This window comes from Arthrobacter sp. 10T425 (assembly GCF_056393985.1).
Genome location: NZ_JBFTGZ010000002.1, coordinates 226,789 through 281,309, shown reverse-complemented (window position 1 = coordinate 281,309; position 54,521 = coordinate 226,789). Strand labels below are relative to the sequence as shown.

Annotated in this window: 56 protein-coding genes and 3 tRNA genes (1 of these 59 running past the window's edge); 17 read left to right on the top strand and 42 right to left on the bottom strand. The window is 68.0% G+C overall.

Going from position 1 to position 54,521, the window contains the following annotated elements:
* Positions 1-52: 52 nt before the first annotated feature.
* The 4 genes from AC1DDH_RS03575 to AC1DDH_RS03560 all read right to left on the bottom strand — a co-directional run bounded on the left by AC1DDH_RS03575 (position 53) and on the right by AC1DDH_RS03560 (position 4,747).
* Positions 53-997, bottom strand: a complete 945-nt coding sequence (locus AC1DDH_RS03575) for a DUF2797 domain-containing protein (protein WP_476954864.1) — start codon at positions 995-997, stop codon at positions 53-55.
* A gap of 24 nt (positions 998-1,021) precedes the next feature.
* Positions 1,022-1,885, bottom strand: coding sequence for an HpcH/HpaI aldolase/citrate lyase family protein (locus AC1DDH_RS03570; protein WP_223913776.1), 864 nt, complete (start codon positions 1,883-1,885; stop codon positions 1,022-1,024).
* 163 nt (positions 1,886-2,048) lie between these two features.
* Positions 2,049-3,044 carry an aldo/keto reductase gene (locus tag AC1DDH_RS03565; RefSeq protein WP_476859388.1) on the bottom strand — a complete coding sequence of 332 codons (996 nt, stop codon included), beginning with the start codon at positions 3,042-3,044 and terminating at the stop codon, positions 2,049-2,051.
* Positions 3,041-4,747 carry a glycoside hydrolase family 13 protein gene (locus tag AC1DDH_RS03560; RefSeq protein WP_476851335.1) on the bottom strand — a complete coding sequence of 569 codons (1,707 nt, stop codon included), beginning with the start codon at positions 4,745-4,747 and terminating at the stop codon, positions 3,041-3,043. The genes AC1DDH_RS03565 and AC1DDH_RS03560 overlap by 4 nt, the downstream gene beginning before the upstream one ends.
* 103 nt (positions 4,748-4,850) lie before the next feature.
* On the opposite strand from AC1DDH_RS03560, the gene AC1DDH_RS03555 reads away from it, so the two are divergent.
* Positions 4,851-6,029: an ROK family transcriptional regulator gene (locus AC1DDH_RS03555; RefSeq protein ID WP_476954863.1), complete on the top strand. Its 1,179-nt coding sequence runs from the start codon at positions 4,851-4,853 to the stop codon at positions 6,027-6,029.
* A 15-nt stretch (positions 6,030-6,044) separates the two neighbouring features.
* On the opposite strand, the gene AC1DDH_RS03550 is transcribed toward AC1DDH_RS03555, so the two are convergent.
* The 5 genes from AC1DDH_RS03550 to AC1DDH_RS03530 form a co-directional block, all read right to left on the bottom strand.
* The gene (locus AC1DDH_RS03550) at positions 6,045-7,616 is read right to left on the bottom strand and encodes a Na+/H+ antiporter (protein ID WP_028276506.1); all 1,572 of its coding nucleotides are present in this window, start codon (positions 7,614-7,616) and stop codon (positions 6,045-6,047) included.
* Between the two features lie 85 nt (positions 7,617-7,701).
* Complete coding sequence (locus AC1DDH_RS03545) at positions 7,702-8,361, bottom strand: NAD(P)H-binding protein (protein WP_476931131.1); 660 nt, start codon at positions 8,359-8,361, stop codon at positions 7,702-7,704.
* The gene (gene yidC / locus AC1DDH_RS03540; RefSeq protein ID WP_476954862.1) at positions 8,358-9,158 is read right to left on the bottom strand and encodes a membrane protein insertase YidC; all 801 of its coding nucleotides are present in this window, start codon (positions 9,156-9,158) and stop codon (positions 8,358-8,360) included. The genes AC1DDH_RS03545 and yidC overlap by 4 nt, the downstream gene beginning before the upstream one ends.
* A 146-nt stretch (positions 9,159-9,304) precedes the next feature.
* Positions 9,305-10,708 (bottom strand): sensor histidine kinase, encoded by a 1,404-nt coding sequence (locus tag AC1DDH_RS03535; RefSeq protein ID WP_476954861.1) that lies wholly within the window; start codon positions 10,706-10,708, stop codon positions 9,305-9,307.
* Entirely contained in the window at positions 10,705-11,388 is a 684-nt protein-coding gene (locus tag AC1DDH_RS03530; RefSeq protein ID WP_476859381.1) for a response regulator transcription factor, read from the bottom strand. Before AC1DDH_RS03530 ends, AC1DDH_RS03535 begins: the two co-directional genes overlap by 4 nt.
* A gap of 132 nt (positions 11,389-11,520) precedes the next feature.
* On the opposite strand from AC1DDH_RS03530, the gene AC1DDH_RS03525 reads away from it, so the two are divergent.
* Positions 11,521-11,928 (top strand): hypothetical protein, encoded by a 408-nt coding sequence (locus AC1DDH_RS03525; RefSeq protein WP_476851342.1) that lies wholly within the window; start codon positions 11,521-11,523, stop codon positions 11,926-11,928.
* A 55-nt stretch (positions 11,929-11,983) separates the two neighbouring features.
* Here AC1DDH_RS03525 and AC1DDH_RS03520 read toward each other — a convergent pair.
* The 4 genes from AC1DDH_RS03520 to AC1DDH_RS03505 form a co-directional block, all read right to left on the bottom strand.
* Positions 11,984-12,057: transfer RNA gene (locus AC1DDH_RS03520), tRNA-Met, on the bottom strand.
* A gap of 62 nt (positions 12,058-12,119) precedes the next feature.
* Positions 12,120-12,191: transfer RNA gene (locus AC1DDH_RS03515), tRNA-Thr, on the bottom strand.
* A 233-nt stretch (positions 12,192-12,424) separates the two neighbouring features.
* Entirely contained in the window at positions 12,425-14,542 is a 2,118-nt protein-coding gene (locus AC1DDH_RS03510; protein ID WP_476870444.1) for a DEAD/DEAH box helicase, read from the bottom strand.
* 390 nt (positions 14,543-14,932) lie between these two features.
* Positions 14,933-15,586, bottom strand: coding sequence for an MOSC domain-containing protein (locus AC1DDH_RS03505; protein WP_476954860.1), 654 nt, complete (start codon positions 15,584-15,586; stop codon positions 14,933-14,935).
* A gap of 187 nt (positions 15,587-15,773) precedes the next feature.
* Between AC1DDH_RS03505 and AC1DDH_RS03500 the strand changes: the two genes are divergently transcribed.
* From AC1DDH_RS03500 to AC1DDH_RS03480, 5 genes are all read left to right on the top strand, one after another.
* Positions 15,774-16,370 (top strand): Tat pathway signal protein, encoded by a 597-nt coding sequence (locus tag AC1DDH_RS03500; protein ID WP_476855657.1) that lies wholly within the window; start codon positions 15,774-15,776, stop codon positions 16,368-16,370.
* Positions 16,371-16,372: 2 nt separating this feature from the next.
* Positions 16,373-17,584: a glutathionylspermidine synthase family protein gene (locus AC1DDH_RS03495; protein WP_476954859.1), complete on the top strand. Its 1,212-nt coding sequence runs from the start codon at positions 16,373-16,375 to the stop codon at positions 17,582-17,584.
* Entirely contained in the window at positions 17,581-19,119 is a 1,539-nt protein-coding gene (locus tag AC1DDH_RS03490) for an APC family permease (protein ID WP_476954858.1), read from the top strand. The genes AC1DDH_RS03495 and AC1DDH_RS03490 overlap by 4 nt, the downstream gene beginning before the upstream one ends.
* A 9-nt stretch (positions 19,120-19,128) precedes the next feature.
* A complete protein-coding gene (locus tag AC1DDH_RS03485; RefSeq protein WP_476855654.1) occupies positions 19,129-20,337 on the top strand; it encodes an acyl-CoA dehydrogenase family protein in 1,209 nt (402 codons plus the stop codon).
* Positions 20,338-20,633: 296 nt separating this feature from the next.
* A complete protein-coding gene (locus AC1DDH_RS03480) occupies positions 20,634-21,116 on the top strand; it encodes a hypothetical protein (RefSeq protein ID WP_476954857.1) in 483 nt (160 codons plus the stop codon).
* A gap of 90 nt (positions 21,117-21,206) precedes the next feature.
* Here AC1DDH_RS03480 and AC1DDH_RS03475 read toward each other — a convergent pair whose 3' ends face one another.
* The 6 genes from AC1DDH_RS03475 to AC1DDH_RS03450 form a co-directional block, all read right to left on the bottom strand.
* On the bottom strand, positions 21,207-21,968 hold the full coding sequence (locus tag AC1DDH_RS03475; protein ID WP_476954856.1) for an SDR family oxidoreductase: 762 nt from the start codon (positions 21,966-21,968) through the stop codon (positions 21,207-21,209).
* 67 nt (positions 21,969-22,035) lie between these two features.
* A complete protein-coding gene (locus AC1DDH_RS03470; RefSeq protein WP_476954855.1) occupies positions 22,036-23,394 on the bottom strand; it encodes a glycosyltransferase 87 family protein in 1,359 nt (452 codons plus the stop codon).
* 108 nt (positions 23,395-23,502) lie between these two features.
* Positions 23,503-24,864 carry an MFS transporter gene (locus AC1DDH_RS03465; protein WP_476954854.1) on the bottom strand — a complete coding sequence of 454 codons (1,362 nt, stop codon included), beginning with the start codon at positions 24,862-24,864 and terminating at the stop codon, positions 23,503-23,505.
* Complete coding sequence (locus AC1DDH_RS03460; RefSeq protein ID WP_223913761.1) at positions 24,861-25,382, bottom strand: winged helix-turn-helix transcriptional regulator; 522 nt, start codon at positions 25,380-25,382, stop codon at positions 24,861-24,863. The genes AC1DDH_RS03465 and AC1DDH_RS03460 overlap by 4 nt, the downstream gene beginning before the upstream one ends.
* A 95-nt stretch (positions 25,383-25,477) precedes the next feature.
* Entirely contained in the window at positions 25,478-26,686 is a 1,209-nt protein-coding gene (locus tag AC1DDH_RS03455; RefSeq protein WP_476947166.1) for a cystathionine gamma-synthase, read from the bottom strand.
* A 17-nt stretch (positions 26,687-26,703) separates the two neighbouring features.
* Positions 26,704-28,089, bottom strand: coding sequence for a cystathionine beta-synthase (locus AC1DDH_RS03450; protein WP_243181137.1), 1,386 nt, complete (start codon positions 28,087-28,089; stop codon positions 26,704-26,706).
* A gap of 81 nt (positions 28,090-28,170) precedes the next feature.
* Here AC1DDH_RS03450 and AC1DDH_RS03445 point away from each other — a divergent pair, with 81 nt between their 5' ends.
* Positions 28,171-29,364, top strand: coding sequence for an ArsB/NhaD family transporter (locus tag AC1DDH_RS03445; protein WP_476954853.1), 1,194 nt, complete (start codon positions 28,171-28,173; stop codon positions 29,362-29,364).
* Positions 29,365-29,398: 34 nt separating this feature from the next.
* On the opposite strand, the gene AC1DDH_RS03440 is transcribed toward AC1DDH_RS03445, so the two are convergent.
* Complete coding sequence (locus tag AC1DDH_RS03440) at positions 29,399-29,827, bottom strand: VOC family protein (protein WP_476870435.1); 429 nt, start codon at positions 29,825-29,827, stop codon at positions 29,399-29,401.
* Positions 29,828-29,992: 165 nt separating this feature from the next.
* Here AC1DDH_RS03440 and AC1DDH_RS03435 point away from each other — a divergent pair, with 165 nt between their 5' ends.
* The gene (locus AC1DDH_RS03435; protein WP_476931144.1) at positions 29,993-30,973 is read left to right on the top strand and encodes a DNA-3-methyladenine glycosylase family protein; all 981 of its coding nucleotides are present in this window, start codon (positions 29,993-29,995) and stop codon (positions 30,971-30,973) included.
* A gap of 103 nt (positions 30,974-31,076) precedes the next feature.
* Here the strand turns inward: AC1DDH_RS03435 and AC1DDH_RS03430 are convergent, their stop codons facing one another.
* Both AC1DDH_RS03430 and AC1DDH_RS03425 read right to left on the bottom strand, forming a co-directional pair.
* Entirely contained in the window at positions 31,077-31,994 is a 918-nt protein-coding gene (locus AC1DDH_RS03430; protein ID WP_476870433.1) for a hypothetical protein, read from the bottom strand.
* 132 nt (positions 31,995-32,126) lie between these two features.
* Positions 32,127-33,815 (bottom strand): AMP-binding protein, encoded by a 1,689-nt coding sequence (locus AC1DDH_RS03425; RefSeq protein WP_476954852.1) that lies wholly within the window; start codon positions 33,813-33,815, stop codon positions 32,127-32,129.
* 111 nt (positions 33,816-33,926) lie between these two features.
* Between AC1DDH_RS03425 and AC1DDH_RS03420 the strand changes: the two genes are divergently transcribed.
* The gene (locus AC1DDH_RS03420; RefSeq protein WP_223913755.1) at positions 33,927-34,205 is read left to right on the top strand and encodes a putative quinol monooxygenase; all 279 of its coding nucleotides are present in this window, start codon (positions 33,927-33,929) and stop codon (positions 34,203-34,205) included.
* Between the two features lie 108 nt (positions 34,206-34,313).
* On the opposite strand, the gene trxA is transcribed toward AC1DDH_RS03420, so the two are convergent.
* The 3 genes from trxA to AC1DDH_RS03405 form a co-directional block, all read right to left on the bottom strand.
* Positions 34,314-34,727 carry a thioredoxin gene (trxA, locus tag AC1DDH_RS03415; protein ID WP_018773584.1) on the bottom strand — a complete coding sequence of 138 codons (414 nt, stop codon included), beginning with the start codon at positions 34,725-34,727 and terminating at the stop codon, positions 34,314-34,316.
* Positions 34,728-34,805: 78 nt separating this feature from the next.
* On the bottom strand, positions 34,806-35,351 hold the full coding sequence (locus AC1DDH_RS03410) for an acyl-CoA thioesterase (protein ID WP_028276979.1): 546 nt from the start codon (positions 35,349-35,351) through the stop codon (positions 34,806-34,808).
* A 52-nt stretch (positions 35,352-35,403) separates the two neighbouring features.
* Positions 35,404-36,132, bottom strand: coding sequence for a Type 1 glutamine amidotransferase-like domain-containing protein (locus AC1DDH_RS03405; protein WP_476954851.1), 729 nt, complete (start codon positions 36,130-36,132; stop codon positions 35,404-35,406).
* Positions 36,133-36,314: 182 nt separating this feature from the next.
* Here AC1DDH_RS03405 and AC1DDH_RS03400 point away from each other — a divergent pair, with 182 nt between their 5' ends.
* Positions 36,315-36,749 (top strand): DUF7144 family membrane protein, encoded by a 435-nt coding sequence (locus AC1DDH_RS03400; protein ID WP_043436157.1) that lies wholly within the window; start codon positions 36,315-36,317, stop codon positions 36,747-36,749.
* Between the two features lie 13 nt (positions 36,750-36,762).
* On the opposite strand, the gene AC1DDH_RS03395 is transcribed toward AC1DDH_RS03400, so the two are convergent.
* The 5 genes from AC1DDH_RS03395 to AC1DDH_RS03375 all read right to left on the bottom strand — a co-directional run bounded on the left by AC1DDH_RS03395 (position 36,763) and on the right by AC1DDH_RS03375 (position 41,220).
* A complete protein-coding gene (locus AC1DDH_RS03395; RefSeq protein WP_476851362.1) occupies positions 36,763-37,179 on the bottom strand; it encodes a VOC family protein in 417 nt (138 codons plus the stop codon).
* Positions 37,180-37,226: 47 nt separating this feature from the next.
* Positions 37,227-37,769 (bottom strand): GNAT family N-acetyltransferase, encoded by a 543-nt coding sequence (locus tag AC1DDH_RS03390; RefSeq protein WP_476859365.1) that lies wholly within the window; start codon positions 37,767-37,769, stop codon positions 37,227-37,229.
* An 84-nt stretch (positions 37,770-37,853) separates the two neighbouring features.
* A complete protein-coding gene (locus AC1DDH_RS03385) occupies positions 37,854-38,585 on the bottom strand; it encodes an MgtC/SapB family protein (RefSeq protein ID WP_028276975.1) in 732 nt (243 codons plus the stop codon).
* Between the two features lie 117 nt (positions 38,586-38,702).
* Entirely contained in the window at positions 38,703-40,295 is a 1,593-nt protein-coding gene (locus AC1DDH_RS03380; protein WP_476954850.1) for an ABC transporter permease, read from the bottom strand.
* Complete coding sequence (locus AC1DDH_RS03375) at positions 40,288-41,220, bottom strand: ABC transporter ATP-binding protein (protein ID WP_476954849.1); 933 nt, start codon at positions 41,218-41,220, stop codon at positions 40,288-40,290. Before AC1DDH_RS03375 ends, AC1DDH_RS03380 begins: the two co-directional genes overlap by 8 nt.
* A gap of 116 nt (positions 41,221-41,336) precedes the next feature.
* Here AC1DDH_RS03375 and AC1DDH_RS03370 point away from each other — a divergent pair, with 116 nt between their 5' ends.
* On the top strand, positions 41,337-41,813 hold the full coding sequence (locus tag AC1DDH_RS03370) for a DUF1810 domain-containing protein (protein ID WP_476859362.1): 477 nt from the start codon (positions 41,337-41,339) through the stop codon (positions 41,811-41,813).
* On the opposite strand, the gene AC1DDH_RS03365 is transcribed toward AC1DDH_RS03370, so the two are convergent.
* The 4 genes from AC1DDH_RS03365 to AC1DDH_RS03350 all read right to left on the bottom strand — a co-directional run bounded on the left by AC1DDH_RS03365 (position 41,810) and on the right by AC1DDH_RS03350 (position 44,306).
* Positions 41,810-42,949: an EAL domain-containing protein gene (locus AC1DDH_RS03365; RefSeq protein ID WP_476954848.1), complete on the bottom strand. Its 1,140-nt coding sequence runs from the start codon at positions 42,947-42,949 to the stop codon at positions 41,810-41,812. The two genes, AC1DDH_RS03370 and AC1DDH_RS03365, sit on opposite strands and share 4 nt — an antisense overlap.
* A 5-nt stretch (positions 42,950-42,954) precedes the next feature.
* Positions 42,955-43,131 (bottom strand): DUF1059 domain-containing protein, encoded by a 177-nt coding sequence (locus AC1DDH_RS03360; RefSeq protein ID WP_162159079.1) that lies wholly within the window; start codon positions 43,129-43,131, stop codon positions 42,955-42,957.
* 133 nt (positions 43,132-43,264) lie between these two features.
* Positions 43,265-43,642, bottom strand: coding sequence for an META domain-containing protein (locus AC1DDH_RS03355; RefSeq protein WP_230009962.1), 378 nt, complete (start codon positions 43,640-43,642; stop codon positions 43,265-43,267).
* A gap of 70 nt (positions 43,643-43,712) precedes the next feature.
* A complete protein-coding gene (locus tag AC1DDH_RS03350) occupies positions 43,713-44,306 on the bottom strand; it encodes a DinB family protein (RefSeq protein ID WP_476870424.1) in 594 nt (197 codons plus the stop codon).
* A gap of 120 nt (positions 44,307-44,426) precedes the next feature.
* Here AC1DDH_RS03350 and AC1DDH_RS03345 point away from each other — a divergent pair, with 120 nt between their 5' ends.
* Positions 44,427-44,993: a LysM peptidoglycan-binding domain-containing protein gene (locus AC1DDH_RS03345; RefSeq protein ID WP_476954847.1), complete on the top strand. Its 567-nt coding sequence runs from the start codon at positions 44,427-44,429 to the stop codon at positions 44,991-44,993.
* A gap of 129 nt (positions 44,994-45,122) precedes the next feature.
* Here the strand turns inward: AC1DDH_RS03345 and AC1DDH_RS03340 are convergent.
* Both AC1DDH_RS03340 and AC1DDH_RS03335 read right to left on the bottom strand, forming a co-directional pair.
* Positions 45,123-45,204: transfer RNA gene (locus tag AC1DDH_RS03340), tRNA-Tyr, on the bottom strand.
* 172 nt (positions 45,205-45,376) lie between these two features.
* On the bottom strand, positions 45,377-45,631 hold the full coding sequence (locus tag AC1DDH_RS03335) for a hypothetical protein (protein ID WP_476954846.1): 255 nt from the start codon (positions 45,629-45,631) through the stop codon (positions 45,377-45,379).
* A gap of 196 nt (positions 45,632-45,827) precedes the next feature.
* Between AC1DDH_RS03335 and AC1DDH_RS03330 the strand changes: the two genes are divergently transcribed.
* Positions 45,828-46,319 (top strand): YajQ family cyclic di-GMP-binding protein, encoded by a 492-nt coding sequence (locus AC1DDH_RS03330; RefSeq protein WP_018773569.1) that lies wholly within the window; start codon positions 45,828-45,830, stop codon positions 46,317-46,319.
* Between the two features lie 112 nt (positions 46,320-46,431).
* Here AC1DDH_RS03330 and htpX read toward each other — a convergent pair whose 3' ends face one another.
* Both htpX and AC1DDH_RS03320 read right to left on the bottom strand, forming a co-directional pair.
* Positions 46,432-47,298 (bottom strand): zinc metalloprotease HtpX, encoded by an 867-nt coding sequence (htpX, locus tag AC1DDH_RS03325; RefSeq protein ID WP_476954845.1) that lies wholly within the window; start codon positions 47,296-47,298, stop codon positions 46,432-46,434.
* 70 nt (positions 47,299-47,368) lie between these two features.
* Positions 47,369-48,640 carry an MFS transporter gene (locus tag AC1DDH_RS03320; RefSeq protein WP_476954844.1) on the bottom strand — a complete coding sequence of 424 codons (1,272 nt, stop codon included), beginning with the start codon at positions 48,638-48,640 and terminating at the stop codon, positions 47,369-47,371.
* Positions 48,641-48,742: 102 nt separating this feature from the next.
* On the opposite strand from AC1DDH_RS03320, the gene AC1DDH_RS03315 reads away from it, so the two are divergent.
* From AC1DDH_RS03315 to AC1DDH_RS03305, 3 genes are all read left to right on the top strand, one after another.
* Positions 48,743-49,210, top strand: a complete 468-nt coding sequence (locus AC1DDH_RS03315) for a Fur family transcriptional regulator (protein WP_026537503.1) — start codon at positions 48,743-48,745, stop codon at positions 49,208-49,210.
* A 22-nt stretch (positions 49,211-49,232) separates the two neighbouring features.
* A complete protein-coding gene (locus AC1DDH_RS03310; RefSeq protein WP_223913739.1) occupies positions 49,233-50,732 on the top strand; it encodes a catalase in 1,500 nt (499 codons plus the stop codon).
* A 189-nt stretch (positions 50,733-50,921) separates the two neighbouring features.
* Entirely contained in the window at positions 50,922-51,572 is a 651-nt protein-coding gene (locus AC1DDH_RS03305) for a DUF2461 domain-containing protein (RefSeq protein ID WP_476954843.1), read from the top strand.
* An 8-nt stretch (positions 51,573-51,580) separates the two neighbouring features.
* Here the strand turns inward: AC1DDH_RS03305 and AC1DDH_RS03300 are convergent, their stop codons facing one another.
* The 4 genes from AC1DDH_RS03300 to adhP all read right to left on the bottom strand — a co-directional run.
* Entirely contained in the window at positions 51,581-52,186 is a 606-nt protein-coding gene (locus AC1DDH_RS03300; protein WP_028276965.1) for a TetR/AcrR family transcriptional regulator, read from the bottom strand.
* A gap of 140 nt (positions 52,187-52,326) precedes the next feature.
* Positions 52,327-53,883: an amino acid permease gene (locus AC1DDH_RS03295; RefSeq protein ID WP_459385461.1), complete on the bottom strand. Its 1,557-nt coding sequence runs from the start codon at positions 53,881-53,883 to the stop codon at positions 52,327-52,329.
* 174 nt (positions 53,884-54,057) lie between these two features.
* Positions 54,058-54,468, bottom strand: coding sequence for a DUF779 domain-containing protein (locus tag AC1DDH_RS03290; protein WP_223913736.1), 411 nt, complete (start codon positions 54,466-54,468; stop codon positions 54,058-54,060).
* A 16-nt stretch (positions 54,469-54,484) separates the two neighbouring features.
* Positions 54,485-54,521, bottom strand: partial view of an alcohol dehydrogenase AdhP gene (gene adhP, locus AC1DDH_RS03285; protein WP_476954905.1) — the end only. The gene runs 974 nt beyond the window's last position; 37 of the gene's 1,011 nt are visible here — the last part of the coding sequence; its start codon lies off the right edge, out of view; its stop codon occupies positions 54,485-54,487.

Here is a 54,521-nt window from a genome sequence, read left to right as displayed (position 1 = left end):
GCGGGAATACGGGCGCGCCCGGTAATTTGCGCGCCGCGGGGCAATTCCAGCGTCAGAACAAGGCTTCCTGCACGGCCGGGACATCCGAGCCGTGGTCACCGAGTTCGATCACCCGGGCCTTGAGCTGGCCCAGGTTCACCACGAATTCCAGTCCGCTGCCATCCAGCGCCGCGAGGGCAATGCTGCCGCTCAGCGCGTCGATCCGGAACCCATGCGCTCCGGCCGCCAGGTCGTGCGGATAAGCATGCCGGGCGGCCGGGGCGCAGGCCTTCGCGGAGAGTTCCGGCCGGTCCCACCGCTCATCCACCACCGCGAAGCCCTCCCCGCCGGCACCGGCAATCAGGGTCCGGGCCTCCCCTGCCAGCCGTCCGTTCAGGGCGTCGAGGTCGACGGCGGCTTCCGGGGCGAGCAGCGCAGCGGCCTTGGCGGCAGCGCGGACCTGCTGCGGCAGCCCGGCCTCGCGCGTGATCATGTCTTCAAGGAGGCGGACCACGCGGCCGTCCTCGGCACGGGCGACGTACCGGGCGACGACGGCGCCCTGCTCGGCGAGCCGGTTCCATTTGCGCCGGTGGGACGCGGTGCCGACCTTGCTGGCCCCGTTGGCGAAGGTGGCGACGTAGAGCCAGTGCGGCTGCATCAGGTACGCGCGCAGGCCCGGCGGGACCCGGCCGCCGCGGTGGAAGTCATGGATCAGCCGGAATTCATCCAGGACGAAGCACCGCCCGCACTGGCTGCCCCTGGCGGCGGGAGCCCGGTCCGGGCACAGGACGTGGTCCCGGTCCGCGGGTCCGTGCACCAAGTGATGCCCAAGGCACTGTTTCCCCGCGGCGGCGAGCCGGAAACCGAGGCGGGTGCCGGCGTCGAGCGTCACTGCGGTGAGGGCGCCGCCAGGGTCCTGCAGGCGCATCGCCGGCGGCCTGCCGCCGGACGCTGCGGCGGGCCCGGGCGCCGGAGCATCCCAAAAGACCCCGTGCACCAGATAGCGGGTATCGGTCACGGGTCTCCTCGAGTGGTGTGGCGGCTACAGGGCCGGCTGCACGCCAAAGGCTACCGCGAGCTTCATGATCTTCTCGGCCCGGCCCAGGCGCGGCAGGTCGGAGCCGTCCCGGATGACGCGGCCGTTGGCTTCGAAGTCGGCCATGAAGTCCGTGGCCCAGGCGACGTCGGACGGGGTGGGGCTGATGACCTCGTTGATGACCGGGGTCTGGTCGATTGCGAGGCAGAGCTTCCCAGTCATCCCCATCATCACCGTGATGCCGGTCTGTTCGCGCAGGATCGGGTGGTTCGTGCCGACGGTGGGGCCGTCGATGGGGCCGGGGAGGTTGCCCACGCGGCTGGCCACAACGAGCTTGGCGCGGGGGTAGGCCATGGCTTCCGCGGTGGCCGCCATGCCGGTGTCGCGGCGGAAGTCGCCCGAGCCGAAGGCCAGGCGGAAGGCGCCCTGGGCCTTGGCGATGTTGTTGGCTTCCTCGATGCCGACGGCGGACTCGACCAAGGGGATCACCGGGGTCTTGCCGTCCATCCGGTGGAAGCTCTCCGTGACCTGGTCGGCCGATTCGGTTTTGGCCAGCATGATGCCCAGCAGGCCGGGGGTGCCGCGCAGGCCGGCGAGGTCGTCGGCCCAGAACGGGCTGGTGGCGTCGTTGATCCGGACCCACGCGCTGCCGCCGGCGGTCAGCCAGTTCACGACGTTGGCGCGGGCGGCGTCCTTCTGCGAGGGGTCCACCGCGTCTTCGATGTCGAGGATGATCGCATCGGCCCGGGAGACGGCGGACTGGTCGAAGAGATCGGTCTTCATCGCGTTAACCAGCAGCCAGGAGCGGGCGATGTCGGCCGGGATGTTGCGTTGGGGCCGAAGTGATTCGGCGGTGGTGGTAGAGGTCATGCATCTACGCTAGTCGCCCGGGGGCACTTGCCGCTAAGCGATCCGGCCCTCAGCGGCGACCATTACGACCAAAATCACGTCCACACCCAGCTGGCCGGCAGCAGAAGCCGTTTTCGGGCTCCCAACGGCCTCGGCTGCCGGCCAGTTGGGTGGGACGGACAGGCTAGGGGATGTTGCTTCCCCGGGCCGCGACCCAGAGCCCGTACCACTCGGCGCGGGTCATCGCCGCGGCGGCCTCGGCGGCTCCGGCGCAGGCGAGGATCCGGTCCGGGTTCGCGGTGCCGATCACGGGCGCAATCCCTGCAGGGTGCCTCATGAGCCAGCCGAGCACGATCGCTTCCCCCGTGGTCCCCTTCTCGGCGGCCAGGGCGGCCACGAGGGAGGTGGCGGCCTCCTCGGCCGGCGTCCGAGCGGCCGCCGGCGCCCCGGTGTAGAGGCCGCGGGCCAGCGACCCGTATGCCTGCAGACGGATGCCGTTCCGGACGCAGTGCTCGACGGTCCCGTGCGGGAAGCTGTAGTCCGTGCCCTCGGCATGGTTGACGAGCACTGTGCTTTCCAGCCACGCCCGTTTCAGCAGGCTCATTTCGAGCTGGTTGCCCACCACGGGAACCTCGAGCCGGTCCTGCAGCATCTCGATCTGCGGGCCCGACATGTTGGACACGCCCACGGCCCGCACCTTGCCTTCGGCCATGAGCTGCCCGACGGCGGAGGCCACCTCCGCCGGATCCATCAGGGGATCCGGGCGGTGCAGCATGAGCACGTCGACGTAGTCCGTCCGGAGCCGGGCCAGGCTTTCGTTGACCCGCTCCAGGATGCCGTCCCGGCTGAGGTCGTAGTAGGCCTCCAGGCCCTGCTCGTTGAGCCGGATGCCGCACTTGGTCTGCAGCCGGATTTTCTCCCGCAGCCCGGCGGTGCGGGCCAGGACCTCGCCGAAGACGGCTTCGGCCTTGCCGTTGGTGTAGATGTCCGCGTGGTCGAACAGTGTGATGCCCGCGTTCAGGGCGGCTTCGACGGCCGCGGCCGCCTCGTCCACGTGCGCGGACGAGTACGGCTCGGCCGACCAGTCGCCGCCCAGGCCCATGCAGCCGTAGACGAGTTCCTGGGGGAGGTTCCCGGCGCCGGCGGGCGTGCCGGGCGAAGCCTGCGGTGCGGGACTCACCGCAGCCAGACGGTGGTGTTGGCCGGCAGCTGCCCGCCATCCAGCGGGCCGCTGCTGACCAGCACCTCGCCGGCCGGCAGGTCAACCGGCGCGTCGCCGAAGTTGGTCACCGTCTGCCAGCCGCCGGGACGGCTGAAGCGCAGGACGTCGGCGCTGCCGGATTCCTGCCACTGCAGTTCCTCCGAGGTCTGCAGTTCGCGGCGCAGCTTCAGGGCCTTGCGGTAGAGCTCGAGGGTGGACCCTTCCACGCCGTCCTGGGCTGCCACCGCGTAGCGGCTGAACCAGGCCGGCTGCGGCAGGTGTGCCCCGCCGGCGCCAAAGCCGAACGAGGTGCCCTCCGGGGCCCAGGGCAGGGGCACGCGGCAGCCGTCGCGGCCGATCTCCACGCCCTTGTTCCGGAAGAAGGTGGGGTCCTGGCGCTCGGCGTCGGGGATCTCCGTGACTTCCTGCAGGCCCAGTTCCTCGCCCTGGTACAGGTAGGCCGATCCCGGCAGGGCCAGCATCAGCAAGGTCGCGGCGCGGGCCCGGCGCAGGCCGAGTTCGACGTCGAGTTCCTCGACGGGGGCGCCGGCCAGCAGCCATCCCTTGCCGTCCTGGCCCTGGGCGTGCTTGCCGCCGCCCTGGGGCAGGCCGTAGCGGGTGGCGTGGCGGACGACGTCGTGGTTGGAGAAAACCCAGGTGGAGGAGGCCCCGGACTCGGTGGCCTCGGCGAGGTTCCGGGCGATGATTTCGCGGAACTCGCCTGCGGCGAAGTCGGCCTGCAGGAGGTCGAAGTTGAACGCCTGGCCCAGGCCCTCCGGGCTGGCGTAACGGGCGCGGCGGGTGGCGTGCACCCAGGCCTCGGCGACGGCGGTGCGCGGCGGGTTGTACTCGTTGAACACCTCGCGCCATTCGGCGTAGATCTCGTGGACTTCATCGCGGTCCCAGAACGGGTGCGAGCCGTCCGGGAAGCCGTCCGTTCCGGTGTTGGCGGCGCTGAGCTCCACCTTGGAGATCAGCGGCTCGGTGAGGTCCTTGGTCAGCGCGTGGGCGACGTCGACGCGGAAGCCGTCCACGCCGCGGTCGGACCAGAAGCGGAGCGTCTTGAGGAAGTCGTCGCGGATTTCCCGGTTGGCCCAGTTCAGGTCCGGCTGTTCCTTGGCGAAGATGTGCATGTACCACTGCCCGGGCGTGCCGTCGGGCTCGGTGATGCGCTCCCAGGCGGGGCCGCCGAAGACGGATTCCCAGTCCGACGGCGCGAGTTCGCCGTTTTCGCCGAGGCCGTCGCGGAAGATGTAGCGCTCGCGGGCGGCGGAGCCGCGCGGGGAGGCCAGGGCCTCCTGGAACCACTCGTGCCGGTTCGAGGAGTGGTTGGGGACGATGTCGGCGATGAGTTTGATGCCGGCGGCGTGCAGCGCGGCGGACATCTCGTCGAAGTCCGCCAGGGTGCCGAGCTTGGGGTCCACGTCGCGGTAGTCGTCGACGTCGTAGCCTCCGTCGGCGAGCGCCGAGGGGTAGAACGGGGAGAGCCAGACGGCGTCGATCCCGAGTTCCTTCAGGTACGGGACCTTGGCGGTGATGCCCTTGATGTCGCCCAGGCCGTCACCGTTGGAGTCCGAAAAGCTCCGCGGGTAGATCTGGTACACCGATGCCTGGCGCCACCAGTTGGGGTCGGCGGCGAGATCGGAACCGGACAGGGTTGCCAGCGTGGCGGTGTTGGTCAAAGGAGGTTCCTTCGGGTCTGGGAGGGCTTCTGGTAATTTAGATACAAGCTAAATATATTGCCTGAACAATTATGGGTCCGGGGACAGAAGAGGTCAAGAAGTGATGCCGCACGCAGCCGCCGCCACGCCGCAGCTGCTGCGCCGCGTCAACGCCCAGGCCGTGCTGCGCCACATCCGCGGCGCCGATGTGGCCACCGGAACCGAGCTGATGGCCCTGACCGGGCTGACCCGGGCCTCGGTGATTGCCGTCTGCGAGGACCTGATCGGCCGGGGCTGGATCGTGGAGCAGGACCAGCCCGCAGACCCTGCCAGTCCGCGGAAGGGCCGGCCGGCCCGGCGCTTTGCCTTCAACCGGGAAGCGGGTTTCGTGCTTGGCCTGGACATTGGTGCCGCGACCACCACCGCCGCCGTGGCCGACCTCCGCGGCACGGTGATCGGCCGTTCCAGCGGGAGCTTCCGTGCGGCGGACATCCCCGCGCAGGAGCGGATCGGCGTCGTCGATCTCGCCTGCCGCGAGGCGCTGGAAGCGGCGGGAGCTGACCCGGGCAGGGTCCTGGCCGTCGGCGCCGGGATCGCAGCGCCGGTGGACCGCGACGGCAACGTTCTGGTGACGCAGCGGTTTTGGAGCCTGTTCGACGTCGGGCTCCGCTCCGCGCTGAAGGAGCTGCACGGCTGGACCGTGCTCCTGGAGAACGACGCCAACCTGGCTGCGCTCGGTGAGCGCTGGCGCGGGTCCGGCGTGGGCGTGGACGATCTGGTGGTGCTCCTGGCCGGCGAACGCCTCGGCGCCGGCGTGATGGAATCCGGCCGCCTGCTCCACGGCCGCGGCGGGGCCGCCGGCGAGATGGGCTATCTGGACATGGTGGAGGGTGTTGGCTCCAGCGACGGCATCGCCGCCCTGGTGCGGCAGTGGTCGGCGGCCGGCGGCGGACCCTCCGCGGGCGGCCCTGCCAGTGCGCCGCGCGTCTTCGCGGACGCGGCCGCGGGCGACCCGGCGGCCCTGGCCATCCTGGACCGGATTTCGGAGCGCATGGCCCGGGTCATCGCCTCGATCGCGAGCCTGATCAACCCCGAGCAGGTGGTGATCGGCGGCGCCGTCGCCGAGTCCGCCGGGGCGCTCCTGCCCGGCATCACAGCGCTGCTTCCCCGCTTCACCGCGACTCCCCCGCGGGTGACAGTCTCACCCCTGGGCGACGCGATCGTCACGGCGGGCGCGGTCCGGCACGCCCTGGACTACGTCGAGGCGAATGCCTTGGAGCTGACCCTCCCCGCGCGGGGCTGACCCGGATCCGTTGCCTTAGTCCGGCATGATCATGGTGCGCAGGTCCAGCTGCCGCAGCACCCGGTCCGCGACTTCCGGGTCCATGCCCGGCTCGTTCCGGGCCGCTACGACTTCCCGGCGGGCCGCATCGAGGGCGATCGTCTGCACCGCGATCGCCAGTTCCCGGCCACGCTTACGCTGCTCCCCCGCGCTTTCATTCCGCAGGCTCCCGTCCAGCAGCTCGGCGTGCAGCCGGGTCATTTTCTCCTTCACGAGCGCCACCTTATCCGCCGGCAGCTCCTTCATGAGCTCGTTGTCCTTCAGGGCCGCGATCGCTGCCTGTTGCGCCCGGCTTGCCAACACGCGGGCGGCGTCGCGTTCTTCGGAACCGTCCTCGGACGCCTTCAGGACCCGCATGAGCCACGGCAGCGTCAGCCCGGGCAGCACCAGGGTGGCCAGCAGCACGGCGCAAGCGATCACCAGCAGCTCGCTGCGGGCCGGGAACGGCGTGCCGTCCGCAACGGTCAGCGGAAGAGCCAGGGCCAGCGCCAGGGTGGCCAGGCCGCGCATGCCGCACCACGTGAGTATCAGCACGTCCTTGGCCGAAGTAGGGCGCAGAACATCCTTCCTCGCCCGGGAGAGGCCGGACATCATGGCCAGCCAGGCGAAGCGTGCGGCGAACACCAGGACGCACACCACCGCGGCCGTCCCGACCATGCCGAAAACGCCGCTGCCTTCGTCGTGGATGACCTGCCGTACTTCCAGCCCCACCAGCCCGAACGCCAGGCCGGTGACCAGCAGTTCCACGACGTCCCAGAACGCGGTGCGGGTGACCCTCTCCGCGGCGTCCCCGGGCCGGGAGTGGCGCTGCATTTCCAGCGCGGTGACGACGACGGCGATCACCCCGGAGGCGTGCACCTCCTCAGCCAGGATGTAGGCGGCAAACGGCACCACCAGGGTGACGGCGCTCCGGGCCACCATGGAGGTCACCAGGCGGGTGATCAGGCTCGTGAGCCAGCCCATGCCGATCCCCACAACCACCGCGATCGCAGCACCCAGGACAAACTGGAGGACAACGTCCGAGGCGATCTTGGTGCCGGCGACCGCGGCGGCCACGGCCGCCTGGAAGATGACGATGGCGGCGGCGTCGTTGAACAAGCCCTCGCTCTGGAGCACGTTGATGAGCCGCCGCGGCATGTGGACCCGGCTGGCGATGGAGTCCACGGCCACGGGATCGGGCGGGGCCACCATGGCGCCCAGGGCGATCGCGGCCGGTATGCCGATGCCCGGGATCATGAGCCAGGCCGCGCCCGCGACCACCGCCGTCGAGACCACCACGAGCGCGACGGCAAGCATCAGCAACGTGCGCCAGCGGACCCGGAAAACAGCCCACGAACTGCGCTGCGCGGTCGCGAAGAGCAGCGGGGGCAGGAAAATGGGCAGGATCAGCTCGGGCGGGATCTGGATCTCCGGGAAGCCGGGGATGAACGTCAGGGCAACGGCCAGGATCAGCATCAGCACCGGGTAGGGCAGCCGCAGCTTCTCTCCGAGACCGACAGCGCCCACCGTAGCCAGCAGAAGTCCAACGATGAGTGCCAACTGATCCATGTGCCCGCTTTCCCCGGAGGCGGGCCCGGGCATCCCGGGTGGATGCGCGGACCGCCCCCACCACCCTATCGGGAAGAGTCCTGGGCTAGCCCAACGTTTCCAGCGCTGCCGCGAGCGGGAGCGTGCCGTCCCGGAACTCGATGGTGCGCCCGATCGTGGCCGGCAGCCCGAGGACCGCCGCCGCCACCAGGGCGACGTTGGCCCGGGCGGTTTCGGTGCCGTCGGACGTGTCGGCGGGGTCGACGTCGATCATCCCGTTGCCGGGTCCCGCGGTCAGCGTCCCGGGGCCCAGGACGGTCCAGTCAAGGCCTGAACCGCGCAGGTACTCATCCGCCGCGGCCTTGGCTTCGGCGTAGGCGAAGAAGCCGTTGTCCGCGGGGACTCCGTGGTCCGGCCCGGCCCCGAAATAGGACACCATGACGTACCTGCTGACGCCGGCTTCCGCCGCGGCGTCCATGGAACGGATCGCGGCGTCGCGGTCCACGGCGTAGGTCCGTTCGGGGCTGCCGCCGCCGGCTCCGGCCGACCACACCAGGGCGTCGTGTCCGCGGAGGGCTCCGGCGATCTGCGCCGTCGTCGCGTTCTCCACATCCAGCAGCGCCGGTGTGGCGCCGGTGGCCGCGACGTCGGCCGCATGGTCCGGGTTGCGGATAAAGGAGGTCACCCCGTGCCCATCCGCCGCGAGGATCCTGGACAGTTCCAAAGCCACCTTGCCGTGGCCGCCGATAATTGCGATGCGCGTCATGGTCCCATTCTGTCCCACCGGACAGCGAACTGCTGCCCCATGGTCCACAGGTTGGTGGTGGTCCAGTAGATCAAAACGCCGATGGGGAACACGATCCCGCCCACACCGAAGACGACCGGCAGGCTGTACAGCAGCACCTTTTGCGGGCCCATGAACGGAGTCGCCACGGCCTCGCCGGACAAGCTCCTGGCCATGATCTGCCGCTGCGTGATGAGCTGCGAGGCCGTCATGGCCAGGATCATCGCAATGGAGAGGATCCACACCGAGAGCTGGCTGCCGCCGACGCCGTGCAGCAGCGAGGCCGAGAGCGGGGCGCCGAAAATCGTGGACTCGTCGAACTGCGCGACCTGTTCGGGGCTCATGGCCCCGACGGCTTCGCCCTGGCCGGCCGCGGCGCTGATGCCGGACAGCATCTGGAACAGCGCGAAGAAGAAGGGCATCTGGATCAGCAGGGGCAGGCAGGCGGAGAACGGGTTGGTGCCGTGCGCCTTGTACAGGGCCATCTGTTCCTGCGCCATGGCCTGGCGGGAGAGCGGATCGGTCTTGCCTTTGTATTTGTCCTGGAGCTTCTTCAGGTCCGGCTGCAACCGCCTCATGCGCTGCTGGACGTTGACCTGTTTGAGGAACACCGGGATCAGGGCGGCGCGGATCACCAGCACCAGCCCAATGATGGACAGCGTCCAGGTCCAGCCGCTGGCCGCCGGCATGCCGATGGCGCTGAGTCCGTCATGGAAGCCCGCCATCATGGCTGAGACCAGCCATTTGAACGGAGCCATGATGATGCCAAGAAGGTCCACTGATATCCCCAACCGTCAGTTGCTGCAAAGCTACGGCGAAAAGTGCCGCTTGTCACGGGCGCGCGTTGCGGGAAGGCACACCGCTGACAAGGAGACGATTCAGCCGGTGTCCGGGCGTGCCCGCACTGCGCTGACGCCGTTGATTTTTAGGCTGATCTGAATTGCACGCAGGCGTCCAGGCCGGTGGTGCCCGGTGCGGACCCGGGGGCCCTGGGCCTGAGTGTTGCTTCTGCCCCGCTGGCCCGGGCCAGTTGGTGCACGATGGACAAACCGAGGCCGCTGCCCTCGCCGCCCTGGGTGCCGCGCCAGAAACGGCCAAATGCCCGTTCGCAGTCTTCCGGGGAAAGCCCGGGGCCCTCGTCCAGGATGTGCAGTTCGATGGTGCCTGGCTGTTCACCGTGGGAGACCACGAGCTGGATCAGTGACCCCGGCGGGGCGACGGCGAGGGCGTTGTCGATCAGGTTGTCGATGATTTGCTCGGCGGCCCCGGGCAGGACCAGGATGTCCGCCGCCGGCGGGCCGTCCAGGCTCAGGCGCACACCGGTCTCCTCGGCGAGGGCCTCCCATTGTTCCTTGCGGGCCTTCGCTGCCTCGACGAGGTCGGTGGTGACCGGCGCGGCCGGGCTGCCTTCGGCCTTGCTGAGCAACAGCAGCCCGTCGATGATGCGCTGCAGCCGGTACGTCTCCTCCAGCGAGGCGGCCACCATGGTCCGGCCCGCTTCCGGGTCGGCGGGGATCGTGTCGTGGGCGTTCTCGAGCCTGAGCCGCAGCCCCGTCAGCGGGGTGCGGAGCTGATGGGAGGCGTCGGAAGCGAAGCCGCGTTGTTGCTCGAGCAGGTGTTTCATCCGGTCCGCCATGCGGTTAAAGGAACCCGCGAGGGCTTTGATCTCGGGGGCGCCCCCTTCGTCGGTTCGGGTGTCCAGGTTTCCGGCGGCGAGCAGTTCCGTGGCGTCCCGCAGCCGCTGGAGTCTCCGGGTCACGGCGCCGGCCATGACGTAGGCCAGGATGCCGGCGAGCAGTACCGTGGTTCCGGCGACAGTCCAGATGGTACGCAGCTGGCCGTTCACCTGCTCGGCCACGACCGACGCCGGATACGTCAGCCGGACGACGCCGGAAATCTTCTCACCGCTGAGGACGGGAACGGCGACGTAGAGCAGGTCCAGGCCCAGTGTCTGGGAATACCGTTGGCCCGCGTTGATCTGACCGGTCAGTGCGGAGGCGATCTCGGGCCGCGAACTGTAGGGCGATCCGGTGGCCGCCTGATCGTCGTCCGAGGTCGCCACGGCCGTCCCGACGGCGTCGACGATCACCACACGGGCCCCGCCCGCCTCCCCGTACCGGCGCACGTCGGCCGTGACTTCCGGAGGCAGTGGACCGCCGGCTTTCAATGCTTCGCCGGCCCGGCCGGCCAGGAGAAAAGCGTCGCGTTCAAGGGACGTGGTGAGGCGCTCCCGTTCCACACGGACCAGATAGTTTCCCAGCGGAATGTCCTGGACCAGGACCACCAGCAAGGTGATGAGCATGAAGGCGCCGATCAGCCGCCATCTCATCCAGGCACCCCGAGCCTGAACCCGACGCCGCGGACGGCCTCGATCCAGCGGGGGTCACCGAGCTTTTTGCGGATCCCGGCGATGTGGGCATCCACGGTCTTCGTGGTGCCGTACCAGTCGCCGTCCCAGACCGCTCGCAGGATTTCCCGGCGCTCGAACACCGCGCCGGGGTCGGCGGCCAGGAAATACAGGAGTTCGAACTCCTTGGCGGTCAGATAAACCTCGGCTCCGTCCAGGAGCACGCGGCGCGAGCGCTGGTCAATACTCAGGCCGCCGATGTTCCTGCTGAGCTCCGTCCCGGGCCGGCCATCCGGGAGCCGTTCTTCGGAGCGGCGCGCCACCGCCCGGATCCTCGCGATGAGTTCCCGCATCCCGAACGGCTTGACCAGATAGTCATCGGCGCCCAGTTCCAGCGCCAGGACCCGGTCAATCTCTTCATCCCGGGCACTGACCACGATGATCGGAATCGAGGTCAGCGCCCGAATGGCGCGGCACACATCGGTGCCGTCCATGTCCGGCAGCCCCAGGTCCAGAAGGACAAAATCGGGACTGGACGCGCGGACCACCTCCAGGGCCTGGCCGCCAGTTCCGACGTGGCTGGCCCCGAAGCCGGCCCGGCCCAGTCCGTCAAGGACTCCGGTGGCAACTGATTCGTCATCCTCCACTACCAGGATCTGCATACCTGATTATGTTCCTGCCTGCCGCGAATTCTGCCGCAATCCGCGTGAGTTGGCTGATCGGGGGCGCAAACTTGGACAACTCTTGGATTTCCCCAAGACCCGTCCTTTCCCACGGATTCCTAGGGTGGAGACATGAAAACTAAAACAGTCCTCGTCCTCACGGCAGCCGGTGTCCTGCTCACCGGATCCGCGGCCCTTGCAGTCAACGCCCAGACCTTGAACGGCTCACCGGCCGGAACAACGAACCCCGCCAATACCGTCCTCCTGCCGCAAAACGCCACCACCGCCGCTTCCGGCTCCCCCACATCCACGGGCAGCACGTCCGGAACCGAGGACCGCAGCCCGGCCTCCTCGCCGAGTCCCTCCGCCACCGAGGACGCGGTCCCCGCCCCAGCACCTGCCGGCTCCAGCGAACCGGGCGAGGACCGGACCGCGGTTCCCGCCCCGGCACCTGCCGGCTCCAGCGAACCGGGCGACGACCACGGCGGACACGGCGAAAACGAGCCCGGCGACGACAAGCACAAGGGAAGCGATGACTGACAGTGGGGAGACAGAAAAACCCCCGGAATCTCAATGATTCCGGGGGTTTTGTCTGTAGCGGTGGGGAGGCTCGATCTCCCGACCTCACGATTATGAGTCGTGCGCTCTAACCAACTGAGCTACACCGCCGTAAATGAGGAAAACCTGCGCTAAGCCGGTCAAAAACCGCCTTGACACAGGCCCTCATTCAGAGCCCCCCACCGGAATCGATCCGGTGACCTCGTTCTTACCAAGAACGCGCTCTACCACTGAGCTAGGGGGGCAACGAGTAAATACTCTACCGGAAGATTCGCCCACCAACAAATCGGCGGCCGTACGACGCCGGACCGGCCGGAAACAGCGGAAATCCGGGCTCCCGGCGCGGTTTTGGGGGCCCGGATCGGCTCCCGGGACCAATCGGCGGCCGCGGCTGTGACGAAGCGAACACGGGGCCGGAATGCTTAAACAAGAACGGACCGGCTCAGGGAGCCGGCCCGTTCTCAGATGGTGCTAGTGGTTACCACTTGTTGCGGGGCTTGAAGCCGCCTTCGGTGCGGGGCTTGCGGGTGTCCGCGCCGAAGGTGCGCTGCTCGGAACGCTCGCTGAAGGAGCGGCCGCCACGGTCAGCGGAGGACCGCTCGCCGTCGCCCTTGCGGAATTCGCGCTTGAAGCCGCCGTTGCCCTTGAAGTTGCCGCTGCCGCCGGAGTAGCCGCCACGGTCTCCGCCACGGTTGCCCTGGTAGGAGCCGCGGTCGCCGGCCGGCTTACGGCCGTTGTCGAGCTCCAGGTGGATCAGCTCGCCGCCGATCCGGGTGCGGGACAGTGCCTTGAGCTGATCGGCGCTCAGGTCCGCCGGGAGCTCCACGAGGGAGTGGTCCGAGCGGATGTCGATGCCGCCGATCTGGGCCGAGGAGATACCGCCTTCGTTGGCGATGGCGCCAACGATGGAACCCGGCATGACGCGCTGGCGGCGTCCGACGGCGATCCGGTAGGTGGCGTTGCCCTCGGTCAGGGTGCGGGTCGGGCCGCGTGAGCCGAAGCCGTCCTTGGAGCGCTCGCGCTTCTGGAACTCGGGCGCTGCCGGCAGTTCCTTGACCAGCAGCGGCTGTCCGCCCTGGGCCATGACGGCCAGTGCGGCGGCGATTTCCGAGGCCGGCACGTTGTGCTCTTCCTCGTAGGAGGAGATCAGGTCGCGGAACGCTGCAACGTCCTCGGACGCGAGGGTCTCCGTGATGCGCTCGGCGAACTTGCCCAGGCGCAGCGTGTTGACGGTCTCGGCCGTGGGCAGGTGCATCTGCTCCACCGGCTGGCGGGTTGCCTTCTCGATGGAACGCAGCAGGTACTTCTCGCGCGGGGTCATGAACAGGATCGCGTCGCCGGAACGGCCTGCGCGGCCGGTGCGGCCGATGCGGTGGACGTAGGACTCGGTGTCGTGCGGGATGTCGTAGTTGACCACGTGGCTGACACGCTCGACGTCCAGGCCGCGGGCGGCGACGTCGGTGGCGACCAGGATGTCGATCTTGCCGTCGCGCAGGGCCTCGACCGTGCGCTCACGCTGCTGCTGCGGGATGTCGCCGTTGATGGCGGCAGCCTGGAAGCCGCGCGAGCGCAACTTGTCGGCGAGGTCCTCGGTGGCCATCTTGGTGCGGACGAAGGCGATGACGCCCTCGAACTCCTCGACCTCGAGGATGCGGGTCAGCGCATCGAGCTTGTGCGGGCCCATGACCTGCAGGTAGCGCTGGCGGGTGTTGGCGCCCGTGGTGGTCTTGGACTTGACCTGCACCTCGGCCGGGTTGTTCAGGTACTGCTTGGAGAGCCGGCGGATCTGGCTCGGCATCGTGGCGGAGAACAGCGCAACCTGGCGGCCCGCGGGGGTCTGCTGGAAGATCTGCTCCACGTCTTCGGCGAAGCCCATGCGGAGCATCTCGTCGGCCTCATCCAGCACGAGGTACTGGAGTTCGGACAGGTCCAGGGAACCCTTGGCGATGTGGTCGATGACGCGGCCGGGGGTACCGACAACAACCTGCGCGCCGCGGCGCAGGCCGGCGAGCTGGGGGCCGTAGGCGGAGCCGCCGTACACCGGCAGGACGGTGAAGTCGTCGATGTGTTTGGCGTAGGAGGTGAAGGCCTCGGCAACCTGGAGCGCGAGCTCACGGGTGGGGGCCAGCACCAGGGCCTGGGTCTTGCGGGACGGGCCGTTGAGGTCGTGGAGCTCGGCCAGGCGGGACAGTGCCGGTACTGCGAATGCTGCAGTCTTACCGGTACCCGTCTGGGCCAGGCCCACGACGTCGCGGCCTTCGAGCAGCAGCGGGATGGTTGCTGCCTGGATCGGGGACGGCTTCTCGTAGCCGACGTCCTGCAGGGCGGCCAGGACACGGCCATCGATGCCGAGGTCTACGAACCTGACGCCTTCTTCCTCGGCGTCCTCGTCCTTGGCCGGGGCGGAAGTGGCCTCGGTCTTGGTGTCAGCCTGCGGGGCAGCTTCGGCCGCCGGTGCTACAACGTTCGCAGGAGCCTCGGTGAATTCCGGGGCGGAGCCGGCTGCGGGGGCAGCCGTTTCAGAAGTCTCGACGTCGGCCTGGGTGTTCTCGGTGGCGAGTTCGGTGTCGACGGAGTTGTTCTGATTTTCGGGCATAGGTGAAATTTCCTCATCCATAGGGGCCAAGCGGCACAACCCGAGGTGAGCGGAGCCGCAGTACGCGTGACACGAATTGCCGGGCGTACGGTTGACCGGCGGGTCACATAGAAGTCCGGCGCTTTCGCAATCCCGTGGCAGGACTTCCCGCTGCATCTCTTGGCTGCTATCCCAGCAGTCTGTACAGCGTTTTCTTTTGCCGGCTCTCCCTATGAAAATGCCCGCATCACATTTGCGGGCCCCAACACTTGCCAGTCCTGCCTCAAGAATTGGGCAGGAATAAGGGATTTCCGGAGTGGGGGATATTTCAAGTGTAGGGCATGGAGCGGAACAGTGGTAATTGAGGGGCCGACGGGGGCTGGTGAGCTTGCGCACACCGGCTCCCCACGCCTAGACCCCGAGACGGCGCTGCAGCTGTTCGAACCTCTGGTGGTACTCGGGCTGCAGGCGGATCTGGCCGTCGGCGTCGGCGTCGCGCAGGGCCTCCATGTCCTCCAGGGTGGGATCGGTGAACCACCTGGCGATTGTCACGCCGTGGGCAGGGACAAAGAGCCGGTGGATGTGGTCTCCGGCCTCGATGCTGCCGGTCCGGACCACGCGGAGGTAGGTGCCCACCCTGCCGGCCTCGGTGAACCGCTGGACCCAGTGCGGCTCGCCCATCCGCCGCTGGAAGGTGGCGCAGGGGATGCGCGGGGAGGTGACTTCCACCTCGACGTCCAGTCCGACCTTCCACCGTTCGCCGATCACGGCGTTGGAGGCGTTGAGGCCCGTGATCCGCAGGTTTTCGCCGAAGATGCCCGCTGGCATGTCCCGGCCGAGTTCGCCGGCCCAGTAGTCGGCGTCGTCCTGCGAGTACGCGTAGAGTGCCTGGTCCTCGCCGCCGTGGTGGATCCTGCTCGCCTGGATATCACCGCGCAGGCCAAGTTTGTGGACTTTCACCGGTCCGTCCACGGGGCGCTTGTCGATCGCGGTGACCCCGACGCTGCCGGGATCATCGAGCAGCTGGTGAACCCTGCAGACAGCAAGCACGGATGCGGTTTCCATGGCACCAGTGTAGGCCTGCGGCGTGCCCGCGGCCCCGGACTCAGCGCCGGCACGCTTCCCACGCGCCCGCCGCAGACACGGCACGCCCTTTCCATCGCCCGGGATCCGGAGGCCGGTTAGGCTGGCGTCGGGAAAAGCACGCAAGCCTTCCGCGGGATACCCTGCGGCCAGACGTGAGGGGACACATTTGGGCCGAAACGACGAGCACCCGGACAGTCCACGGCAGGACCGGAAGCAGCCTCCGTGGCAGATTCCACAGCCGGAGCTCCGGCCCGAGCTGCAGAACCAGCCCGGCCAGCCCGCGCCGCCGGGACTTCCGGCTGACCCCACTGCCCCCGCCGTGGTTGACCCCTTCGCCCTGGAACGCGAGCGCGGCCTGGCGGCCGCGGCGGCGCGAAAGAAGCGTTCGCAGCGCCGTACCGCCGTCGTCGGGCTGGGCGTCACGGCGCTCCTGGCCGGCACGATCACCGCCATGGTGGCCAGCAACGAGGACGAGGCCGACTACGCCCAGGTGTGCTTCAACGACGACACCGGCGAGCGGGTCGACGATGCGCAGTGCAACAACAGCAGCACGGACGGCCGCAGCTCCGGCATCTACGCCTGGTACTTCTACTCCCGCGGCGCCAGCGTGCCCGGGTTGGGCCAGAACCGGTCGGGCTACCCCAGCTACAGCAGGACAGTTCCCACCGGGGCCAAGGCGTCCACGGGGTACAGCGCCAAGGGCGGCACGGTCAGCAGGGGCGGCTTCGGCGGCAGCGCCAAGGGCGGAAGCACGGGAGGCTAGGGATGAAACGACTGGGATCCGCGCCGCGGCCGGACTGGAAAGAGCGGATTGAAGCACAAGGCCTCGTCTTCTCCACCACAGCCCTGCCGGACGGCACGAACGTCGAGTACTGGCACGAAGGCGCCTACTACGAATTCACCATGGACGAAGTGGAGACCCTCGAACAGGCCGCCGAGGACATGCACCGCATGTGCCTCGAGGCCGCGAAGTTCCTCGCCACCGGGGCCATGGGCAACATCGGGATCGGGCCGCAGGCCATGGAACTGGCGGCTGCATCGCTGCAGGCCGGCGATGTGGACGTCTACGGCCGCTTCGACTTCGTCTACGACGGCCGGGGCGGCCCGGCCAAGATGCTGGAGTACAACGCGGACACCCCTACCGGACTCATTGAGGCCGCCGTCGCCCAGTGGTTCTGGCTGCAGGACGTCCTTCCCGAAAAGGACCAGTGGAACGGCATCCATGAAGCCCTCATCCGGCAATGGAAGAGGCTGCAGTACCGCACCGGCATGAGCACGCTCCACGTCGCCCACTCCGAGGCGGAAGAATCCGGGGAGGACTGGATGACGGCAGCCTACATGCGGGACGTCGCGAGCCAGGCCGGCTGGACCACCATCGGCATCAACATGTCCGACATCGGCTGGGATCCAAACCTCAACCGCTTCGTGGACCTGGACAACTTCATGATCAGCACCATGTTCAAGCTCTACCCCTGGGAACTGATGATGAAGGAGCCGTTCGGGCAGCGGCTGCTGCAGCGCGCCCACAATCCGCGCTGGGTGGAGCCGGCCTGGAAGATGCTCCTGTCCAACAAGGCCCTGCTCGCGGCGCTCTGGCACCTCTACCCGGACCACCCCAACCTGCTTCCGGCCTATCTTGACGGTCCCGGGCCACTCACGGAGTGGGTGGCCAAGCCGCTGCATGGCCGCGAAGGGGACAACATCAGGATCCACGCCGCCGGCATCGACCTCGAACAGCCCGGCGACTATGGCCGGGAAGGCTGGTGTTACCAGCAGTTCCATGCCCTTCCCGATTTCGACGGCAACCGCCCTGTGCTCGGCCTCTGGGTGGTCGACGGCGAATCGGTCGGCTGCGGCATCCGCGAGTCGGACGGGCCCATCACCGACTACTTCTGCCGCTTCGTGCCCAACACGATTGACGCGCCCGCCCCGGCCTCGAACCAGGCCCACTCCAGCAAGGCAGGTATTGCCCTATGAGCACCGGAACCACGACGACGACGACGGCCGGCGGCCCCGGGGGTCCCGCGGCAGTTCCGGCCAAGGGACTGCGCGCCGGGATCCTGGATCTCGGAGACTCCGTCATGTTGGGGCTGGCCTCCACCGCGCCGGTCTATTCGCTCGCGGCGACCCTGGGACTGATCGTGGCGGTGAACGGCAACTACACCCCGTTGATCCTGCTGCTGGGCTTCGTGCCCGTGCTCTTCATCGCCTTCGCCTTCCGTGAGCTCAACAGCGCCATGCCGGACTGCGGGACCACCTTCATCTGGGCCCGCCGGGCGTTCGGTCCCTGGGCCGGCTGGCTGGGCGGATGGGGCGTGGCCCTGGCCGGCGTCGTGGTCCTGGCCAACCTCGCCCAGGTCGCCGGGCAGTACCTGTGGCTGCTGATCGGCGACGGTTCGCTGGCCGGGAACAGCCTCGTGGTCACCGCCACCGGCGTGCTGTTCATCGTGTTCATGACCCTCGTGAACTACCGCGGCATCCGCCTCGGGGAACATGTCCAGCGGGTCCTGACCTACGTGCAGTACCTCTCGCTGGGCATCTTCGCGATGGCCATCATCTTCCGGATCGCGGGTGCGGTGCCCGGCGCGGCCACTGGCCAAGCCTTCGACCTTGAGTGGTTCAACCCCGCCGGTGCGTTCGCCGATCCCGGCGCGGTGGTGCACGGAGCCCTGCTGGCCCTGTTCATCTACTGGGGCTGGGACACCTGCCTCGCGGTGAACGAGGAGACCGAAAACCCTGCCACCACGCCCGGCCGAGGCGCCGTCATTTCCGCGCTTGTCCTCGTGGCGATCTACGTCTCTGTCGCCCTGCTGGTGATGATGTATGCCACGGTGGGCACGGATGGGATTGGGCTGGGCAACGAGGCCAACCAGAACGATGTCTTCCTGGCCATGAAGGACGTAGTGCTGGGCCCCTGGGGCTGGCTGATCGTCGTCGCCGTCCTGGCCTCGGTGCTGTCCTCGACCCAGACCACCATCCTTCCCACGGCCCGCGGCACCTTGTCCATGGGCGTGCACGGAGCCGTGCCGCGCAGGTTCGGCGAGGTCCACCCGCGCAACCAGACGCCGGGGTATTCCACCCAGGTCATGGGTGCCGCTGCCGTCGCCTATTACGTCCTGATGAGTCTCCTGAGCGAGAACCTGCTCGCCGACTCCATCACTTCGATCAGCTTGTTCATCGCGTTCTACTACGCCCTGACCGGCTTCGCGTGCGTCTGGTACTTCCGCGCGAGCCTGCGCGGCTCGGCCCGGAACTTCTGGTTCCGCGGCGTCATGCCCCTGCTCGGCGCCCTTATGCTGACTGCGGCATTCTTCGTCTCGGCGGTGCAGATGTGGGATCCGGACTACGGTGATACGCAGATCTTCGGCGTCGGCGGGGCCTTCATCAGCGGCGTGCTGCTCCTGGGGCTGGGCGTGGCGCTGGCCGCCGTCTGCCGTTTCGCGCCGTCCACGCGGGGCTACTTCCTGCAGCACCAGCCCGCCGCCGGCGCGCCCCTGCAGGTGCGGCCGTAGGATGCTGGCATGAGCAACGAAGCCGGCATGAACAATGAGGCCAACCTTTCCGACGTCTCCGATGTCCTGGCCATCGATTCCCTGCTGAGCGCGGAGGAGCGCAGCGTGCGCGAGCGCGTCCGCGATTTCACGAACCAGCGGGTCCGGCCGGGCATCGCCGGCTGGTACGAGGACGCCGTGTTCCCCCTCGAGCTCGCCCCGGAACTTGGCGAGCTCGGCGTGCTCGGCATGCACCTGGAGGGCTACGGCTGCCCCGGCCGTTCCGCCGTCGAATATGGCCTCGCGGCGATGGAACTCGAGGCCGGCGATTCGGGCGTCCGCACGTTCGTCTCCGTGCAGGGCTCCCTCGCCATGACGGCCATCCACAAGTGGGGCTCCGAGGACCAAAAGCAGGAGTGGCTCCCCCGGATGGCCGCCGGCGAACTGATCGGCGCGTTTGCCCTGACCGAGCCCACGGCCGGCTCGGACCCTGCCTCGATGAAGACCTTCGCCCGCCGCGACGGCTCCGGCGATGACGCGGGCTGGATCCTGGACGGCGCGAAACGCTGGATCGGGCTCGCCTCCGTGGCGGGCGTGCTGGTGGTGTGGGCCATGACCGACGACGGCGTGCGCGGCTTCCTCGTCCCTGCCGGCACCGCGGGCGTCACCGCGACGCCGATCGGGCAGAAGCTCTCGATGCGCGCCTCCATCCAGTGCGACATCACGTTCGACGCCGTCCGGCTGGGCCCGGAGGCGCTGCTGCCCGCGGCGCGCGGGCTGAGGGGTCCCTTCTCCTGCCTCAACGAGGCCAGGTACGGGATCGCGTGGGGAGCTATGGGCGCCGCGCGGGATTCCTATGAGGCCGCGCTGGCCTACTCCCAGGAGCGGCTGCAGTTCGGCAAGCCGCTGGCCGGGTACCAGCTGACGCAGGAGAAGCTGGTGAACATGGTCCTGGAGATCCAGAAGGGCACACTCCTGGCCCTGCACCTGGGCCGGCTCAAGGACGCCGGCAGGCTGCGTCCGGAGCAGATCTCACTCGGCAAGCTGAACAACGTGCGGGAGGCGCTCAGCATTGCCCGGGAGGCGCGCACGATTCTGGGCGGCAACGGCATCACGCTGGACTATTCCCCGCTGCGGCACGCCGCCAACCTGGAATCCGTCCGGACCTACGAGGGCACCGACGAGGTCCACACCCTGATCCTGGGCCAGCACATTACGGGTCTCCCCGCCTTCCGCTGAGAGCCGCGGGGTATTTCGCGGCAGTGTTTCCGTGTCCGCTCGTCACGCGCTACGGATGAGGCCAGTGATACAAGTGGTGACTGCCGGGTTTTCGGGTAGCCAACACTCGTGTTCTCCCGGGGGCGCATTCGTACAGTGGTGCCATCGCCACCGGAGCAGAGGCAGCCAAATAGCCCACGGCACTTCTTCTCTGGCCGGTCGAACCGACGTCGTCCCGCCCGTCCCAGACACAGGAGCTGAGCACCCTGCCTGCCTGCCCGACGGGTGGAACAGGCTGCCAAGTAAAGGGGGACATCATGAGTCTCAACGCAAAGCCAGCCGCGTGGACACTTCGTTTCTTTCCGGCACGTCACGCCACTGCCGGCGCGGGCGGGGACGGCCAGGACAGGTCCGCTTCCGGCCAGAGACCCCACCGGCACCGGGCCCGCATCAGCGCGGCACTCGTCCTGGACCGCGACCGGCTTCAGGAGAGCACGGGGACGGTCCAGTCGTGGAAGTTCCACGACTTCGTCAGCACATTCCAGCTCATGCTTCCCCACCGGGTCGAAAAGATTCACCAGGCCCTGGCCGGCGGGGACTGGGAGGGCGCGCGCCTGGCCGCCCAAAGCCTGTCCTGGTCCGCATCCAAGGCCGGTGCGTGCCGGCTCGAACTCATCGCCGACCTCATCGATGCCGACCTCCAGTCCGGACGCAAGACCCGGGCACGGGAGACGGCCTGCCTCCTCCAAGGCGCCGCCACCGAACTGGCAACCGCCCTCGCCCAGCTGACCGCCGGCTGAGCGCCGGCTGACCGGGTCCGGCCACCACCGGACGCTGCCCCAACACCACACACGCTCCATGAATCAGAGCGTTCCCGCGGTCCCAGCGGCTCAGGCGGAGAATCCGCCGTCGGCCTTGACCAGCTGCCCGGACATCCAGCGGCCCTCGGGCGAGAGCAGGAACGCGACGGTGCCGGCCACGTCCGCCGGTGTGCCCAGCCGGCCGCCGGGTTGCCGGCGGGCCAGTTCGTCACGGAGCGGCTCATCCATCCAGCCGGTATCCACCGGTCCCGGGTTCAGGACGTTGGCGCTGATCCCGAGCGGGCCGAGTTCGCGGGCGGCGGCGATCACGATCCGGTCCAGGGCGCCCTTTGATGCCCCGTAGGGCAGGTTGAAAGCGGTGTGGTCGCTGGTCAGGGCCACGATGGCGCCGCCCTCGGGACCGGCCTGCCGGGCGAAAGCGGCAATCAACTGCCAGCTGGCCCGGGTGTTGACCGCAAAGTGCCTCTCGAAGCTCTCCAGGGACGTGTCCAGGATGGAGGAGTCCACGGATTCGGCGTGGCTGAGCACCAGACCCTGCAGGGTTCCGGCCTCCGCCGCGGCGGCGGACATCAGCCCGTCCACGGCGTGCGGGTCCTGGAAATCCGCCGGCAGCGCCACGACGGCGGCACCGATCGCCTCGAGCTCGGCGGTGAGGCGCTCGACGTCGTCCGATTGGACTCCCCACGGCATCCGCGCGTCGTAGTCCTGCCAGTACGTCAGCACGAGGTCCCAGCCGTCCGCGGCGAGGCGGCGTGCGATGCCTGCGCCGATTCCGGCGAGCCGGCCGACACCGGTGACAAGGGCCGTCTTACGTCCGTCGGGGGAGCTCATGCCGACCAGCCTAGCGGTGGCGGCCGGCGCGGTGCCTACCAGGTGCGCGGCCTGCTACGAGCGGTGCCTACAAGGAGGCTGAGGAAGTGGAGTCGGCGGCCCGGACGTCCCGTTCGGCAGCCGGCTCGGGGGCAAGGTCCGGCTCCGGCCCCAGCGGATCCCGCCGCAGGGCCACGAGCCAGCACACCAGCAGGGCCAGGGCGCAGAAGACGCCGGCGCTGGAGGCCATGATCCACACCCCGGGCGTCTGGATGTCGAGGTTTTCGGCGCCGAGGGCCGTACCGATGGTCTTGGGCGAGAACAGGAATACGAGGATCGACAGGCCCAGCACGCCGCCCATGGTCCAGCGCATCCCGACGTACCGGCGCGGAGCTTCCCGCAGGGTCCAGGCGAAAGCCGGAAAGACCGCCGCGACCCACACCCAGTGGTGGGACCACGAGACCGGGCTGATCAGCAGCATGGTGATCGCGGTCGCCGATACGGCCACGACGCGGGCACCCTGATCGCTGGCGGCCTTGATCACTGCGGCGCCCACGGCCACAACCGCCAGGCTCAGCAGCAGCCACGGCACGGTGACGTGCGCTTCCGGGACCCCGAAGTGCAGCAGGGCGCCCTTAATGGACAGGTTGTCCACGTAGCCCGCTCCCCCCATCCGGGAGGTGTCGGGCAGCATGTGGAGCCAGAACTGCAGGGATTCGGCGGGCCGGAGCAGCCAGCCGGCCGCCACGGTGGCGGTGAAGCCGGCGGCCATGTTGCCCAGCCCGCGCCAGTCCCTGCGGACCAGAAAGTAGAGCCCGAACACCAAGGGCGTCAGCTTGATGCCGGCGGCGACGCCCACCAGGAAGCCGCTGCCGGGGAAACCGCGGGCCCAGCGCCGGTTGCGGGCCAACAGGTCCACGGCGATCAGGCCCATCAGCAGGGCGTTGATTTGGCCGAACACCAGGGTCTCGCGCCAGGGACCCAGGTTCAGCACCGCCAGGACCAGGACGGCGGCGGCCCAGCCGTTGCCCGGTGCCCGGAAGGTGTCGCGCCAGGAGGCTTTCGCGTTCCAGTACCGGACCGTTCGGACCGCGGCCAGGATCGCCACCCCGGCGCCGGCGGCGTTGAACAGGGTCAGCGCCGCCGCCAGGGGCAACCGGGCCAAGAGGCCGAAGACGATGGCGGCGAACGGCGGGTAGGTAAACATCAGCGCCGGTCCGCCGGCCCAGTCCACGTTGCCCGCATACAGCGCTGAGGGTGCCGCGCCGGCGTCGTTGAGGATTTTACCGCCGTACCAGTAGACGCTGAAGTCCAGGCCGTGCTTGCCCCAGACTCCGAGCGAGATCCAGATGAAGTAGCCCACCGCGGCGATGGCCGGGATGACGGAGAACCGGAACAGGTGCGGGACGGGTGAATACCGCGCCGGGCTGCGGTCTGAAACGGGCACTGACATGTACTCCCCCATCGGGCTGCTGATGTAGACGCTGGCCGTTTGGTCGGTTCCGTCCAGGGCGGCGCAAACGCGCCCTCGCTGTCGGGTCAGTCTACAGAACAGCTACGCCGGGACCGGGACGGACTCCGGCTTCCGGGCGTCCTTGCGGATGCTGGCGCTGATGACGGCGGCGATGGTGCACATGGCAGCGGCCGCAAACCAGGCGTAGGTGTACTGGCCGGTGGCGTCCCGGACCGCCCCGGCTGCCAGGGCCGCGGCGGCCGCGCCGAGCTGGTGGGCCGCGAACACCCAGCCGAACACGACGCTCCCATCGGCACCGAACACCTGGCGGCAGATCGCGGCGGTCGGCGGCACCGTGGCGACCCAGTCCAGGCCGTAGATGACCACGAACACGATCATGCTGGGTTGGACGGTGGCGCTGAGCAGCAGCGGCAGGACCAGCAGCCCGATCCCGCGGAACTGGTAGTACACGGCAAGCAGGATCCGGGGGTTGAAGCGGTCCGTGAGCCACCCGGAGGCGATGGTGCCGATGATGTCGAAGAGGCCGACGACGGCGAGCAGGCCCGCCGCGGTGGTTTCGGGCATGCCGTGGTCGTGGGCGGAGGGGATGAAGTGGGTGCCGATCAGCCCGTTGGTGGTCGCGCCGCAGATCGCGAAGCCGGCCACCAGGGCCCAGAAGGTACGCACTTTGCTGGCCCGTTTGAGGACCTGCAGGGCACGGACCGCGGCGTTCCGGCGGGGCTCCTGCACTTCCTGCCCGGCGGCCGGTCCTGTCGGTTCGGGCCCGCTGGATTCCGTGCCCGCGTTCGGGCCGGGGGCCGGCGGCGTCGCCCCGTAGGGCAGCACGCCGACGTCGGCCGGTGAGTTCTTCAGGAACATCAGCACGAGCGGCACCACGGCCAGCGCGCCGGCACCGATGAGGAGCGAGGCCTGCCGCCAGCCCGGGTCCTGGGCAAGGGCCGCGATGAAGGGCAGGAACACGAGCTGTCCGGCGGCGCTGCCGGCGGTGAGGATGCCGATGACCAGGCCGCGGCTCTTGGCGAACCAGGTGTTGGCGATGGTCGCGGCGAAGACCAGCGCCATGGACCCGGTGCCGAGCCCGATCAGCAGCCCCCACGTCAGCAGGATCTGCCAGGACTGGGTCACGAGGACCGTCAGTGCGCTGCCGGCGCCGATCAGCACCAGGGCCACGGCCGTGACTGCGCGGATGCCGAAGCGTTCCATGAGCGCTGCCGCGAACGGTGCCGTGAGCCCGAAAAGCACGAGGTTGATGCTGACCGCGGCGGAGAGCACGGTGGTGGACCAGCCGAACTCGTTCTGCAGCGGCACCATCAGCACACCCGGGGCCGCCCGGAACCCTGCCGCGCCGACCAGCGCGAGGAAAGCCACGGCGGCGACGGTCCACGCCGGGTGGATGCGGCGGCGGACCGGCGCCGGGGTCACGATGGTTTCAGGGGCGTTCATGCGGCGGTTCCGTTCTGGACAGGGGTCCCGGTGCCGGCCGAGGCCAGCGGCACGGGGTCCGCGGTGCGGGAGAGGCTGTGCCAGCTCGTGTTGGCGGCCGTCAGCGGTTCCCCGCAGGCCGTGCACGTGTCAGCCGAGGAGGTCCGCTCCCCGCAGCCGCTGTGGATGACGAACATGTGTGCCTGCCCGGACGGCGCCGGGAGATGCTTTTCGGCCCAGATCACGACGGCGTTGAGCACCGGGAGGGCGTCTTCGCCCATGGCGGTGAGGACGTACTCCTGGCGGGTGCGGCCGCCGTCGTCGTAGGGCCTCCGGGCCAGGAGCCCGGCGGCGACGAGCCCGGCGAGCCGCTTGGTGAGCACGGAATCGGCCGCCCCCAGCCGGGCCTTCATGGCTTCGAAGCGGCCGTTGCCGAAGAACACCTCGCGCAGGACGAGCACGCTCCAGGGATCGCCCAGGATGTCGAGGCCGCGGGCCATGCTGCAGGTCCGTTGGGACCAGTCGGATCGAAGTGCCATGCGGCCACCCTAGCTGACTCTCTTAGAGAAAGCTAGGGTGGCCCGGCGGAATGATCCGGGCGCCGGGGTCGGTTGCCGGTGCAGCTACGGTGCAGTTAGCTGCCGGCGGCCAGGGAGGAAATCGCGGCGTCGAGGTCGGCGATCAGGTCCTCCACGTCCTCGATGCCGCACGAGAGCCGGATCAGGTTGACCGGGACCGCCAGTTCCGTGCCCTTGACCGAGGCGTGCGTCATTTCGGACGGGTAGTTCATGAGCGATTCGATCCCGCCCAGGGACTCCGCCAGGGTGAACACGGAGGTCGATTCGGCCACCTTGCGGGCCGCGGCCTCGCCGCCCTTGAACTGCACGGAGATCATGCCGCCGAACTTCTTCATCTGCTTTTTGGCCAGCTCGTGGCCGGGGTGGGTGGGCAGGCCCGGGTAGAGCACGGCCTCCACTTCGGGGCGCTCCAGCAGCCATTCGGCCACGGCCTGGGCGTTGTCGCTGTGCCGGTCCATGCGCACCCCGAGGGTTTTCAGCCCGCGGGTGGTGAGGAAGGCGTCCATCGGCCCGGACACGGCGCCGACGGCGAACTGCACGAAGCCGATCTTTTCGGCGAGGTCGGGGTCGTTGACCACGATCGCGCCGCCGACGACGTCGGAGTGCCCGCCGATGTACTTGGTGGTCGAATGCACCACCACATCGGCGCCGAGGGCCAGCGGGGTCTGCAGGTACGGGGAGGCGAAGGTGTTGTCCACCACGAGGAGCGCGCCGGCGTCGTGCGCCACCTTCGCGAGCGCCTCGATGTCGGTGATCTTCATCATCGGGTTCGACGGCGTCTCCACCCACACCAGGCGGGTCTTGCCGCCACCGTCGGCCGTGCCGCCCGCGGCGACGGCGGCCGCGACGGCGTCGAGGTCGGACATGTCCACCGGGGTGTTGCCGATACCCCACTCCCCCAGGACCCGGCTGATGAGCCGGTACGTGCCGCCGTAGGCGTCGTTGCCGAGCACAATGTGGTCGCCGGGGCGGGTGAGGGCGCGGATCATCGAGTCCTCGGCGGCCAGGCCGGAGCCAAAGGAGAACGCGGCGCTCCCGCCTTCCAGGGCCGCCAGCTGCTCCTGCAGCGAGTCACGGGTGGGGTTGGTGCCCCGGCCGTATTCGTAACCGGCCCGCAGCCCGCCGATGCCGTCCTGGGCATAGGTCGAGGAGAAGTGCACGGGGGGCACCACCGCCCCGGTGCGGGGCTCAAACGCCTGGCCGGCGTGGATGGCGCGGGTGTTGAAACCCTGGTTTTTCGAGGACGGGCTTTCAGGCACAGACATGGGACTCCTTGAACTGGTCAGTTGCTGAGGTACGCGAGGAGGTCGTGGCGGGTCAGGATCCCCACCGGGGCGCCGACAAACGTCACCATGAGGGTGTCGGCGTCGGAGAGGAGTTCGCGGGCGGTCGAGATCGATTCGAGCGAGCCGATCACGGGGAGCCGGGCCTCCATGTGTTCGGAGATCTTGTCCGAGAGCTTGGCCTCGCCGCGGAAGAGCTTGGCCGTGAGGGTGCGTTCGTCCACGGCGCCCAGCACCTCGCCCATGACGACTGGCGGTTCCTGGGACAAAACGGGGATGTGCGAGACGCCGTACTCGTTCATGATGTTGATGACGTCGCGGACGGACTCGTTCGGGTGGATGTGCACGAGGTCCGGGAGTTCACCGGTCTTGGCCTTGAGGATCTCGCCCACCGACGCCTCGTCCCCGCCGGCCAGGAAGCCGTAGGAACGCATCCACTGGTCGTTGAAGATCTTGGCCAGGTAGCCGCGGCCGGAGTCCGGCAGGATGACCACGACGACGGCGTCGGCCGGGAGGTCCTTGGCGACTTCCATGGCGGCCACGACGGCCATGCCCGAGGAGCCGCCCACCAGCAGGCCTTCCTCGCGCGCCAGCCGGCGCGTCATCGCGAAGGAGTCGGCGTCGCTGACGGCAATGACGTCGTCCGGGACCGACTTGTCGTAGTTGGCCGGCCACATGTCCTCCCCGACGCCCTCGACAAAGTACGGGCGGCCCGTGCCGCCGGAGTACACCGAGCCGGCGGGATCCGCGCCGATGATCTTCACGACGCCACCCTCGGCCCCGGGCCGCCCGGCGGAGACTTCCTTGAGGTACCGGCCGGTGCCGGTGATCGTGCCGCCGGTCCCGGCGCCGATCACGCAGTGGGTGATGCGTCCGTCGGTGTCGTGCCAGATCTCAGGGCCCGTGGTCTCATAGTGGCTGGCCGGGGCGGCGGGGTTGGAGAACTGGTCCGGCTTGTAGGCGCCGGGGATTTCGGTGACGAGCCGGTCGGAGACGCCGTAGTAGCTTTGCGGGCTGTCCGGCGGGACGGCGGTGGGCGTGACCACCACTTCCGCGCCGTAGGCCTGGAGGACGGCCCGCTTGTCCTCGCCGACCTTGTCCGGCACGACGAAGATGCAGCGGTAGCCCTTCTGCTGCGCCACGAGCGCCAAACCGACGCCGGTGTTGCCCGAGGTGGGCTCCACGATCGTGCCGCCGGGCAGGAGCTGGCCCGTTCGTTCGGCCTCCTCGATCATCTTGACCGCAATGCGGTCCTTGATCGAACCGCCGGGGTTCAGGTATTCGAGCTTCACCAGGACCGTGGCTGCGATGCCATCGGTCACGTGGTTGAGTTTGACGAGCGGCGTATGGCCAATGAGGTCCAGGACGGACGGGGCGTACTTCATAGGTACAAAGTTACCGTCTCCGGCGCGGCGGGCACGTCGGCGCGGCCACAGCGCTCCCACGGCTCTGGCAGATGCGAGGATATGGCTGTGAAGAGGATCGCCCGGCTGAAGAAGTTCAAGAGCTACGCGCTGCCCGCGGGCATGCTGCTGGCCGGGTGCGCGGCGCTGGTGTCCGGGCTGCTGCCGGTCCCCGCCTTCCAGGCGCTGGCAGCACGCACCGTGCCGATACTGGCGTTCGTGGTCGCGATGTCCCTTGTCACCGAACTGGTGGATGAGGCCGGGCTCTTCCGCGTCGTCACGGAGCGGCTGGCCGCCCTGGGCCGCGGCCGGGTCCTCTTGCTGTGGTTCCTCGCCATCGCCCTCGCCACCGTTTCCACCGTGTTCCTGTCGCTGGATACGACGGCGGTGCTGGTGACTCCCGTCGTCGTGCTGCTGGCCATTCACGCCCGCATTCCGCCGCTGCCGTTCGCGCTGACCACGGTGTGGCTGGCGAACACGGCCTCGCTGCTGCTGCCGGTCTCCAACCTGACCAACCTGCTCGCGCAGGAGCGGCTCAACCTCAGCCCCGCCGCGTTCGCTTCGCTCGTGTGGGCCCCGGCCCTGGTTGGCATCCTCGTGCCGCTGGTGCTCCTGTGGCTGGCGTTCCGGAAGGACCTGCGCGGCACGTACGGCCCCCAGCCCGTCCATAAGGTCCGGGACCGGGTGCTGCTGTACGCGGCGTCGGGGGTCATGGTGGTCCTGCTCCCGGCGCTTGTCTCCGGGGTTCCGGTGCAGATCCCGGCACTCGCGGCGGCGGCGGCGCTGCTCCTGCTTTTCCTCTGGCGGCGGCGCTCCGTCCTGCGCTGGTCCATGATTCCCTGGCGCCCGCTGATGCTCACGTCCGGACTGTTCATGGTGGTGGAGACCCTGCACGCCAACGGGCTCACCCAGTTCCTGACCGGGATCGCCGGCACGGGCGAGAGCCTGCCGGCGCTCCTGCAGCTCGCCGGCCTGGGCGCCGGGGCAGCCAACGCGGTCAACAACCTCCCCGCCTATCTGGCCCTGGAACCGGTAGGCGGCTCCCCGGCCCGGCTGGCGGCCCTGCTGATCGGCGTGAACCTGGGCCCGCTGGTGACCCCCTGGGCGTCCCTGGCCACGCTGCTGTGGCACGAGCGGCTCCGCTCCCTGAATGTGGAGATCCGCTGGGGAGGCTTTGCCCTCGCCGGCGTGGCCGCCGTCGTCCTCACCGTCCCGTTGGCGGTCGTGGCGCTGTGGCTCACCACCGGGATGCAGTGAGGTGGATGCACTGCGGGCCGGCGTGCCCGGCCCGTCAGGCGCCGATGTCATTCCCGGCGTTCGCTGCCCCGGCGCCGCCCTCACGCGGGGCGTTCTGCCAGAGGCCGACCACATTGCCCTCAGTGTCCCGGAAGTAGGCGGCCCAGCCCATGGTGCCGATTGCCTCGCGCGGTAAGACGGTGCTGCCGCCCAGGGCATTGATCTTCTCCAACGCCGCGTCGATGTCATCGACATCCACAGTGACCACCGGGGATGTGAGGTCGCCTTCGCGGCGGAACATGCCGCCGTTGATGGAGCCCGGCACGGAGGGCATGCCGTTGGCATCCGTCTGCGTCGTCTTGATCATGGCGTAGCTCATCTCCGGCACCTGGCTTACCTCCCAGCCGAACGCCGAACTGTAGAACTCCCGTGCGCGGCCCTCGTCGTCTGCGGGAATTTCGAAATGTACCACTCCACCAGCCATCACACTCTCCTAAAAACAAGGATTCGGTGCCCAGAGGCGGGCGCGGACACAGCACGCCACTAGCCGGATTTTAGCCCCGGCAGCGCGGGAGGTTAAGGGCCGTACGGCCCCTGCATCGTTGCCGCGGATGCCGCTGCTGTCAGCGGGCCGTGGGAACATGTTCGAATGAGCCTTGCAGACGCCCCCGCAGGCATTGCCGCCGCGGCGGACGCCTCATTGCGGTGGCACCCGGGCGGCCCGTTCGACTTGATGCAAACCATCGGCACGCTGCTGCGCGGCCACGGCGACCCGTCCATCCGCACCGCCCCGGACGGCATCTGGTTCGCGTTCACGACGCCCCGCGGTCCGGCCACGCTGCGCCTGGCAACGGCCGGGACGCGGGCTGACCCTGCCGTGGACGCGCAGGCCTGGGGTCCCGGAGCGGGGGACGCCGTCGATTCCGTCCCGCGCATGCTCGGGAGCGACGACGACTGGTCCGGCTTCGACGAGCCCGCATTCCACGCGAGCCTCCCGCGCATGGTGGTTGAAGCCCGACGCCGGAACCTCGCGATCCGGCTGCCTGCAACCGGCAGGATGATCGATTCACTCGTGCCGACCATCCTGGAGCAGAAGGTGACCGTTATCGAGGCCCGCCGCGGATACCGCTACCTGATGTACCGCTTCGGGACGGCGGCGCCGGGCGCCGGCACCGTCGCGCCCGCCAATCTGCTGGTCCAGCCGACGGCCGCGCAGTGGCTGCTCATCCCGTCCTGGGAGTGGCACAAGGCCGGCGTGGGCCCGCAGCGGTCGGGAACCGTCATGCGGGCGCTGCGGTCGGCCGCCGCGCTGGAACGGCTCGCCGCCCTCCCCGCCGCGGAGGCGGCAGCCAAGCTGCAGACGCTGCCCGGAATCGGGGTCTGGACGGCGGCGGAGGTAGTGCAGCGCACGCACGGCTGCCCGGATTCGATCTCGGTCGGCGACTACCACCTTGCGGCCTACGTGGGCGCCGCCCTGACCGGCCGCCGGACAGACGACGCCGGCATGCTCAGGCTGCTGGCTCCATGGGCGGGGCACCGGCAGCGGGTGGTCCGGATGATCGGGCTGAGCGGCTTCCGGAAACCGACATTTGGCCCGCGCATGACCATCCAGGACCACCGCAGCCACTGACCTCAGGAGCAACGCGGGGTCACTTACGGCCCATCCGGGGCCCCTTTATGGGCGCGATCTGACCCCGCGTTGGTGTGGGCGGTTCAGGAGGGCAGGAGTTTGCTCAGGCGCGGAGCCGGGCCCTCTTGATCCGGGCGATGACGCCGTCGAATCCCTCGGCAAGATCGTCGGCGTTGACTTTGAAATACGCCCATCCTGCGCTGCGGAACGCTTCGTCCCGCCGGTTGTCCCGAGACTGCTGTTCCCGAGTGAGGTGGTGGGCGCCGTCGTACTGCATGGCGATCCCGTACCTCCGGTAGCCCATGTCTGCAGCCGGTGAGCGCGGGTCTTCCGGGTCGAGCCTCAATTGCAGCTCCGGCTCCGGCAGACGCGCATCCAACAGCGCCAGCCGCAGGAATGTCTCCGGGAAAGAGTCTGCTCCCACCCGCATCTCGTCCAGCGCAAGCCGCGCCTTCTCGACGCCCTTCATGTTGGGATGCTGGCGGATCAGCAGCCGCAGGCCATCCTTGTAGGCGTAGGGCTCCGACCTCAGTTCGAGGCTGGGCCTGGGCTGTCGGATGAGCTGGTCTCCCATCGCGATGAGGTAGTTGAGCGGCAGGACTGCGGCCAGATCCAGCCAAGTGCGGGGCGGCGCCGTGACAGGGATGCCGTCGACGTCGGTCAGCTCGCCCGGAATGAGCCGCACGCGGTGACCCGTGACCCCGGCACGGCGGACTCTGGGCAGTTCATGGGGTTTGCTGAGGTGGATGGTGGGGCATTCGCCCAACCATGGCGGCAGCCCGAGCCTGGTCAGCACGGCCGCGGTTTCATGGGACGCCCAGGCACCCGGGGTAGCAGCGGCGAGGACCCTGGCCCGTTCGACGATCTCAAGCTGCCGGCCTGCCGGCAGATAGATAAGGCGGCCGCCGTCGGACAAATCGTGCGCCCGTAGACGTTTGGGCGGAATACCCAGCGCGCGCGACTCATAGACGGTGAACGGTGTGAGGGTGAGGCTTTCGGGAAGCGGCACAATGCGGACCATGCGCACCATTGTGACCGCGGATCAGCCTCGGCGCTGAGGTTATCCACAGGCCCTCCGGAATCGCCGCAACGCGGGGTCACTTACGGCCCGTCCAGCGCCCCGGGATGGGCCTTAAGTGACCCCGCGTTGCTGTCAGCCGCCGGTCTGGAGGCCCAGCCGGGCCGCCGCTTCCTGGCGCATGTCCACCTTGCGGATCTTGCCGGAAACGGTCATCGGGAAGCTCTCCCGGACATCCACGTAGCGCGGGATCTTGTAGTGCGCCAGCTTGCCGCGGCAGAACTCGGCCAGGCTGGCGGCGTCCATCGGCGCGGCCCCCGGCTTCAAAATGACGCAGGCCATCAGCTCCTCGCCGTACTTTTCGTCCGGGACACCGATCACCTGCACGTCCTGGATGTCCGGGTGGGTGTAGAGGAATTCCTCGATTTCGCGCGGATAGACGTTCTCGCCGCCGCGGATCACCATGTCCTTGATCCGGCCCTCGATCACGATGTACCCGTCCGCGTCCATCCGGGCGAGGTCCCCGGTGTGCATCCAGGCGTCGGCGTCGATCGCCTCGGCGGTCTTGTCAGGCTGGTTCCAGTACCCGCGCATCACCGCGTAGCCGCGCGTGCAGAGTTCGCCGATCCCGCCGCGCTCCACCACCTCTCCCGTGACCGGGTCCACGATCCGGCTCTCCAGGTTCGGCATGGTCCGGCCCACAGTCTCGGTGCGCTGGGCCATGGTGTCCACGCTCCGGGTCATCGTGGACACCGGCGAGGTCTCCGTCATGCCGTAGCAAATGGCGACGTCTTTCATGTTCATTTCCGTGATGACCCGGTTCATCACCTCGATGGGACACAGCGAGCCGGCCATGACGCCCGTGCGCAGTGTCGAGAGGTCGTAGGAGGCGAAGTCCGCCAGGGCGAGCTCGGCGATGAACATGGTCGGCACGCCGTACAGCGAGGTTCCGCCGAAGTCCTGCACAGCTTCCAGCGCCGCGGCCGGCGAGAATGACCGGCCGGGGATGATGGTGGCGGCCCCGTGGCTGAGCGCCGCGAGGTTCCCGATCACCATGCCGAAGCAGTGATAGAAGGGCACCGGGATCACCACGCGGTCGTGTTCCGTGTAGCCCAGCTGTTCGCCGATCGAAAAACCGTTATTAAGGATGTTGTGGTGCGTCAGCGTGGCGCCCTTCGGGAACCCCGTGGTGCCGGAGGTGTACTGCAGATTGACGGGGTCCTGCGCGTCCAGTGCCGCCATGCGCGCTTTCAGCTCGGAGTGCCCGACGTCGTCGGCCCGCTTGAGCAGCTCGGCATAGGTGCGCTCCGCGTCAGTGCCGGGTTCGCCGGCGGTCAGCCCGTCCAGGCCGGTGCCCGGGAGGAAGACCAGCTCGCGCAGATCCGGGCACGCCGCCAGGGCCTGCCGCGCCATCGCTGTGTAGTCGCTGTTCCTGTCAGACGGCGCGGTGACCAGCATGCGCATGCCGTTCTGGGTGACCACAAACTCGAGCTCATGGCTGCGGTAGGCGGGGTTGACGTTGACCAGGATCGCCCCGACCTTCGCGGTGGCGTACTGCAGGATGGTCCACTCGGCGCAGTTGGGGCTCCAGATGCCGATCCGTTCGCCCTTCGCGACGCCCAGGGCGAGGAGCGCACGTGCCAGGCGGTCGACGTCGTCATTCAACTTGGTGTAGCTCCACCGCCGGGCCTCTTCGCCGGGTACCGCAGCCGCCTCGATCAGGGCGTCGTGGTACGGGAACCGCGCCGCGATCCGTTCGAAGTTCGCGCCAATGGTTTCCTCGAGCAGCGGGACGTCAGTGTCCCCGGCTGTGTAAGCAAGCATGGTGTGACGCTACCAACAGTGCGGAGGCAAAAGAAGGGCAAAGCTTGGAAGTCCTATGAAATCTTGGGTCATGGTCCGGCGCCTGCCCGGCAGCCCGGTAGGGTGATTGCCATGAGTGCACCCGTTGACCTTCAGGCCATTTTCATCCCCAACGACGGCGAATTCTTCCGCGTGAAGCTCGCCCTGGACATCGCGATCGACGAGGTGGTCAACGAGCCCGGCTGCATCCGCTACGAGCTCACCGAGGCCAGCGAGGACAAGCTCGTCCTGACCGAACGGTGGGCCAGCCAAGCGGACCTGGACAAGCACTCCAAGGGCACGGCCGTCCAGGACCTGAACGAATCCCTCAGCGCGCTGCTGGCCGAGCCGGTCAAGCTCGAAACGCTCTAACCCACCCTTCCAACCACAACGCGGGGTCACTCCGCGCCCATCCCAGAGGGATTTATGGGCGCGGAGTGACCCCGCGTTGCGTTAAGCCTGGGATTAAGCCGTGGCGGTTCAGGCCTCCGGGATCTGGGTGCCGTCCTGCTTGGCCGCAGCTGCGGCGGCCTCGGCCTGGGACCGGGCCACGTGGGCGTGGACTTCTTCCATGTCCAGGGCCTTGACGGCGTCGACCACCTGCTCGAGCTGCTGCGCGTTCAGGGCGCCAGGCTGCGAGAACACCAGGACCTTTTCGCGGAAGGCCATCAGCGTAGGAATCGACGTGATGCCGGCCTCGGCGGCGAGCTGCTGCTCGGCTTCGGTGTCGACCTTGGAGAAGACGACATCCGGGTGCTTCTCGGAGATCGCCGAGTACGTGGGGCCGAACTGCTTGCACGGGCCGCACCATTCGGCCCAGAAATCGACGAGGACAATGTCGTTATCCTCGACTGTCGATGCGAACTGTTCACCTGTGATGTCTACGGTAGCCATGAGTCAACGGTACGGGAGGGGGCGCGGATTGTCCCCGGCATTTCGCTGTTGGCACATCCGGGCGGGGCTGTAGGCGGGTCACGCCCAGGCGTGCGGGGCCGGACGCCTGGCGCCGGGCAGGGCGTTGGTTTCGCGCCATTCGTGGATCCACCCGGGCAGCTCCAGATCCGCCGGCGGGGCGCCGAACTCGCGGATGATCTCCTCCTGGCTGACGGGCTTGCCCTTGCTCAGAAGCCGGGTGGCGATATAGGCCCGCGCGTACACTTCGCCGTCCACCACCATCCGCTGTTCGAAGTAGATGGCCTTAGAGTCCAGGCCGATGATCCTGGACTCGATCGTGTACTGCTGCCAGAGCTGCAGCGAACGGCGGAACGCGATGGTCTCCCCCGCCGCGACCGGCGTCCAGCCCCGGCGGCGCATCTTCTTCCAGGTGCCGCTGCGGGCCATGAGGTCGAAGCGTCCGAGGTCCATGAGCGAGAAGTACATGCCGTTATTGACGTGCAGGGCGATGTCGATGTCCGTGGGCAGGACCCGCAGCGGCAGCGAGGAGTTGTCCCAGATGCTCAACGGTGAGCGGCGTGAGGACGTGAACAGCAGCAGGAGAGTCCGGAACAGGAGATGCATGAGTCATATGTTACCCGCGGGTAACAAGTGTGCCAAGGGGTGGGTGCGGAACCTAGCTGTGCGCCGACAGAACCGAGACGGTGGCTTTGGTGCCAACGCCGCGAATCGTCCAGCAGTTCCCGGTGCCGATCACGTCCAGCTCCTCCAGGTCCGCGTGGTGCAGGACCAGGGCAGTGTCCTCGTCCACGGCGACCGCGCGGTCCACGAGACCTTTTGCCACCGCCCCAACGGCCCGGCCGAGGGTTCCCGCCTGCGCGGCGTGCACGTCGACGGCGAAAGGCACCAGGCCCAGCCCGTCGCGGATCTCCACTTCTTCCAGACCCTCCGACCAATCCGCCGGGCAGACCTCGGTACCGCGGATCCGGTAGCCGCCCACGATTGCCCGCACCGGCGCCACCATCGCACCGGCTGAGAATCCCATATACGGCACACCGTCGGAGACCAGACTGCGGATGGGCTGCGCGGACGGCAGCAAGCCTTCCAGATAGCCCGGCGTCGGCCCGCCCCCGACGACGATGCCGTCGACGTCGTCGAACGCGGCAGGGTCCGCGCCCCGGTTGAAGCCGAGGAGGACCGGGACGACCTCGCAGGCTGTCCGGGACTCCAACGGCACCACATAGGCAGGCAGGAAATATTCCGAGCTGCCCTCATGGTCAAAGAGAACCATAGCGACGCGCGGAACCCTGCCGGTGGCCCGGTGCCGGAGTTCCTTGACGAAGCGGTCGAAGACGGCAGCTGTGGTTACGGTGTCCGGGCCGCCGCCAACAAGCAGGATGGTCATGGTTCAACGTACCCGGATCCACGGCAATCGCAATGAGCCCGGCGCGGGCGGCTCCGAGGACCTATAGCGATTGACCGGTCCGGACTGCGAGGAACATAATCGGAATCGGTACTAGCTTCACCCCACGACTGCGCCGACCATGAGGCCGACGGCAGAGCATTCAACGGAAAGCGGTCGACACTATGAGTACTGCCCATCACCCTGTCACTGCGACCGGCTGGACCGGTTGGGTCCGTTTCGCCGGAGTCATTCTGATCATCAACGGCGTTTTCAGCGGCCTTCAAGGCCTCGTCGCGCTCACCGGACCCGATACCTACTATTTGTCGACCCCGGGAACCCTGTTCCTCTTCGATGCGAAGGGGTGGGGATGGTGGAATGTCGCCCTCGGGGTGCTCTTGATCCTCACCGCCGTCGCGCTCTTCGCCGGCGCAACGTGGGCTCGAGTCGTTGGCGTCGTCGTTGCCGGCTTCAGTGCGGTCGTTCAACTGATGCTCATTCCGCAGCAGCCGTGGTGGTCCGTCATCGTCATCGCCATGGACGTGCTGATCATCTACGCGATCATCGCCCACGGCGAGGAACTGAAGGCCGAGCAGGCGCCTCCGACAACCAATCCGTAGGGCACCGACGCCATCAGCCTGCAGCAATCAGCTCCACTTCGTAGCCGTCCGCGTTCACGAGGTAGGCGGCGAAGTGGCCGGGGCCGCCTGCGTGCGGATACTTGTCCGGAAACAGCTCGGCCCAGCCGTGGCTGACGCTCTCGCCCGCCATGGCGTCCACGTCAGCCCGGGTCCCCGCGCTGAACGCCAGGTGGTTCAGGCCCGGGGCTTTGCGGTCGTGCGCGGTTCCGGTCAGCGCCGGGGACTGCTCGACGACGATGTACGTCGGCCCGCGGCGCCAGCTGCACCCGTGGGCCCAGTCCTGGTAGGCCTCGTAGCCCAGCCTGCCCAGGAGCCAGCCCCACTGGTCCCTGGCCCGCTGCAGATCCGGCACCCAGAGTTCTACATGGTGCAGGGCACCAAAGTCCCCCGGTGCGATGGGAACTGGCACAACGGGACCTGGCGCAACGGGACCTGGTGCAACCGGAACATCAGCCATCAGAACAGTATCCGCTGGAAGAGGATGTGGTCCTGCCAGGATCCGGCAATCCGAAGGTACTGGGCTGCCAAACCGATCTCCTCAAAGCCAGCCCGCTTCAGGATCCGCTGGGACGCGGCGTTGTGCGGGAGGGTTGAGGCCTGCAGCCGGTGCAGTCCCAGTTCGTTGCGCGCGGTCTGGAGGGCGAACTCCACCGCGGCCGAGCCAATTCCCCGCCCCGTCAGGTCCTTGTCCACCCAGTAGCCGAGGTGGGCGCTGAGGAATGGCCCCCGGACAATCCCGCTGAGGTTGATCACCCCGATGATGCGGGAGCCTTCCACGAGGACCCAGGGCACATCCGTTCCCGCGATGAACAATCCGAGCTTGGATTCAATGCTGGCGGCTTGTCCCTCTGCGGTGAAGAATTCCTCAAACCGCACCGGTTCCCAGGGCGCCAGGTGCTCCCGGTTCCGCCGGTAGGCGTCGGCCAGGGGCCCGGCGTCGGACCTGCGCAGCACCCGCACGCACACGGTATCCGTCAAAGCGACGCTGTTCTCGGTCATCCGCAGACTCTAACGGTCATCCCGAACGGCTTCAATCAGCGTGCGCCAGTCACGGGAGTCCCGGTGGTGTGCTTGATGGGGTTCTCAGGCGCTGGGATCGTCGTCGTCCTCGTTCGGATCGGTGCCGCGAACGGTCACACTCTGCACGCCAGGCACATCAAGGAGGTAGGGGACGAGTTCCCGCAGCGGAAGATGACCATGGAAGCGGATGTCCATGAGGACGATCGGCTTTTGTTCATCGCCCGCCTTATTGATGCTCAGGATCGACGAGCTGAACCCCATATTCGTGGCGATCTCCAACACTTGCCGCAGCACGCCCCGGTTGTCGTCATAGCCCAGGTGCAGAACCCGGTGGGCGTCGGGGGTCGGGATCTTCCTGATCACGGGAGAAACGACGTACAACGTGATGAGGTGGAAAGCGGTCAGCGAAACAGCCAGGGACAGCATTCCGGCCCCGCACGCCATGCCGACGGCGGCAGAAACCCAAATGCTGGCCGCCGTCGTCAGGCCGCGGACTACGTTCCGTCCCTTGAAAATCACCCCGGCACCGAGGAAGCCGATGCCGCTGACGATTTGGGCTGCAATCCGGGACGGGTCCATGGTGGCCCCGGGCGCCAGCGCGGCGGCGAAGCCGTAGGCGGAGATCAGGGTGAACGTGCACGATCCGAGGCCGACCAGGACGTGGGTGCGGTAGCCAGCGACCTTTTGCCGGACCTGCCGCTCAGTGCCAATCAGGGAGCAGAGGATAAATGTCGCCAGCAGAAGCCCGATTTCCACCAGCGTGGTCGGGGTATATAGCCCGTATGCGTCCTGCATCCCGCCCTCCGACCCGGCCCGAGAGTGGCGTCCCGTCAGTGCCGGAATGCGCCAAGAACTCTCGAATCTGATATTACCGCCGCCCCCTATTGGCGAGTAGTGGCTGTTCTGGCCCGCTCACGGGGCCAGATCCCGGCGGCGCCAGCCGGCGTACCCCAGCGCGGCGAGCGCCGCGGCAGTCACCGTAAGTCCGAGCAACGGCCCGACGGCGCCGGAATCCAGGGGCAGCAGCGGCGAGTGCCGGAACGGGGAGAGCTCCATCAGCCACTCCGGGGCATTCCACAGCACGCCAAACTCACCAAGCGCGACGAAGAGCAGCAGCAGGGCCCAGACCGTCCCGGTGAGCCGGGGCGCCCAGCCGAACACCGCCAGCACCGCAGCGGTCATGACCCAGGCCGCGGGGATCTGGGCGGCAGCGGCCAGTGTGACGCGGCCCAGTTGGTTGGCATCGGCCAGGACGGTGGCTGCGCCGGCCCCGACCGACACTCCGGCCAGCAGCATGAGCACGGCGACGCCGGCCAGCGCCAGGGCGAAATGGCTGGTCGCCCACCGCGGCCGGGTGGTGGCGGTGCCCAGCAGTGCCTCGACGTGGCCGTCGGTCTCCTCGTCACGGAGCCGGCTGGCCGCGGACAGTCCGTAGGCAGCGGCCAGCAGTCCCATGATGCTGATCTCCGCTGCAATGAAGGCATCCGTCATGGCCTGGGTTCCGCCCAGCATCATGATCAGGTCCTGCGCGTTGGGCGAACTCAACAAGTCCGTGACGTTGCCGGCCAGCGATCCGATCACCACGCCGAACACCACGAAGGCGACCGCCCAGGCCCCCAGCAGCCGGAACTGGAGCCGCACGGCGAGGTCCCGGACCCCGCGGAGCGAGCCGCGAGCCGGGCCGGGGCGCTCCTGGCGCAGGCCGGAGCCGAGGTCCCGACGGGCGCGGAGTGCCAGGGCCACGGGCACGAGTAAGGCGCACAGTGCCAGTGGCAGGGCGAGCACCCACCACTGGTCCCCGGCGAAGGCCCGGATCTGCTGGTTCCAGCCGATCGGCGAAAGCCAGGACAGGGCGGAGGGCCCCGGTTCGGCGAGGTCCCCCACCGCACGCAGCGCATAGGTCACGGCAACGACGCCGAGGCTCATTCCCGTGGCCGCCTGCGCGCTGGCCGTCAGCTGGGCGGTGACCCCGGCCACGGCGCTGAATGCCATGCCGGTGGCGGCCCAGCCCAGTCCGAACGCGATCGAGCCCGCCGCCGGAAGTCCGCCGGCGGCCAAAGACACCGCAGTGACCAGCCCCAGGACAATGCTGGCTCCGAAGCTGATGGTGAGGGCGGCCGCGAGCGGCGCGTCGCGGCCCATTCGGCCGCCGCCCAGGAGCTCGAGCCGCCCGGACTCTTCGTCGCTGCGGGTATGGCGGACGGTAATGAACACCATCAGGACGGCGAGGATGGCATCCATGAACGCCGTGTACTTGATGAGGGACAAGGCACCGAGGGACGTGGGGTCGTAGACCCTGCCGAAGAGGGCCACGAGCGAGGCCGTGGCATTCAGGGCCGTCGCGGCCTCGACCCGGCTCCCCACATCGGGGTAGAGCTCGGCGCCGGCCACCGCGGTTGAATACGTTGTCGCGGCGAATCCGGCGATCCACGCCGGCAACAGCCATCGGTCGCGGCGGAGCCCGAGCCTGATCAGGACTCCGGTCCCCGCCAACGTTTCACGCATCGGCGGTGCGTCCGCTGCTCGACCCGGCCGCGGCCACGGGCACCGCAGCGCCGTAGTGGCGAAGGAAGAGATCCTCCAGGGTGGGCGGCTGGCTGGTCAGCGCGACGAGTCCCGCGTCGGTCAACGCCCGCATGAACGGGGCCAGGCCGGACGGTTCCACTTGGGCGCTGACGCGGTGGTTCGTGACGACGACGTCGTGCACGCCTGGCAGGGCATCCAAGCCCGTCGGTACCACCGCGACATCGGCAGTGACGGAGGTGCGGGTCAGGTGCCTGAGTTCATCAAGCCGCCCCGTCTCCACCACCCGGCCCTCACGGATGATGCTCACGCGGTCCGAAAGTGCCTCGGCCTCGCTGAGGATATGGCTGCTGAGCAGTACCGTGCGGCCCTGGTTACGCAGTTCCCGGATACAGCCGCGGAAGGCCTCCTCCATCAGGGGGTCCAGTCCGCTGGTGGGCTCGTCCAGCAGGAACAGCTCAGCGTCGGTGGCCAGGGCAGCGACCAGGGCCACTTTCTGCCGGTTGCCTTTGGAGTAGGCCCGGGACTTCTTGGTCGGATCGAGGTCGAAGAGCTCCAACAGCTGGGCCCGCCGGGCCAGGTCCTGGCCGCCCTGGAGCCGGCCGAGGAGGTCGATCACTTCTCCGCCGGTCAGGTTGGGCCACAACGCCACATCCCCGGGGACGTAGGCCAGGCGCCGGTGGAGGCTCGCGACGTCGCGCCACGGGTCAAGGCCCAGCACCCGGATGGAGCCAGCATTGGCGCGAAGCATGCCCAGCAGCAGGCGAATCGTGGTCGATTTGCCGGAGCCGTTCGGTCCGAGGAAGCCGTGGACCTCGCCCGCCTCGACTGAAAAGTCCAACCCATTCAAGGCAACCACGGGACCGAACCGCTTCACAACGCCGACCATCTCCAGGACATTCGCCATGGGGGACACGATACGCCCGGGATCGGCAATCTCGCCCCGGCCGAATGACCCCTTCGCCCGCGGGCGGCCTGTCGCCGTGCTGTCACTCCGGCACCGGGGGACGTAGCCTAGCGGGCATGGAAGACCCTTACGATCTTGAACGGTTCGTGGCGGCCCAGGACGCCGGCGGAACCTACGGGCACGCACTGGCGGAGTTGCGGTCAGGCATGAAGAGGAGTCACTGGATGTGGTTCGTTTTCCCCCAGCTCGCGGGCCTGGGCCGCAGCGAAACCGCCCGGAAGTACGCCATCTCATCCCTGGCCGAGGCCCGCGCTTACTGCCGGCACGGCGTCCTTGGCCCGCGGCTGCGGGAGGCTGCCGCCGCAGTGGCCGAACTTCAGGGGCGGTCCGCGGCGCAAATTTTCGGCGGCATCGACACCCGGAAGCTGCACTCATCCATGACGCTGTTCCAGCGGGCCGCGCCCGGCGAAACCGTGTTCCGCGTCGTCCTGGACCGCTATTTCGATGGCCTGTCCGATCCCGCCACGGACCGGCTGCTGGAAGGCCAGTTGCGGGACGGACAACCCGGCGGCCCGGACCCGGCGGACGGTTAGCTGTCCGCGGCCAGCGCCGTGATCATCCGCTCCATGCGGGCGACGCCGGCAAAGCGGCCGGCGTTGTCCGTCACCAGCAGGGGGTCAAACCGGTTGGCCTGGGTCCGCGTCATGGAACGGGCCAGGGCTTCGCTGAGCGGCGTGTCCAGGTTGACCCGCATTCCCGGGCTCACGACGCCGAGGGCCGCCGCGGTGGGGTCGAGCACCGCAACGGGCCGCAGATGATCGCCCATCAGCACCACCGACTGCAGGGCCGGGTTGTCATCAAACGCGGCCGCCGCCGTCGCAGTGGTGGCGGCCGTCGTCGCGGGTTCCACGATGTCCCGGATGATGCTCTGGTGCGTCGCCGGGGGGTTGGACGCCAGACGGTGGGCAACGTCGAGATCGATTTTTTCCCACGCCGGTCCGGGCCGGGCCAGGCAATACCCCTGCACCAGGGGTACGCCGAGGGCGACGAGGGCGTCCAGTTCCTCCACGCGCTCCACTCCCTCGGCCAGGATCCAGGCATCGACGCGGCTGGCAAAGGTTCCGAGCATGGAGATCAGGGCACGCTTGGCTTCGTCACGGTCAACATCCTGGATCAGTTCACGATCCAGCTTGATCAGCGAGGGCCGCAGGGCCAGCAGGTGCCGGAGCCCGGCATAGCCGGCACCGGCGTCGTCGACGGCGATCAGCGCGCCGGCAGCGCGCAGCTGGTTGAGGTCGGGCTCAAGCTCCAGATAGGAGTCGATCGGGGTCTGTTCTGTCAGCTCGACCACCAGTCCGGCGAGGTTTCCCTGGCCGCGCCAGATGCCACGGATCTCCTCCGTCAACAGCAACTCCGGTGAGACGTTGAGGGTCAGGAAGCAGTTCGGCGGCAATGTGGGACGCGCCGCGAGCGCCGCCCGCAAGGCTGCGGCCTCGAGCTCGGCTGCCAGGCCATGCGTGCGCGCGGCGGCAAACCACACCTCAGGATTTTTTTCGGCGAAGCCCGGAAACCGGGCCAGAGCCTCATAGCCCACCACCGTGCCGCGTGCGGTATCAACAATGGGCTGGTAGGCCGCGGAAAGGCCAACACCCCGGCAGGCGGCCGCCAGTTGCTTCTCCCAATCCGGGCCCGGCGCGGCCCCGGCGTCGGGCGGGAGGCCGCCTGCCAAGTGAATCAACTAACGGGAACGATGGCTCTGTGGACCGACTGCACGACGTCGGCCGGCAGCTCCTCCAGCCCATGTGCGGACGCCGCGTGGGCGGCCACATTGACCAGAATTTCATCGTCGGTACTGCACACCCAGCGGGCGTCACAACCGGGAACCACATCACCACAGGCAAACGACTTCACGAATGCTCCTTCTTCTTCAACAGCGGACCGGACCACCCTACGTTGGCTCCGCACGGATAACTGAGATTTAGCTTGCAGAAAAGCGGGGTGTTTGCCGGAACACGAACGCCAACAGAGTGCGAAGACGGCAATGTCACTGCTTGGCCAGGGTTCCGATCTTGTTACCGCTGTTGTCGTAGACGACAAGCACAGTCCCATCCACTTTGGCGGCGTGCGCCTGCGATAGCCACGTGTCGACGTCGTTGCAGGCCATCATGGTGGATGCGATCGGGCCGAAGTCGAAGGAATCGCCCGAAATCGATCCTTTGCCCGTCAAACGATTGCAGCCGTCCGTTCCTTGGAAGGAGCCGTCGTCGGTGATCGTCAGGTTGGGCTGACCTTTGACGGTCTGTCCCCAACTTCCGGCGAACGACTTCAGTGCCGGGCCGGAGCACCCCGTGATCGCCGCTAGCGCCATGCCGGCAACCAGCATGGCAACAACCAGCAGACCGCTTCGACGCAACCGACTCATGCCGCCATGCTAGTTGAGCTATTTCCCGCACGGAAGGATCATTCCGCCTCTCCGGGTCGCCTTCGGGCTCCTACCGGCCTGCCCCCGCTGCTTCGGCAGCGACGGCGGCCGCCTCGATGCGGGCCCGGTGCACGGCCCATTCCTCGGCGGTGCGCGGCGAAAGGTTCGGGTCCCCGGGTCGCTGGCCCGCGCTGCCGTCGATGAGTTCGCGCAGGATGTCGGCGTGCCCGAGGTGGTGGGCGGTCTCCACGCACATGTGCACGAGGATCTGCTGCAGTGTCACGTGCTTGCGCTCGTCCGGCCACCAGGGCACCACACCCGGCGCGTCGAGCGGCAGTTCATCGATGGTGGCGTCGCTGTGGGCCGCCGAGAGCCGGTGCAGCTCAGTGATCTGCTCGCGCGTCTCACCGGGGGCTGCCCACATGTCCGCATCCGGCTCCGCGTCGTCGGCAAACCACGCCAGCTTCAGCTCGCTGGGACGGCCGAAGACCTCGCCAAAGTAGCCGAGTTCGACGCTGGCCACGTGCTTGACCAGTCCCAGCAGGCTGGTTCCCGTGGGCGTGAGGGGCCGGCGCACATCGTACTCGCCGAGGCCTTCGAGCTTCCCTAGGAGGTCTTGTCGCCGCGTGCGCAGGTAAGTGTGCAAGATTGCTTTATCGTCCATGACCGGCACTATACCGAATGCGGGGGCGCTGCCTGGCGGAACAGCGGGTTTCATAAAACGTATGGAATAATTGGCGTCAGCGGGCCTCGGGGGGAGGCCCCGATCGACAGGACACACAGGGTGAATCTCGATTCCGGTGCGCAGCGGGTCCGGCCCGCCGCCGCAGTTCTCCTGGCCGCGGCTCTCGCCATTCTTTTGGCAGCCTGTTCTTCCGGCGCAGAGGCCCCGGACGGAGTTCCGGCGGGCCGGCCGGCGGCGTCCGCCCCCGCAACGTCCCCGGCGTCCGGAGGCCTGCGGGGGACGACCGAAGTGAACGGGTTCCTCCTGCCAATGCGCTACGCGGCCGTCGACGGCGACACCTGGGAGGGCATCGCCGCCCACTTCCGGATGACTCCGGAGATCCTCAGGAGCTTCAACGAAGCGGTGTCCGTTGCCGCAGGAGAGATTATCGACCTCAGGGGCGTGGACGTGCCCCAGCTAGGGGCCGGCGGCAGCGTGACCGGGCAGGACGGGCAGGGACGGCTCCTGTACAGGGTGGGCGCCGGAGACACTCCCTCGGGCATCGCGAGCCGCTACGGCGTCCCGCTCTATGCCTTGCGGATAGCCAACCTGAGCCTCTTGACCGGAGGCGAATGGATTCCGCCCGCCGGCACCACGGTAACCATTCCGAATCCCCCGGCCGACTGAGCCGGGCCTTTGAGGCGGGCCTTTGAGGCAGGCCTTTGAGACAGACCTTGCACTGTGGAGACGGGCCGTTGGGCCGCGGACAAAGAAAAAGCCTCCGGAACCTAATGGTTCCGGAGGCTTCTCCAAGGGTGGCAGATGAGGGATTCGAACCCCCGTAGGCGTTGCCAGCTGATTTACAGTCAGCCCCCTTTGGCCGCTCGGGTAATCTGCCGAACTTCAAAAGAAGATCACTCGCGGTTTCCAGTCCCGGAACGTCTGTTTCCAGTCCGTTCCGCTTCCAGCACCCGCGGGCAAGACAACTTTACAGAACTTCCGCCGAAGAATCGAATCGGCGCCTCAGCAGATCATAAAAGGGCCGAAAAAGGGCCAAAATCCGCGGAATTTCAGGCCTCGCCGAGAATCCGCCCCGCCAGTCTTGCCTCGAATCGTGCCGCCTGCTCGGCGGTGACCTGGTTCAGCTCGACGGCACGGGCCAGGTCCGTGTGGACCCCGTCCATGCGGACTGATGCGTCGGCGGCCGGGCTCAGGATGATGGACGCCGCCAGCGCGGCGGCGGCAACGGAGCTCGCCGTCGCGGCCAGGGTGCCGGCAGCGGCGGCGGTAGTGCGGTTGACGTAGCGGACGGCTTTTTGGTGCATGTTCTTGCCTTTCAGCAGCGGTTCCAACTCTTGCAACTCTGGCCAGCCCGGCTTCGTTCCCGCCGTGATTGAGCTATGAGCGGACTGTGAAACCCGGGCCGCAAGGCCGGCCGCCACATCGGGGGCATCCGTACTAGTCTGGAATGCAGACATCCCGGCCTCACGCAGGCACCCGGCAAACATCAGGAGGAAAGTCATGGCAGGCGAATCCACGTTCGACGTCGTCAGCAAGGTAGACAAGCAGGAAGTCGCCAACGCGCTGAACCAGGCGCAGAAGGAAATTGCCCAGCGCTACGACTTCAAGGGCGTCGGCGCCGAGGTCGATTTCAGCGGCGAGAAGATCCTGATGAAGGCCAACTCCGAGGAGCGGGTGCTCGCGGTGCTCGATGTGCTGCAGTCCAAGCTCATCCGCCGCGGCATTTCGCTGAAGTCCCTCGACACAGGTGAGCCCTACGCCTCCGGCAAGGAATTCCGGCTCGAGGCCTCCATCAAGGAGGGCATCGCCCAGGACCTCGCCAAGAAGATCAACAAGTTGATCCGGGACGAGGCCCCCAAGTCCGTCAAGTCACAGATCCAGGGCGACGAGCTCCGGGTGACCTCGAAGTCCCGCGATGACCTCCAGGAGACCATGAACCTGCTGAAGGGCTTCGACGAGGCCGACCTGCAGTTCGTTAACTTCCGCAGCTAGCGGCCCGCCCGCGGCGCAAATTTGCGCGACACGCAAAAGGGCTGGCGACGGTGTCGCCAGCCCTTTTGCGTGTCGCGGAACTACTCGCGCGTCGCCAGACCCGCAGCCTGCTTCAGTTAAGCCGCCCGGCCATCCGCTCCAGCCGGCCGATCCGCTCGGCCATCGGCGGGTGGGTGGAGAACATCTTGGCCACGCCTCCGCCTTTGAACGGGTTGGCGATCATCATGTGCGAGGCGTTGACCAGCCGCTGGTCCTGCGGCAACGGCGCCAGCTGCACGCCCTGCTCGATCTTGCGCAGGGCGGAGGCGAGCGCCAGCGGATCTCCGGTCAGCGACGAGCCGTCCTCGTCGGCGTCGTACTCCCGTGTACGGGAGATGGCCATCTGGATCAGGGATGCGGCGAACGGGGCCAGCAGGGCCATGGCGATCGCGGCGAACGGGTTCGCATTGCGGCGGTCCCCGCCGCCGAACAGCAACATCATCTGCGCCACCGAAGTGATGACGCCGGCGACGGCGGCCGCCACCGACGCCGTCAGGATGTCCCGGTTGTAGACGTGCATCAGTTCATGCCCCAGGACGCCGCGCAGTTCGCGGGCGTCCAGCATCCGCATGATGCCCTCGGTGCAGCACACTGCCGCGTTCTGCGGGTTCCGGCCGGTGGCGAAGGCATTTGGCGCCATGGTGGGCGAGACGTAGATGCGCGGCATCGGCTGGTTGACCCGGCCGGACAGCTCCCGGACGATCTGGTACAGCTGGGGCGCCTCGGCCTCCGTGACGGGATAGGCCTGCATGGCACGGATGGCGAGCTTGTCGCTGTTCCAGTACCCGTAGGCCGTGGTGCCGATCCCGATCAGGGCCATGATCCAGATCGGCGCCGCACTGCGGGTCCCCGCGGCGATGAACGCCCCCAGGCCCAGCAGGACCGCCCACAGCACTCCGAACAGCGCCGCGGTCTTCAGTCCGTTGTGATGCTTGTGCACTGGTCCTCCTGATACGTGTACTGCAAGCTAATGCCCAGTAATTCACTGACCTACCAAGGAAAACGAACCGCTACGGCACCGGGTTCCGCGCGTCGTACCGCAGGAATCCGACCTGCTGGCGGGCCAATATCCAGGCCACAGCAATGCACAGCACGCCGCCGAGCAGCAGGACCCACCCCTCGTTCAAAAGTTTAGTCGCGCCGCCGGCCAGCATGTCCCCGATCCGGGGCCCGCCGGCGACCACCACCACAAAGACGCCCTGCAGACGCCCGCGCAGATGGTCGGGGGTGGAGGCCTGCAGGATGGTGGTCCGGAAGACTGCGCTCACGGAATCCGCGATGCCGGCCAGCGCGCAGCACAGGGCGGCGGGCAGCAGCCACACGCCCACACCGTCGTCGCCGGAATGACCGGCCAGGACCACCACCAGGCCGAAGGCCGCCACCGAGCCGCCCCAGCCCATCACGGACCACACCACCGCGGCCCCCTGCCGGCGGACGCCGCCCAGCGGCCCCGAGAACAGGCCGGCCAGGAACGCCCCCACGGCCATCGAGGCCAACAGGATCCCCACCGTGGCCTCACCGCCGCCGATCATCAGCGCGCCGATGGCCGGCAGGAGCGCCCGGGGCTGGGCAAAGATCATGGCCACGAGATCGATCACGAACGTCATGCGGAGGTTGGGCCGGGTGCCAAGGAAACGGAACCCCTCCACCACGGAACGCAGCCCGGCCGGCCTGGCGTGCTCGCCCGGCGGCATGGAAGGCAGTTTCAGGAGGGCCCAGAACGCAAACGCAAAGCTGAGGACGTCGATCGTGTACGTCCAGCCGAACCCGGCCCACGCCACGAGCACGCCGGCCAGCAGCGGGCCGGCTGTCATGGTCAGCCCGAAAATCATCATGCTCAGGGCATTTGCGGCCGGCAGCAACTCCTTGCGCACCAGCACCGGGATGATGGCGCTGCGTGCCGGCTGGTTGATGGCCTGGGCGCCACTCTGCACCGCCACGAGCGCATAAAGCAGCCACACGTTGCCCACTTCCAGCCACGCCTGGAGGGCCAGCGCGGCGGTGGTCAGCCAGAGGACGGACGAGGCCAGGAGGGCCACGGTGCGGCGGTCATGGGCGTCGGCGATCGAGCCGCCCAGGAGGCCCCCAAAGACCAGCGGCACGAGGGCGAAGAGACTCAGCAGGCCCACGTAGAGGCTGTCCTGGGTCAGCCGGTAGACCTCCAGGCTGACCGCCACCAGGGTCAGTTGGCTGCCCAGGGCGGAGACGGCGGACCCAAGCCACAGACGGCGGAAGGCCGGACTTTCACGCAACGGCGTGATGTCCGCCAACAATTTCTCCACCGGGCAACTCTAGTGGCGAACCGGGAGTGCCCTGTGACACGGCCGGACAATATTAGCCACGCCTTATTGTGAGGCAGTCATAATAAGTGCTTGAATGAGGGTATGACGGATTCCTCGGGCACCCACGACGCATGGGCAGCCGCCCTGCGTGCCCACGGCCGCCGGGTGACCAAACAGCGCCTGGCCGTGCTGGCCGCCGTCGAACATCACCCGCATTCGCCGGCAGAGGCAATCCTTGCCGCCGCCCGGCAGGAATTGCCGGACCTGACCGCCCAGTCCGTCTACGTGGTCCTCGGGGACCTCACGGATCTGCACATGCTGCGCCGTTTTGAGCCCCCGCACTCCCCCGCGCTGTACGAGACGCGGGTCGGGGACAACCACCACCATGCCGTGTGCATCAGCTGCGGCCGGGTGGAGGACGTCGAATGCGCCGTGGGCCACGCGCCCTGCCTGACCCCGCACTGGAACGCGGACGCCAAGCCGATGACCATCCAGATCGCGGACGTGCTGTACCAGGGCATCTGCCAGGACTGCCAGCGCACCCAACAGCTTCCCTCCGAACGAAACTAAGAAACCCAACCCAAGGAGAACTATGACTGAGATCATCTCTGCGCCCGCCGTGTCCACGACACAGTCCGGGGCTCCCGTCACTTCCGACGCCCACTCCAAGTCCGTCGGCGCCGACGGCGCGATCATCCTGACCGATCACTACCTGATCGAGAAGCTCGCGCAGTTCAACCGCGAGCGCGTCCCGGAGCGCGTCGTGCACGCCAAGGGCGGCGGCGCCTTCGGTACCTTCAAGACCACAGAGGACGTCTCGAAGTTCACCAAGGCCGCACTGTTCCAGCCCGGCGTTGAGACGGACATGCTCATCCGCTTCTCCTCCGTTGCCGGCGAGGCAGGCTCCCCCGACACCTGGCGCGACCCCCGCGGTTTCGCCGTGAAGTTCTACACCACCGAGGGCAACTACGACCTCGTCGGCAACAACACTCCCGTGTTCTTCATCCGCGACGGCATCAAGTTCCCGGACTTCATCCACTCCCAGAAGCGCCTCCCCGGCACCCACCTGCGCGACGCCGACATGCAGTGGGACTTCTGGACCCTCTCCCCCGAGTCCGCCCACCAGGTCACCTGGCTCATGGGTGACCGCGGCCTGCCGGCCTCCTGGCGTGAAATGCAGGGCTACGGCTCGCACACCTACCAGTGGATCAACGCCGAGGGCGAGCGGTTCTGGGTCAAGTACCACTTCAAGTCCAACCAGGGCGTCAAGTCCATGACCGGCGACGAGGCCGAGGCCCTTGCCGGCGCCGACGGCGACTTCTACATCCGCGACCTCCAGGAAAACATTGCCGCCGGCAACTTCCCCTCCTGGGACCTCCACGTCCAGGTCATGCCGTACGAGGACGCCAAGACGTACCGCTTCAACCCCTTCGACCTCACCAAGGTGTGGCCGCACGCGGACTACCCGCTGGTCAAGGTCGGCACCATGGAGCTGAACAAGAACCCGGAGAACTACTTCGCGCAGATCGAGCAGGCCACCTTCGCGCCGTCGAACTTCGTGCCGGGCATCGCCGCCTCCCCGGACAAGATGCTGCAGGCCCGCATCTTCTCCTACGCGGACGCGCACCGCTACCGCGTCGGCACCAACCACGCCCAGCTCCCGGTGAACCTGCCCAAGAGCCAGGTCAACAACTACAGCCAGGACGGCGCCGGGCGTTACCACTTCAACGCCCCGTCCGTTCCGGTGTACGCACCGAACTCCGTGGGCGGCCCGGCTGCCGTTGAGCCCGGCGTTGCGGGCGGCGGCTGGGAGAACGACGGCGAGCTCACGCTCTCCGCGCACTCCCTGCACGCAGAGGACGGCGACTTCGGCCAGGCCGGCACGCTGTACCGCGAGGTGTACAACGACGGCGAGAAGGCCCGCCTGCTGGAGACCGTCACCGGCGCCGTCAGCGGCGTCAAGAACGCCAGCATCAAGGAACGCGCCATCGCGTACTGGACCAACGTCGACGCCGAATTCGGCGCCAAGCTGCGCGCCAACCTCGGTGCCGGCCAGGTTGAGTCCGACGCCGAGGCCGCCAACAAGGTCTGATGGTTGCATCGAACGTTGCCTGACGGCCGGCCTTGACGGCCGCCTGGGCGGCCGGTGACCGGCATTCGGTGACCGCTGGAGCCAACAAAACGCCCCGCCACGGACTCCCGTGGCGGGGCGTTTTGCGGTTATCCACATGGGTGCGCGTGCCCCTCGCCACCGTGTGCCGCGGCTCCGTAGGATTTGGGCATGACCGCATTCGCTGGCACTCCATTCGCAGGCATTCCAAGTGACGCCTTCCGGTTCTATGCCGATCTTGAACAGAACAACAACCGGGACTGGTGGCTCGAACACAAGCCGGTCTACGAGGCCGCGGTGAAGGGGCCGCTGACCCAGCTGCTGGCCGAGCTCGAGCCACGCTTCGGACCGGCCAAGCTCTTTCGCCCCAACCGGGATGTCCGGTTCTCGCCGGACAAATCACCCTATAAGACCGCGCAGGGGGCCTTCGCGGCGGTGGACGAAGGCGTGGGCTTCTATATCCAGCTCAGCGCCGACGGCCTCCTGATCGGCGGCGGCTGCCACACCCACACTCCGGCCCAGCTGGCACGCTTTCGCGGTGCCGTAAACGATCCCGACAGCGGCGATGCCCTGCAGGCGATCGTGCGGAAGGTCGAGGCGGCAGGGTTCGCGGTGGAGGGCGAACGGCTAAAGACGGTGCCGCGGGGCTTCGACAAGGACCATCCCCGGGCGGAGCTGCTCAAGCACAAATCCCTCACGGCCGGCGTCAACGTGGGCCAGCCCGGCTGGCTTGCCGGTCCCGGGGCGGTGGAGGAATTGGCACAGCGCTGGGAGCAACTGCGCCCCCTCGTGGAGTGGGAGGGCCGCTACGCTGCTCCCTGAGGTTCTGCTCAGATGTGCTGGCCGTCGGTGGCGAGGCGCCTGTCGAGGTTGTTGAAGAAGACCAGCATCATCAGCTCAAAGGCCTTGGTGGCTTCCTCTGGCTGGTTGTTGACGACGAAATCGAACTGCAGCCCGTAGAACGCGGCCGTGAACAGGCGGGCGTCGGTGTCGGCGAATTCCGGCTGGATGCCCTGGATGACCAGCCAGTCCCGGGCCTTCTCGTGCAACATCCGGAAGTGCTCCTGCGCTGTGCCGCGCGGCACCGCCGCCACAATGTCCTGCGCCGTGGCCTCAAATTCAAGCCGGGCCAGGTGCCGGTTGCGCTGCGCCATGGTCCACTGCCAGGACTCAAGCAGAAAGGCCCGCCACGCGTCCCGGTCGATGTCCCTGACGTCGGTGGCGCGGATGCTGTCCAGCCGGGATTCGATGCCGCGGATGATCTCGTTGATCAGCTGTTCGCGGTGCCCGAAGTGGTAGACCAGGACGTAGCTGCTGACACCCAGCCCGTCGGCCAGGCCGCGAAACGTCAGCTCCGCCAGGGTCTTGTCCATGAGGTAGTCGAGAATTGCCGACAGCAACTCTGATTTGCGTTCCGGTCTTGCTGGGCGGGCCATGTGTCCATCTTAGGGAGCGCCGCCCTGACGGAGCGGCGCCCGAACGCCGAAGTCGCCGGAGCCGTGCGGATACGCCGGAAATTTCCAGCGTATTCGCACGGCTCCGGCGACTTCGATGCGGGGGCCCGATCGCTCCCTTCTCAGGAGCGGGTGAGCGCGTCCTCGTTGTCCTCCGCGGGCGCTCCCGCCACGCTGGCCGTGCCGTTCACCGAGGCGCGGGCCTCCGCGAACTTTTCATTCAGCCGGGAGTGGCGCTGGCCGTAGGCGAAGTAGATCGCAATACCGATCACGAGCCAGATGGCGAAGAAGATCCAGGTTTCCACGGCCAGGTTCGTCATGAGATACAGGCACAGGACCGCAGAGACGACAGGGAGCACCTTGCCGAACGGGACACGGAAGGCCGGCTTCAGGTCCGGGCGCTTCTTGCGCAGCACCAGGATGCCAAGGCTCACCATCACGAAGGCGGACAGGGTCCCGATGTTGATCATTTCCTCGAGCAGGTCCACGTTGGTCAGGCCGGCGACGAGCGCCACTCCGGCGCCGCAGATGATCTGCAGGCGGGCCGGCGTCCCCCGCACCGAGCTGGTCTTGGACAGGGAGCGCGGAAGCAGGCCGTCGCGGCTCATCGCGAGCACCACGCGCGAGAGGCCCATGAGCAGCACCATGATCACGGTGGTCAGGCCCACGAGGGAGCCAAAGGCAATGACCTTGGCGGCGTCGGTGTTGCCGACCGCCTCGAAGGCGGTGGTGAGCGTCGGGTTCTTGGCCTCAGCCAGCTGGGTGTAGGAGACCATGCCGGTCAACGCCAGCGACACCAGGATGTACAGCACGGTAACGATTGCCAGGCCGCCGAAGATGCCGCGGGGCAGCGTCTTCTGCGGGTTCTTGACCTCTTCGGCCGAGGTGGCGACGACGTCGAAGCCGATGAAGGCGAAGAAGACCAAGGCGGCGCCGGCGAAGATACCGAGGGTTCCGTACTGGGCCGGGGCGGCGCCGGTCAGGAAGCCGAAGAACGACTGCTTGAGGACATCCGCGGTTCCGGTGCCTCCGGTCGGCTCGGAGGCCGGGACGAACGGGGCGTAGTTCTCGAACTTCACGTACGTGAAGCCGACGACGATCACGAAGAGGACCACCGCGATCTTGATGAGCGTGAAGATGTTGCCGACGCGGGCGGAGAGCTTGGTCCCGAGGACCAGCAGCACGGTGAAGATGGCAACGATCAGGAAGGCGCCCCAGTAGAGGTCGACGCCGCCCAGGGAGATCGACGGCGGAATGTCCACGCCCATGAGCGCAAAGACTTTGCTGAGGTAGATGCCCCAGTACTTCGCAATCACGGCGCCGGCAGTGAAGAGTTCGAGGATCAGGTTCCAGCCGATGATCCACGCCAGGATCTCACCCATGGTCGCGTAGGTGAAGACGTAGGCGGAGCCTGCCACCGGGATGGCCGTGGCGAACTCGGCGTAGCACATGATGGCGAGCGCGCAGGTGACGGCGGCGATCGCGAAGGAGATGGTGACGGCGGGGCCGGCAAAGTTCGCGGCGGCCTTGGCGCCGACCGAGAAGATCCCGGCGCCCACGGCAACCGCGACCCCCATGATCATGAGGTCCCACGTGCTTAGCGTGCGCTTCAGCTTGCGTCCCGGTTCATCGGCGTCGGACATGGACTGCTCGATGGATTTGGTCCGGAAAAGGTTCATTAGAAAAGTCCGCAATCTCGATAACTGGGGTGGAAACAGACCTATCCATCTTAGAGTCCATCCACTGGACGGCCATTTTCATCCCACATAGTGAGACGCAAAAGCGGGCCGTGCAGGTTTATCCTGCACGGCCCGCTTGCGCGCAGCTGCTCCGTTTCAGACCACCCAGGCCGCCTAGACCGGCCAGTTTTCCATCAGCGTCGAGCGGATCAGGAACCGCTTGCCTTCCGGCGCTTCTACCGAGAAACCACTCCCCCGGCCAGGAACGACGTCGACAGTCAGGTGCGTGTGGCTCCAGTAGTTGAACTGCTCCCGCGACATCCAGAACTCCAGCGGCTGGGGCCGCAGCCCGTCGGAAATGTCGAACAGGCCGAGCAATACGTCCGAGTCCCCCGTGATGAACTCGCCGGCGGGATAGCACATTGGCGAGGAACCGTCGCAGCAGCCGCCGGACTGATGGAACATCAGCGGTCCGTGCTGCACCCACATTTTGAGCAGCAGTTCCACCGCCTCCGGGGTGAGAGCCACGCGGGAGAAGTCCTCCCCGGGGAGGGTCACGGCGGCGTCGAGCTTTGTCGCTGGCATCAGAGTCCGTCCTTCATCAGTACTTGATGACCACTCGGCCGTCGATCTTGGCG

Coding starts and splice junctions, on each gene's coding strand:
- AC1DDH_RS03570 (WP_223913776.1), bottom strand. CDS start 1,885: ATGACCTCTACCACCACCGCCGAATCACTTCGGCCCCAACGCAACATC.
- AC1DDH_RS03555 (WP_476954863.1), top strand. CDS start 4,851: ATGCCGCACGCAGCCGCCGCCACGCCGCAGCTGCTGCGCCGCGTCAAC.
- AC1DDH_RS03550 (WP_028276506.1), bottom strand. CDS start 7,616: ATGGATCAGTTGGCACTCATCGTTGGACTTCTGCTGGCTACGGTGGGC.
- AC1DDH_RS03545 (WP_476931131.1), bottom strand. CDS start 8,361: ATGACGCGCATCGCAATTATCGGCGGCCACGGCAAGGTGGCTTTGGAA.
- AC1DDH_RS03535 (WP_476954861.1), bottom strand. CDS start 10,708: ATGAGATGGCGGCTGATCGGCGCCTTCATGCTCATCACCTTGCTGGTG.
- AC1DDH_RS03530 (WP_476859381.1), bottom strand. CDS start 11,388: ATGCAGATCCTGGTAGTGGAGGATGACGAATCAGTTGCCACCGGAGTC.
- AC1DDH_RS03525 (WP_476851342.1), top strand. CDS start 11,521: ATGAAAACTAAAACAGTCCTCGTCCTCACGGCAGCCGGTGTCCTGCTC.
- AC1DDH_RS03510 (WP_476870444.1), bottom strand. CDS start 14,542: ATGCCCGAAAATCAGAACAACTCCGTCGACACCGAACTCGCCACCGAG.
- AC1DDH_RS03505 (WP_476954860.1), bottom strand. CDS start 15,586: ATGGAAACCGCATCCGTGCTTGCTGTCTGCAGGGTTCACCAGCTGCTC.
- AC1DDH_RS03495 (WP_476954859.1), top strand. CDS start 16,373: ATGAAACGACTGGGATCCGCGCCGCGGCCGGACTGGAAAGAGCGGATT.
- AC1DDH_RS03490 (WP_476954858.1), top strand. CDS start 17,581: ATGAGCACCGGAACCACGACGACGACGACGGCCGGCGGCCCCGGGGGT.
- AC1DDH_RS03485 (WP_476855654.1), top strand. CDS start 19,129: ATGAGCAACGAAGCCGGCATGAACAATGAGGCCAACCTTTCCGACGTC.
- AC1DDH_RS03480 (WP_476954857.1), top strand. CDS start 20,634: ATGAGTCTCAACGCAAAGCCAGCCGCGTGGACACTTCGTTTCTTTCCG.
- AC1DDH_RS03475 (WP_476954856.1), bottom strand. CDS start 21,968: ATGAGCTCCCCCGACGGACGTAAGACGGCCCTTGTCACCGGTGTCGGC.
- AC1DDH_RS03465 (WP_476954854.1), bottom strand. CDS start 24,864: ATGAACGCCCCTGAAACCATCGTGACCCCGGCGCCGGTCCGCCGCCGC.
- AC1DDH_RS03460 (WP_223913761.1), bottom strand. CDS start 25,382: ATGGCACTTCGATCCGACTGGTCCCAACGGACCTGCAGCATGGCCCGC.
- AC1DDH_RS03455 (WP_476947166.1), bottom strand. CDS start 26,686: ATGTCTGTGCCTGAAAGCCCGTCCTCGAAAAACCAGGGTTTCAACACC.
- AC1DDH_RS03450 (WP_243181137.1), bottom strand. CDS start 28,089: ATGAAGTACGCCCCGTCCGTCCTGGACCTCATTGGCCATACGCCGCTC.
- AC1DDH_RS03445 (WP_476954853.1), top strand. CDS start 28,171: ATGGCTGTGAAGAGGATCGCCCGGCTGAAGAAGTTCAAGAGCTACGCG.
- AC1DDH_RS03440 (WP_476870435.1), bottom strand. CDS start 29,827: ATGGCTGGTGGAGTGGTACATTTCGAAATTCCCGCAGACGACGAGGGC.
- AC1DDH_RS03435 (WP_476931144.1), top strand. CDS start 29,993: ATGAGCCTTGCAGACGCCCCCGCAGGCATTGCCGCCGCGGCGGACGCC.
- AC1DDH_RS03430 (WP_476870433.1), bottom strand. CDS start 31,994: ATGGTCCGCATTGTGCCGCTTCCCGAAAGCCTCACCCTCACACCGTTC.
- AC1DDH_RS03425 (WP_476954852.1), bottom strand. CDS start 33,815: ATGCTTGCTTACACAGCCGGGGACACTGACGTCCCGCTGCTCGAGGAA.
- AC1DDH_RS03420 (WP_223913755.1), top strand. CDS start 33,927: ATGAGTGCACCCGTTGACCTTCAGGCCATTTTCATCCCCAACGACGGC.
- trxA (WP_018773584.1), bottom strand. CDS start 34,727: ATGGCTACCGTAGACATCACAGGTGAACAGTTCGCATCGACAGTCGAG.
- AC1DDH_RS03410 (WP_028276979.1), bottom strand. CDS start 35,351: ATGCATCTCCTGTTCCGGACTCTCCTGCTGCTGTTCACGTCCTCACGC.
- AC1DDH_RS03405 (WP_476954851.1), bottom strand. CDS start 36,132: ATGACCATCCTGCTTGTTGGCGGCGGCCCGGACACCGTAACCACAGCT.
- AC1DDH_RS03400 (WP_043436157.1), top strand. CDS start 36,315: ATGAGTACTGCCCATCACCCTGTCACTGCGACCGGCTGGACCGGTTGG.
- AC1DDH_RS03390 (WP_476859365.1), bottom strand. CDS start 37,769: ATGACCGAGAACAGCGTCGCTTTGACGGATACCGTGTGCGTGCGGGTG.
- AC1DDH_RS03385 (WP_028276975.1), bottom strand. CDS start 38,585: ATGCAGGACGCATACGGGCTATATACCCCGACCACGCTGGTGGAAATC.
- AC1DDH_RS03380 (WP_476954850.1), bottom strand. CDS start 40,295: ATGCGTGAAACGTTGGCGGGGACCGGAGTCCTGATCAGGCTCGGGCTC.
- AC1DDH_RS03375 (WP_476954849.1), bottom strand. CDS start 41,220: ATGGCGAATGTCCTGGAGATGGTCGGCGTTGTGAAGCGGTTCGGTCCC.
- AC1DDH_RS03370 (WP_476859362.1), top strand. CDS start 41,337: ATGGAAGACCCTTACGATCTTGAACGGTTCGTGGCGGCCCAGGACGCC.
- AC1DDH_RS03355 (WP_230009962.1), bottom strand. CDS start 43,642: ATGAGTCGGTTGCGTCGAAGCGGTCTGCTGGTTGTTGCCATGCTGGTT.
- AC1DDH_RS03350 (WP_476870424.1), bottom strand. CDS start 44,306: ATGGACGATAAAGCAATCTTGCACACTTACCTGCGCACGCGGCGACAA.
- AC1DDH_RS03335 (WP_476954846.1), bottom strand. CDS start 45,631: ATGCACCAAAAAGCCGTCCGCTACGTCAACCGCACTACCGCCGCCGCT.
- AC1DDH_RS03330 (WP_018773569.1), top strand. CDS start 45,828: ATGGCAGGCGAATCCACGTTCGACGTCGTCAGCAAGGTAGACAAGCAG.
- AC1DDH_RS03315 (WP_026537503.1), top strand. CDS start 48,743: ATGACGGATTCCTCGGGCACCCACGACGCATGGGCAGCCGCCCTGCGT.
- AC1DDH_RS03310 (WP_223913739.1), top strand. CDS start 49,233: ATGACTGAGATCATCTCTGCGCCCGCCGTGTCCACGACACAGTCCGGG.
- AC1DDH_RS03305 (WP_476954843.1), top strand. CDS start 50,922: ATGACCGCATTCGCTGGCACTCCATTCGCAGGCATTCCAAGTGACGCC.
- AC1DDH_RS03300 (WP_028276965.1), bottom strand. CDS start 52,186: ATGGCCCGCCCAGCAAGACCGGAACGCAAATCAGAGTTGCTGTCGGCA.
- AC1DDH_RS03295 (WP_459385461.1), bottom strand. CDS start 53,883: ATGAACCTTTTCCGGACCAAATCCATCGAGCAGTCCATGTCCGACGCC.
- AC1DDH_RS03290 (WP_223913736.1), bottom strand. CDS start 54,468: ATGCCAGCGACAAAGCTCGACGCCGCCGTGACCCTCCCCGGGGAGGAC.